This is a genomic window from Vibrio sp. PSi01 (genome assembly GCF_054960695.1).
In genome coordinates, this window is sequence record NZ_JBHNYN010000021.1 from 1 (window position 1) to 57,671 (window position 57,671).

Annotated in this window: 41 protein-coding genes, 1 tRNA gene, 1 pseudogene and 1 riboswitch (1 of these 44 running past the window's edge); of the genes and pseudogenes, 33 read left to right on the forward strand and 10 right to left on the reverse strand. The window is 43.7% G+C overall.

Going from position 1 to position 57,671, the window contains the following annotated elements; all coding sequences use genetic code 11:
• Window positions 1–13 precede the first annotated feature (13 nt).
• A tRNA-Trp gene (locus ACFI6G_RS19705) sits at window positions 14–90 on the forward strand.
• A gap of 536 nt (window positions 91–626) precedes the next feature.
• Here ACFI6G_RS19705 and ACFI6G_RS19710 read toward each other — a convergent pair.
• Window positions 627–1,907 (reverse strand): cation:proton antiporter, encoded by a 1,281-nt coding sequence (locus tag ACFI6G_RS19710; RefSeq protein WP_010434305.1) that lies wholly within the window; start codon window positions 1,905–1,907, stop codon window positions 627–629.
• Window positions 1,908–2,076: 169 nt separating this feature from the next.
• Between ACFI6G_RS19710 and metH the strand changes: the two genes are divergently transcribed.
• A complete protein-coding gene (metH, locus tag ACFI6G_RS19715) occupies window positions 2,077–5,754 on the forward strand; it encodes a methionine synthase (RefSeq protein WP_462710435.1) in 3,678 nt (1,225 codons plus the stop codon).
• Between the two features lie 115 nt (window positions 5,755–5,869).
• Here metH and lysC read toward each other — a convergent pair whose 3' ends face one another.
• Window positions 5,870–7,237, reverse strand: coding sequence for a lysine-sensitive aspartokinase 3 (lysC, locus tag ACFI6G_RS19720; RefSeq protein ID WP_462710436.1), 1,368 nt, complete (start codon window positions 7,235–7,237; stop codon window positions 5,870–5,872).
• Window positions 7,238–7,346: 109 nt separating this feature from the next.
• Window positions 7,347–7,524, reverse strand: a riboswitch (Lysine riboswitch).
• A 176-nt stretch (window positions 7,525–7,700) separates the two neighbouring features.
• On the opposite strand from lysC, the gene ACFI6G_RS19725 reads away from it, so the two are divergent.
• Window positions 7,701–8,840, forward strand: a complete 1,140-nt coding sequence (locus ACFI6G_RS19725; RefSeq protein ID WP_010434313.1) for a pyridoxal-phosphate-dependent aminotransferase family protein — start codon at window positions 7,701–7,703, stop codon at window positions 8,838–8,840.
• A gap of 97 nt (window positions 8,841–8,937) precedes the next feature.
• On the opposite strand, the gene ACFI6G_RS19730 is transcribed toward ACFI6G_RS19725, so the two are convergent.
• From ACFI6G_RS19730 to ACFI6G_RS19745, 4 genes are all read right to left on the reverse strand, one after another.
• Complete coding sequence (locus tag ACFI6G_RS19730) at window positions 8,938–10,701, reverse strand: PglL family O-oligosaccharyltransferase (protein WP_016792985.1); 1,764 nt, start codon at window positions 10,699–10,701, stop codon at window positions 8,938–8,940.
• A 96-nt stretch (window positions 10,702–10,797) separates the two neighbouring features.
• A complete protein-coding gene (gene uvrA, locus ACFI6G_RS19735) occupies window positions 10,798–13,629 on the reverse strand; it encodes an excinuclease ABC subunit UvrA (protein ID WP_016792986.1) in 2,832 nt (943 codons plus the stop codon).
• 184 nt (window positions 13,630–13,813) lie between these two features.
• Entirely contained in the window at window positions 13,814–14,686 is an 873-nt protein-coding gene (galU, locus tag ACFI6G_RS19740) for a UTP--glucose-1-phosphate uridylyltransferase GalU (RefSeq protein WP_004735975.1), read from the reverse strand.
• A gap of 157 nt (window positions 14,687–14,843) precedes the next feature.
• On the reverse strand, window positions 14,844–15,491 hold the full coding sequence (locus ACFI6G_RS19745) for a LuxR C-terminal-related transcriptional regulator (RefSeq protein WP_016767798.1): 648 nt from the start codon (window positions 15,489–15,491) through the stop codon (window positions 14,844–14,846).
• A 278-nt stretch (window positions 15,492–15,769) separates the two neighbouring features.
• Between ACFI6G_RS19745 and ACFI6G_RS19750 the strand changes: the two genes are divergently transcribed.
• The 27 genes and pseudogenes from ACFI6G_RS19750 to tldD all read left to right on the forward strand — a co-directional run bounded on the left by ACFI6G_RS19750 (window position 15,770) and on the right by tldD (window position 46,562).
• Window positions 15,770–16,324, forward strand: a complete 555-nt coding sequence (locus ACFI6G_RS19750; RefSeq protein ID WP_010434324.1) for a single-stranded DNA-binding protein — start codon at window positions 15,770–15,772, stop codon at window positions 16,322–16,324.
• Between the two features lie 161 nt (window positions 16,325–16,485).
• Window positions 16,486–18,501, forward strand: coding sequence for an RNase E specificity factor CsrD (csrD, locus tag ACFI6G_RS19755; protein ID WP_016767796.1), 2,016 nt, complete (start codon window positions 16,486–16,488; stop codon window positions 18,499–18,501).
• A 2-nt stretch (window positions 18,502–18,503) separates the two neighbouring features.
• A complete protein-coding gene (locus ACFI6G_RS19760; protein ID WP_010434328.1) occupies window positions 18,504–19,946 on the forward strand; it encodes an MSHA biogenesis protein MshI in 1,443 nt (480 codons plus the stop codon).
• Window positions 19,946–20,593 (forward strand): type 4a pilus biogenesis protein PilO, encoded by a 648-nt coding sequence (gene pilO / locus ACFI6G_RS19765; RefSeq protein WP_010434330.1) that lies wholly within the window; start codon window positions 19,946–19,948, stop codon window positions 20,591–20,593. Before ACFI6G_RS19760 ends, pilO begins: the two co-directional genes overlap by 1 nt.
• Window positions 20,586–20,918 (forward strand): MSHA biogenesis protein MshK, encoded by a 333-nt coding sequence (locus ACFI6G_RS19770; RefSeq protein ID WP_016788320.1) that lies wholly within the window; start codon window positions 20,586–20,588, stop codon window positions 20,916–20,918. Before pilO ends, ACFI6G_RS19770 begins: the two co-directional genes overlap by 8 nt.
• Window positions 20,919–20,933: 15 nt before the next feature.
• Window positions 20,934–22,571 (forward strand): pilus (MSHA type) biogenesis protein MshL, encoded by a 1,638-nt coding sequence (mshL, locus tag ACFI6G_RS19775; RefSeq protein ID WP_016789728.1) that lies wholly within the window; start codon window positions 20,934–20,936, stop codon window positions 22,569–22,571.
• Between the two features lie 53 nt (window positions 22,572–22,624).
• On the forward strand, window positions 22,625–23,464 hold the full coding sequence (locus tag ACFI6G_RS19780) for an ExeA family protein (RefSeq protein ID WP_010434338.1): 840 nt from the start codon (window positions 22,625–22,627) through the stop codon (window positions 23,462–23,464).
• Window positions 23,465–23,466: 2 nt separating this feature from the next.
• Complete coding sequence (locus tag ACFI6G_RS19785) at window positions 23,467–24,615, forward strand: tetratricopeptide repeat protein (RefSeq protein WP_010434341.1); 1,149 nt, start codon at window positions 23,467–23,469, stop codon at window positions 24,613–24,615.
• A complete protein-coding gene (locus ACFI6G_RS19790) occupies window positions 24,605–26,329 on the forward strand; it encodes a GspE/PulE family protein (RefSeq protein ID WP_010434345.1) in 1,725 nt (574 codons plus the stop codon). The genes ACFI6G_RS19785 and ACFI6G_RS19790 overlap by 11 nt, the downstream gene beginning before the upstream one ends.
• Window positions 26,330–26,341: 12 nt before the next feature.
• Window positions 26,342–27,565 carry a type II secretion system F family protein gene (locus ACFI6G_RS19795; protein WP_010434347.1) on the forward strand — a complete coding sequence of 408 codons (1,224 nt, stop codon included), beginning with the start codon at window positions 26,342–26,344 and terminating at the stop codon, window positions 27,563–27,565.
• A 3-nt stretch (window positions 27,566–27,568) separates the two neighbouring features.
• A complete protein-coding gene (locus ACFI6G_RS19800) occupies window positions 27,569–28,024 on the forward strand; it encodes a hypothetical protein (RefSeq protein ID WP_016788317.1) in 456 nt (151 codons plus the stop codon).
• A 79-nt stretch (window positions 28,025–28,103) separates the two neighbouring features.
• The gene (locus ACFI6G_RS19805) at window positions 28,104–28,679 is read left to right on the forward strand and encodes a prepilin-type N-terminal cleavage/methylation domain-containing protein (RefSeq protein ID WP_010434354.1); all 576 of its coding nucleotides are present in this window, start codon (window positions 28,104–28,106) and stop codon (window positions 28,677–28,679) included.
• Window positions 28,680–28,714: 35 nt separating this feature from the next.
• Window positions 28,715–29,191, forward strand: coding sequence for a type II secretion system protein (locus ACFI6G_RS19810; RefSeq protein WP_372031588.1), 477 nt, complete (start codon window positions 28,715–28,717; stop codon window positions 29,189–29,191).
• A gap of 144 nt (window positions 29,192–29,335) precedes the next feature.
• On the forward strand, window positions 29,336–29,836 hold the full coding sequence (locus ACFI6G_RS19815; RefSeq protein ID WP_372031586.1) for a prepilin-type N-terminal cleavage/methylation domain-containing protein: 501 nt from the start codon (window positions 29,336–29,338) through the stop codon (window positions 29,834–29,836).
• Window positions 29,826–30,431 (forward strand): type IV pilus modification PilV family protein, encoded by a 606-nt coding sequence (locus tag ACFI6G_RS19820; RefSeq protein WP_016794286.1) that lies wholly within the window; start codon window positions 29,826–29,828, stop codon window positions 30,429–30,431. Before ACFI6G_RS19815 ends, ACFI6G_RS19820 begins: the two co-directional genes overlap by 11 nt.
• Window positions 30,431–31,198 carry a PilW family protein gene (locus ACFI6G_RS19825; RefSeq protein WP_102350452.1) on the forward strand — a complete coding sequence of 256 codons (768 nt, stop codon included), beginning with the start codon at window positions 30,431–30,433 and terminating at the stop codon, window positions 31,196–31,198. Before ACFI6G_RS19820 ends, ACFI6G_RS19825 begins: the two co-directional genes overlap by 1 nt.
• A complete protein-coding gene (locus ACFI6G_RS19830) occupies window positions 31,170–31,595 on the forward strand; it encodes a hypothetical protein (RefSeq protein ID WP_016788312.1) in 426 nt (141 codons plus the stop codon). Before ACFI6G_RS19825 ends, ACFI6G_RS19830 begins: the two co-directional genes overlap by 29 nt.
• Window positions 31,585–35,337, forward strand: coding sequence for a DUF6701 domain-containing protein (locus ACFI6G_RS19835; RefSeq protein ID WP_372031582.1), 3,753 nt, complete (start codon window positions 31,585–31,587; stop codon window positions 35,335–35,337). The genes ACFI6G_RS19830 and ACFI6G_RS19835 overlap by 11 nt, the downstream gene beginning before the upstream one ends.
• Window positions 35,338–35,357: 20 nt before the next feature.
• A pseudogene (locus ACFI6G_RS19840) lies at window positions 35,358–35,426 on the forward strand (DUF6701 domain-containing protein); the annotation flags it as partial.
• Window positions 35,427–35,576: 150 nt separating this feature from the next.
• Window positions 35,577–36,620: a rod shape-determining protein gene (locus ACFI6G_RS19845; RefSeq protein WP_010434366.1), complete on the forward strand. Its 1,044-nt coding sequence runs from the start codon at window positions 35,577–35,579 to the stop codon at window positions 36,618–36,620.
• A gap of 94 nt (window positions 36,621–36,714) precedes the next feature.
• Window positions 36,715–37,602 carry a rod shape-determining protein MreC gene (mreC, locus tag ACFI6G_RS19850; RefSeq protein WP_010434369.1) on the forward strand — a complete coding sequence of 296 codons (888 nt, stop codon included), beginning with the start codon at window positions 36,715–36,717 and terminating at the stop codon, window positions 37,600–37,602.
• Window positions 37,592–38,080: a rod shape-determining protein MreD gene (mreD, locus tag ACFI6G_RS19855; protein WP_010434372.1), complete on the forward strand. Its 489-nt coding sequence runs from the start codon at window positions 37,592–37,594 to the stop codon at window positions 38,078–38,080. The genes mreC and mreD overlap by 11 nt, the downstream gene beginning before the upstream one ends.
• A 7-nt stretch (window positions 38,081–38,087) precedes the next feature.
• Window positions 38,088–38,774, forward strand: a complete 687-nt coding sequence (locus ACFI6G_RS19860; RefSeq protein ID WP_016789720.1) for a Maf family protein — start codon at window positions 38,088–38,090, stop codon at window positions 38,772–38,774.
• Between the two features lie 20 nt (window positions 38,775–38,794).
• Entirely contained in the window at window positions 38,795–40,264 is a 1,470-nt protein-coding gene (gene rng / locus ACFI6G_RS19865; RefSeq protein WP_010434379.1) for a ribonuclease G, read from the forward strand.
• Window positions 40,265–40,274: 10 nt separating this feature from the next.
• Window positions 40,275–44,147 (forward strand): YhdP family protein, encoded by a 3,873-nt coding sequence (locus ACFI6G_RS19870; protein ID WP_462710437.1) that lies wholly within the window; start codon window positions 40,275–40,277, stop codon window positions 44,145–44,147.
• A gap of 137 nt (window positions 44,148–44,284) precedes the next feature.
• Window positions 44,285–45,097, forward strand: coding sequence for a carbon-nitrogen hydrolase family protein (locus ACFI6G_RS19875; RefSeq protein WP_010434386.1), 813 nt, complete (start codon window positions 44,285–44,287; stop codon window positions 45,095–45,097).
• A gap of 19 nt (window positions 45,098–45,116) precedes the next feature.
• Window positions 45,117–46,562: a metalloprotease TldD gene (gene tldD / locus ACFI6G_RS19880; protein ID WP_016788308.1), complete on the forward strand. Its 1,446-nt coding sequence runs from the start codon at window positions 45,117–45,119 to the stop codon at window positions 46,560–46,562.
• Window positions 46,563–46,672: 110 nt separating this feature from the next.
• Here tldD and ACFI6G_RS19885 read toward each other — a convergent pair whose 3' ends face one another.
• Complete coding sequence (locus ACFI6G_RS19885) at window positions 46,673–48,052, reverse strand: PhoH family protein (RefSeq protein WP_010434391.1); 1,380 nt, start codon at window positions 48,050–48,052, stop codon at window positions 46,673–46,675.
• A 465-nt stretch (window positions 48,053–48,517) separates the two neighbouring features.
• Here ACFI6G_RS19885 and rapA point away from each other — a divergent pair, with 465 nt between their 5' ends.
• The gene (rapA, locus tag ACFI6G_RS19890; RefSeq protein ID WP_010434393.1) at window positions 48,518–51,427 is read left to right on the forward strand and encodes an RNA polymerase-associated protein RapA; all 2,910 of its coding nucleotides are present in this window, start codon (window positions 48,518–48,520) and stop codon (window positions 51,425–51,427) included.
• Between the two features lie 110 nt (window positions 51,428–51,537).
• Here the strand turns inward: rapA and ACFI6G_RS19895 are convergent, their stop codons facing one another.
• Window positions 51,538–52,815 carry an NRAMP family divalent metal transporter gene (locus tag ACFI6G_RS19895; RefSeq protein WP_102277584.1) on the reverse strand — a complete coding sequence of 426 codons (1,278 nt, stop codon included), beginning with the start codon at window positions 52,813–52,815 and terminating at the stop codon, window positions 51,538–51,540.
• Between the two features lie 156 nt (window positions 52,816–52,971).
• Here ACFI6G_RS19895 and rluA point away from each other — a divergent pair, with 156 nt between their 5' ends.
• Together rluA and ACFI6G_RS19905 are read left to right on the forward strand one after the other, a co-directional pair.
• Complete coding sequence (gene rluA / locus ACFI6G_RS19900) at window positions 52,972–53,706, forward strand: bifunctional tRNA pseudouridine(32) synthase/23S rRNA pseudouridine(746) synthase RluA (RefSeq protein WP_016788306.1); 735 nt, start codon at window positions 52,972–52,974, stop codon at window positions 53,704–53,706.
• 34 nt (window positions 53,707–53,740) lie between these two features.
• Window positions 53,741–54,742 (forward strand): D-2-hydroxyacid dehydrogenase, encoded by a 1,002-nt coding sequence (locus tag ACFI6G_RS19905; protein ID WP_462710438.1) that lies wholly within the window; start codon window positions 53,741–53,743, stop codon window positions 54,740–54,742.
• A gap of 73 nt (window positions 54,743–54,815) precedes the next feature.
• On the opposite strand, the gene ACFI6G_RS19910 is transcribed toward ACFI6G_RS19905, so the two are convergent.
• Complete coding sequence (locus ACFI6G_RS19910) at window positions 54,816–55,253, reverse strand: universal stress protein (protein WP_010434405.1); 438 nt, start codon at window positions 55,251–55,253, stop codon at window positions 54,816–54,818.
• 107 nt (window positions 55,254–55,360) lie between these two features.
• A protein-coding gene (locus tag ACFI6G_RS19915; RefSeq protein ID WP_010434408.1) for a TRAP transporter permease crosses the window boundary here: on the reverse strand, window positions 55,361–57,671 show its 3' portion. The gene runs 269 nt beyond the window's last position; the window shows 2,311 of its 2,580 coding nt (coding positions 270–2,580); its start codon lies beyond the right edge, outside the window; its stop codon occupies window positions 55,361–55,363.

Below are 57,671 nucleotides of genomic sequence, written 5' to 3' on the forward strand. Positions count from 1 at the left end.
TAATGAAAGTTTTAGGGGTGTAGCTCCAATTGGCAGAGCAGCGGATTCCAAATCCGCGTGTTGGGAGTTCGAATCTCTCCACCCCTGCCATACTTAAGGCTCTAGCAGAAATGCTAGAGCCTTTTTGTTTTTGTTACTTTAGCTATTCCTATCTACTCGCACCTCTGGAAACCTATTTGTTGTAACCTTCCGTTTTTAGACTTAGTTGAAAAATAGAGTCTTTCTGCTCAATACTCATTTAATACCGCAGCTTCCGATAATGGCTAAAGTTATTGCTGCTAGGCTCTTAGTCTCATTACTTTTGTTTCAAGATTAAATGGTAAACCCTATCCAATTTATACTTATACAACTGAAGACCGATTTGGTGGGGATGCCCAATAGTGCTAAAGATGAACGAGTTCTTTGCATGACTTGTCCCTAGTATGAACTAGAATAGAGCTAAGATCGTTGTTTCACGAGTCTTCTACATAGTTATTAAATTTCTTTTGCCTTCTTTTGGTCTCAGCTCGATCTAGAATTTAGTCCACATAGATGCTTTTGAGTGTGGAATATTTGACGTGTCCAATTTCTAGAGGATACAAAAAAGGCCACCTAAATTAGGCAGCCTAGTTTAATATTATGAGATGTTAATCTAGCTCTTTCTCTGCTTGCTTTGCTTTTTCGATCATAGGAGTAATTGTCGAGCCTTGTACTAAAATCGAGAATACAACTACCGCATAGGTCATAACGAGGATAACTTCTTTTACATCGATGAGCTTCTCTTCAATTACCCAAATGCCAGAAGGTATAGAAAGTGCCATAGCGAGAGCTAAGCCGCCACGTAAACCACCCCAAGTTAGAATTTTTATAGACCATGGGTTATAAGTTCTAAAGCGCTTAAACCCGATATAAGACAAGAAGACACTTAGGTAGCGAGCGCTTAGTACTAGAGGAACGGCGAACGCCATTAAGATCCAGTCTTCTTGGTGGAATTTGAATAGCAACATTGACATACCGATTAGTAAAAACAATACACCATTTAAAAACTCGTCTATTAGCTCCCAGAAATGGTCTAAGTGGTCTTCACTCTCTTTTGAGAATCCGATAAAGCGTGTCCAGTTACCAATCATGATACCTGATACCACCATTGCCAATGGTCCCGATACATGTAGAACTTCAGCAAAGGCATAACCAGCAGTTGGGATACCGATAGTTAATAGTAACTCCATCGAGTGGTCATCTGTATTGCTAATTAAGTAGTGGAATACGAGGCCTAAAGCAAAACCGTAGACAATTCCGCCAATCGCTTCTTGGACAAAAAGCATAGTTACACTGCTGACTGTTGGCGCTTCTGTACCAAATGCGATAGTAAATAGGGTTACGAAGATAACTAAACCAAAACCATCGTTAAATAGAGACTCTCCCTCGATTTGAGTAGAGATTCGTCTTGGCGCATCGAGTTTCTTTACGATGGCTAACACGGCAATTGGATCGGTCGGGGAGATTAGAGAGCCAAAGAGTAAGCAGTAAATTAGATCAAATTGAATACCGATGAACTGACAGAACCCATAGAGCACAAAACCAATAAAGAATGTTGAAAATAGCGTTGCCCCTAATGCGAGTACTGTTATTTCCCACTTTTGGTCTTTTAGGTTTGGTAATTTAATTCCCAACCCGCCTGCAAATAGTAAGAACCCTAATATCCCTTTTAGAAGGAAATCTTCAAAATTGATACTGGCAACGGTCTCTGAGGCAATGTCTGCCAATTGGAACCAATTATTTTGTCCCGCAATGATAATCAATAGAGATAGCATCATTGAACCAGCTGTGATGGCGATGGTTGTCTGCATCTTACCAATTTTGGTATTCACGAAAGCAATAAGCATGGCAGCAGCGGACAAGAAGCATAAGGTGTAATAGACCGACATTGGTATTCCAACATGTAACAAAGTATGAATATGAATTTTCGTTGTCTCATGCTCAAATAGCAAACATTTTTTTGTCATGACTCGGTAATCAATTTCCTTTTTTAGACGTCTAGACTCCTTTTTAATGTGTGATAGGATGGAGGGATAATTAAAGGAATGAGGTTGTACTGTGGGAAGTAATGTAAGGCAAAAGATTGAAGCTCTGTTGAAGCAACGAATTTTACTGATCGATGGTGGCATGGGCACTATGATTCAGGACTATAAATTGGAAGAGCAAGACTACCGCGGTGAACGTTTTGCTAATTGGCATAGTGACTTAAAGGGCAACAATGACCTTTTAGTTCTTACACAGCCCAAGCTTATCAAAGATATCCATACTGAATATTTGGAAGCTGGGGCTGATATCCTCGAAACCAATACCTTTAATGCAACAACCATTGCTATGGCCGACTATGATATGGAAAGCCTTAGCGAAGAAATTAACTTTGCTGCTGCCAAGCTAGCTCGTGAAGCTGCTGATGAGTGGACAGCAAAGACTCCGGATAAACCTCGCTTTGTGGCAGGGGTGTTAGGTCCAACAAACCGAACGTGTTCTATATCCCCAGATGTTAATGATCCAGGCTACCGTAATGTTAGCTTTGATGAGCTTGTTGAAGCTTACTCCGAATCGACACGAGCACTTATTAAAGGCGGCTCAGATCTTATTCTTATCGAGACTATCTTCGACACGTTAAATGCAAAAGCATGTTCTTTTGCTGTTGAATCGGTTTTTGAAGAAGTTGGTATTAAATTGCCAGTCATGATCTCAGGCACCATAACTGATGCATCAGGCCGTACGCTTTCAGGACAGACTACTGAGGCATTCTATAACGCCCTTCGTCATGTTAAACCTATTTCGTTTGGATTGAACTGTGCACTCGGGCCAGATGAACTGCGAGAGTACGTTGGTGAGATGTCCCGTATCTCAGAAAGCTATGTTTCTGCTCACCCTAACGCCGGTTTACCTAATGCGTTTGGCGAGTATGACCTTTCTCCCGAAGATATGGCTGAACATGTTAAGGAATGGGCTGAAAGTGGCTTCTTAAACTTAATTGGTGGCTGTTGTGGTACGACACCAGAACATATTCGCCAGATGGCCGAGGCTGTTGACGGTGTAATGCCGCGCCAATTACCCGATTTGCCAGTCTCTTGCCGTCTTTCGGGGTTAGAGCCGTTGACGATCGCCAAAGAATCTCTGTTTGTGAACGTAGGTGAGCGTACTAACGTTACCGGCTCAGCTCGATTTAAGCGCCTGATTAAAGAAGAGCTTTACGATGAAGCGTTGAGTGTTGCTCGAGAGCAAGTAGAAAACGGTGCACAAATCATTGATATCAACATGGATGAAGGGATGCTAGACGCTGAGGCGTGCATGGTTAAATTCCTTAATCTATGTGCATCTGAGCCAGAGATTTCGAAAGTGCCAGTCATGGTCGACTCTTCAAAATGGGAAGTTATTGAAGCGGGTCTGAAATGTATTCAGGGTAAAGGCATCGTTAACTCTATCTCATTGAAGGAAGGGAAAGAGAAGTTTGTCGAGCAAGCTAAATTAGTTCGTCGTTATGGTGCTGCAGTCATTGTGATGGCCTTCGATGAAGTCGGCCAAGCCGATACTCGAGAGCGTAAAGTTGAGATCTGTACCAATGCCTACAACATTCTTGTTGATGAAGTCGGTTTCCCACCTGAAGATATTATTTTCGATCCGAACATTTTTGCAGTTGCGACGGGCATTGACGAGCATAACAATTATGCGGTTGATTTTATTGAAGCAGTAGGAGATATCAAACGCGATCTCCCTCATGCAATGATCTCTGGTGGTGTATCGAATGTTTCGTTCTCGTTCCGCGGTAATAACTACGTTCGTGAGGCAATCCACGCAGTATTCCTATACCACTGTTTCAAAAATGGTATGGATATGGGTATCGTAAATGCCGGGCAGTTAGAGATTTACGATAACGTGCCTGAAGATTTACGTGAAGCGGTTGAAGATGTAGTACTTAACCGTCGTGATGATTCGACAGAACGTTTGCTTGATATTGCAACCGAGTACCTAGAGCGAGCCGTTGGTAAAGTTGAAGATAAGTCAGCTCTAGAATGGCGAACTTGGCCAGTAGAAAAGCGCTTAGAACACTCTTTAGTGAAAGGTATTACCGATTTTATTGTTGAAGATACCGAAGAAGCTCGCGTTAATGCCTCTCGCCCTATTGAGGTGATTGAAGGCCCATTAATGGATGGTATGAACGTGGTTGGTGATCTGTTTGGTGAAGGTAAAATGTTCCTTCCTCAAGTAGTGAAATCTGCCCGTGTTATGAAGCAGGCGGTAGCACATCTAGAACCATTTATTAATGCAACTAAAGATGTTGGTGCGACTAACGGAAAAATCTTACTGGCGACCGTAAAAGGCGATGTTCACGATATTGGCAAAAACATTGTGGGCGTTGTCTTGCAGTGTAATAACTACGAAATTATCGATTTAGGCGTGATGGTTTCATGTGAAAAAATCCTTAAGGTAGCTAAAGAAGAGAATGTCGACATTATTGGTTTGTCGGGTCTGATTACCCCTTCTCTTGATGAAATGGTACATGTTGCCAAAGAGATGGAGAGACAAGGCTTTAAGCTGCCTCTTCTTATTGGCGGAGCAACGACATCTAAAGCACACACTGCGGTTAAGATTGAGCAGAACTACTCTGAGCCAGTTGTTTATGTCAATAACGCATCTCGCGCTGTAGGCGTTTGTACTTCATTACTCTCTGATGAATTGAAACCTGCTTTCGTTGAGAAGTTGAACATCGATTATGATCGAGTTAGAGATCAACACAATCGTAAAAAACCTCGTACCAAGCCCGTCACACTTGAGAAAGCTCGTGCCAATAAAGTTGCTATCGATTGGGATGCCTACACTCCCCCTGCACCCGCTAAGCCGGGAGTTCATATTTTCAGTGATTTTGATGTAGCGACTTTGCGTCAGTACATCGACTGGACTCCGTTCTTTATGACATGGTCATTAGTTGGTAAGTACCCAGCAATCCTTGATCACGAAGAGGTGGGGGATGAAGCTAAACGACTATTCAAAGATGCCAACGATTTGTTGGATCGCGTAGAGAAAGAGAAGTTACTTGAAGCTCGTGGTATGTGTGCCATGTTCCCTGCGAACAGTGTGGGTGATGATATCGAGGTGTATACCGATGAATCCCGTACAGAAGTGCTGAAGGTTCTGCATAATCTTCGCCAGCAAACCGAGAAGCCAAAAGGTTTTAACTACTGCTTGTCAGATTACATTGCTCCAAAAGACAGCGGTAAAGCTGACTGGATTGGTGGCTTTGCGGTTACTGGCGGTATTGGTGAGCGAGAGCTTGCTGATGAATATAAAGCTAATGGTGATGATTACAATGCGATTATGATTCAGGCGGTTGCGGACCGTTTGGCTGAAGCGTTTGCAGAATATTTACACAAAGAAGTGAGAAAGGACATTTGGGGTTACTCGCCTGATGAGGATTTGTCTAACGACGATTTGATTCGAGAGAAGTACCAAGGTATTCGTCCAGCTCCGGGTTACCCTGCTTGCCCAGAACATACAGAGAAAGGCACATTGTGGGAGTTGATGGACGTTGAAAAAGCCATCGACATGTCACTAACCACGAGTTACGCAATGTGGCCAGGTGCCTCAGTGTCGGGTATGTACTTCTCTCATCCTGATTCGCGATATTTTGCGATTGCACAGATTCAACAGGATCAAGTAGAAAGCTATGCTGATCGTAAGGGCTGGGATATGTTGGAAGCTGAGAAGTGGTTAGGTCCAAACATTAACTAGTTTGAATCTATGACGAGCTTTGGTTCGTAAAGTAAAAAAGAGAAAGGGTTGCTCAAGAGCAACCCTTTTTGTATCTGGGGTTTGGTTAATTAAAACCAATTAATTAACCATCGCCTTATTCAAATAACTCTTGGTGAAGTTTTTGGATCGCCAACTTAGAAACAGATGCATCTAGCAAGAAGCATAAGTTGTGTGGGCTTGCTCCGTAACAAATCATACGTAGATTGAAATCTTCCAGAGTGCCAAACACCTGCTTTGCATAGCCTTTACTTTCACTCATGTTGTTGCCAATAAGCGCAACAAGGCATAGGTCGTGTTCAATATCTACAGAACACAACTCTTCAAGCTCCAGTCGAGCAGCTTCTGGTAACTCAGGAGCGCCACCTGATGTGTCTGTTTGATCGAGAGTCAGTGAGACACTGATCTCTGAAGTCGTGATGAGATCGACTGAGATCTTATGTTTAGCAAGGATCTCGAATACCTTCGCCAAAAAGCCGTAAGCATGGAACATGTTTGCACTGCGAAGTGTAACCATCGTTTGGTTGCAACGAAGAGCAAGTGCTCTGAATAATGGTGAGCTTTCAACTTCTTGGCGAATCCAAGTTCCACCTAACTCTGGTGCTTTAGAAGAGCCGACAAATACCGGGATTTGGTGGCGCAATGCAGGTACTAGAGTTGAAGGGTGCAGTATCTTCGCACCAAAGTTTGCCATTTCCGATGCTTCGCTAAAACTGATCTCTGGAATAGGAGATGCTTTCGGTGCGATGCGTGGATCTGTCGTGTAAATACCCGGAACATCTGTCCAGATTTCCAACCCCATTGCCTGTACTGATTCGGCGATCAGCGCGGCGGAATAATCGCTGCCACCACGGCCTAAAGTCGTGGTGTTACCTTCGCTATCTGCACCGATAAAACCTTGAGTAACCACAACTTGCTGTTGGCAAAGTGGTATAAGCTTCTCTTTTGCTAGGGCTGAAATATCTTCAAGTTGTGGTTCTGCTTTACCAAAATCACCATTAGTGCGCATCACTTCTCTGATATCAAAACGAACGGCTGGTGTACCTCGTTCACGAATAATCTGAGCCAAAATGTGTGTCGACATCAGCTCACCACATGCGACAAGGTGATCTGTCAATTTAGTGCTGGCTTGAAATGATGCAGCTTCTGCGGCGCTCGCAATATCATCGAGAATACAATGTACGTCTTTTTCGATACTGATTGGATCAGCTAGCTGATCGAGAATTGCGTTATGAATGTCAGTCAGTTGCGTCATCAAATCCTGACGACGAGCTTTGTCTTGAACCCCATTCGCGAGTTCAACGAGTAGGTTGGTAACGCCAGAGCATGCACTGCTCACGACCAGTTTCGTATTCGAGTTATTTTCAATAATAGCAGCACAACGGCTCATTGCTTCAAAGTTGGCAACACTTGTTCCACCAAACTTAGCGACATTAAAAGAACCAGCTACATTAGATGCACTCACGATATATCTCCCACGACTTCCTAAAATAAAATTACGGTTGGGTAATCCAACGTCCGATGTTTTTCGAAGAGAGTATTTAGAGCAAAAAGAGAGGAATTATTAGAATAGTAACCTCAGAAGCTCCTCACCATATAGAAATGGCGACAGTTGCCGGGATTCAGCCCGCTCAACCGATAATAAAGGTCCTGCATCCTTTTATTATCTCGGCACTGCTCCCCCTTAATGTTTTGTATTGGAAATGCGGTTCCACAAAACATCTGCCTGGGCAGTGCTCCTCTTCTGCTAGATAGCCATTTCATTGAACGTGTTTGCGGTAACAATGTCAATCCGTAACTGGAGATATTTAAAAAATAATTTTAACAATTATGTGACAGTGGTGTGACCTCAATACTTATGGCTAATTGCTGAGGTAATCAATTTGCTTTAGGGTGGATTGTTCACAACATTAACGTAAGGGATGTACATGTCTAATTTAACACTCACTACTGCTATTGATAGCTTTTATCCACCGCACCGAACGTTAATGGGACCGGGTCCTTCAGACATTTCGCCTCAAGTCTTACAGGCCTTAAGCCGCCCAACCATTGGTCACCTCGACCCGTTATTTATCGCGATGATGGATGAACTGAAACAGCTTCTTAAATACGCTTTCCAGACTGAAAACGAATTTACGATTGCCGTTTCTGCTCCGGGTAGTGCGGGTATGGAGACCTGTTTTGTTAACTTGATTGAGCCAGGTGAAAAGGTGATCGTTTGTCGTAACGGTGTCTTCGGTGAGCGTATGCGAGAGAATGTGGTTCGCTGTGGTGGCGAAGCCATCCTTGTTGACGACGAGTGGGGTAAGCCCGTTTCAGTTGAAAAGGTAGAACAAGCATTGGCAGAAAACCCTGATGCTGTTGCTGTCGCATTTGTACATGCAGAGACATCAACCGGAGCGTTATCTGATGCTCAAGCTATTTCAGCTATCGCTCGTCAGTTTGGTGCGTTAACGATTGTTGATGCAGTAACGTCTCTAGGTGGTGTGCCATTACTAGTTGATGAGTGGCAGCTTGATGCAGTTTATTCGGGTAGCCAAAAGTGTCTATCTTGCGTACCTGGACTATCTCCGGTTACTTTTTCTCAGCGTGCTGTTGATAAAATGAAAGCCCGCCAAGCGCCAGTGCAAAGCTGGTTCCTAGATCAAAGTTTAGTATTAGGTTATTGGAGTGGCGAAGGTAAGCGTAGTTACCACCACACGGCGCCGGTGAATAGCCTGTATGCTCTGCATGAGTCGTTGGTTTTATTGAAAAATGAAGGCCTAGACAACGCTTGGTCACGTCACTATGCGATGCACCAAGAACTGAAAGCTGGCGTAGAAGCTTTGGGGTTAAAATTTGTGGTTGACGAAGAGAGTCGCCTACCTCAATTGAATGCGCTTTACTTCCCTGAAGGGATTGATGAAGCCAAAATAAGAACGCAGTTGTTAGAAGAGTATAATCTTGAAATCGGTGCAGGCCTTGGTTCTTTGGCAGGGAAGGCTTGGCGTATTGGTTTAATGGGTTATGGCGCTCGTAAAGAGAACGTCGCATTGTGCTTAAAAGCACTAAAAGATGTATTAGAATAATTAACCGTAAAATTCGAAAAAAAAGCGACGAGAGATCGTGCGCTTTTTTTGTGCCTAACTTAAGCCTCCAAAGTCTACCGCTTTAGCTGCATCAATATCACTTGGCAGAAGATACGTTGTTCTCAGCGGCTGAAATTTTCTTATACTGAACTTTTGAAAAATCTCTATTTGGAAATAAGAAGCTTGCTTCGCTCCGAATTTGTTCTGCTTTGCTGTGATCGCCTAAACCCTGATACGCGAGGATTAGGTTACTGTAAAACGCGGGTCTTGGTTTACTCTTTATTATTTCCAAAGACCAATCAACATAAGGCTGAATAAGACTCGGATCAGCTTTGTAGAGCCCAATGTTGAGATACGTGCTGTACACATCCCAATCATAGCGATCTTTCCATACTACGGGATTCGTAACTTGCTTAAGAATATCTGGGTTCTTCGGCTTAGATTGTTCAAATTGAGTCAGCACATAATTGGTATGCAGCGCGCTCAACATATAGAAGCTCACCAAGATCGGAATCACTAAGCTCGACACTCTAAAGAGGGTTTTACTGACGATACTAAACGACTGTTGATAGTGCCGAGAAGAGCGTTGATCAACCCAGTAAATCAAAATGATAAAGGTTATCCAGTGAATCGCAGAGTGGTAAAATGGATACTCGAGCTGAGAATGCAAGAGTATGGGTATAAATAGCGCGAGCAGTACTAGACGAGTTCCTTTAGCCGAACTGGCTATACGTGACATCACCAGCACCGCAGCAATCAAGATACCGATGATTGGTACTATCCCGCCCTCAACGCCCCAAAAAAGAAACTCATTGTGAGGGTGATCCATGGATGGAAGGCCGGGGTGATAATTCGAGTTAAGTTGATGCTGGCGAGCCGTATATAAGGTGTATTCAGGTTCAAACTTCCCGTAACCATAACCTGTAAATGGCTTTTCTATCATCATGTCTAACGCTTGTGGAAAGGTATAGGCTCTTGGGCTTTCTAAATTGGTTCTTTTGCTCGCGAGACTATCCGTTGTGCTCAGGTTAATAACCGTAAACGCAACAGCGATACCGACTACTACTGATGTGCACCATCCGTAAAATCGCTTCTTAGTCGAGAATTTGTATAGGTAAGGCAGAATGCATATCAACCCTATTACCGCTGCCAACCAACCCGTTCGTGATGCAATAATAATTAATAGAGGTACGGTTAAGGTTGGAGTTAAATAAAGTAAAATCGACTCGCTAATCTTGTGGTTATATTTCGCGGGTTGTCTCGCAAGAAGATAAGCAGAAAGCACAAAGCCAGTGGCTAGGAAGCTGGCCATAACATTGGGTTGTTGGAAGATCCCGTAAGGTCGATTCGCAGCAGTGTTGTAGCCAAATGGGTTTCCTGGCTCTAAGGCAAAATATTGTACATAACCAAACAACGCTTGAATGACGACAGCGAGTACAATGAACCACAATATACGTTGCTTGTGTTTATTGCTGAATTTAAATTGCTGGAGGACGACGAATAACGCAAAGCCTGCCCACAATCCAAGCAAGCGCCCTGATGCCCCTTGAGGTGATGCGTTGCTGTAAAAGATGGGTAGCGTAAGTATGATGCAGCTAACCAGTAAACCAACGGTTAGTTTGGAATATTTGAGCACCCGGTTAGTCGCTAGCTGATAAAAGCCAATCGCTAACGTAAAGCTTAGTGCTAACCAAGTCATAGGGTTAAAGGATAAAGCTAGGCCAGAGCCCCCAGGGTTCGGCATGAAAAAATGCATAGCTAATAAGAATACGACAGCTAAAGAAGCAAGAAAGGCTTTATTGAGTGGTAGCTGAGTTATCTGATTTTCTAGCTGGGTACCGCTAGTATGTATTGTTGCCATAAATCCCTAACCTTATAAAAACAGAGCTTGTTCCTTTTGAAACAAGCTCTGTTACTTTAACATTTTTCTGTCTGCCCGCAGGGCGCTATTTTACACCTACTTCAAATTTAACATAGGCTTAAGGAAGCGAGCAGTGTGTGAACCTTCGACTAACGCCACATCTTCAGGTGTACCCTCTGCAACAATCTCACCACCACCTTGACCACCTTCAGGGCCTAAATCTAATATCCAATCTGCGGTTTTGACGACATCTAGGTTGTGTTCAATCACAACAACCGTATTTCCGTGATCACGCAGCCTGTGTAGAACCGTGAGTAGCTGTTGAATATCATGGAAATGAAGGCCAGTAGTTGGTTCATCTAGAATGTATAAGGTTTTTCCTGTATCTCGTTTAGATAGCTCACGTGCGAGTTTGATACGTTGTGCTTCACCGCCGGATAAGGTTGTTGCTGCTTGCCCAAGACGGATGTAAGAAAGACCAACATCCATTAAGGTTTGTAGCTTACGAGCAATCACAGGAACAGGGTTGAAGTATTCGCGCGCATCTTCTACGGTCATCTCTAGAACTTCGTCAATGGTTTTGCCTTTGTAGCGAACTTCTAAAGTTTCACGGTTATAACGCTTACCTTTACACACATCACACGGCACATACACATCTGGCAAGAAGTGCATCTCTACTTTGATCACACCGTCTCCCTGACACGCTTCACAGCGACCACCACGAACGTTAAAACTGAATCGTCCTGGTTTATAGCCACGAGATCGCGACTCTTGTGTACCCGCAAATAACTCACGGATCGGAGTAAAGATCCCAGTATAAGTAGCAGGGTTTGATCTTGGTGTACGACCGATAGGGCTCTGATCAATATCAATCACCTTATCAAAATGTTCTAGCCCTTTGAGCTTCTTATGCGGCGCAGCTACGGCTGTCGTCGCACCATTGAGTTGGGTATGAGCGATCTTAAAAAAGGTATCGTTGATTAGCGTAGATTTACCGGAACCTGATACGCCTGTGATACAGCTAAACAAACCGACTGGAATGGTTGCCGTGATATTTTTGAGGTTATTACCTGTCGCCCCGACTATCTCAACGACCTTCTTTCTGTCGATAGGTGTTCTTTCTGTTGGTATAGCAATTTCTTTTACACCGCTCAGATATTGCCCAGTTAATGATTCTGGGTTATCGAGAATATCTTGCATTGTCCCTTCAGCAACCACATGACCGCCGTGAACCCCGGCACCTGGACCGATATCAATAACATGGTCAGCGCAGCGAATCGCATCTTCATCATGCTCAACGACAAGTACGGTATTGCCTAAGTCTCTTAGGTGAACCAAAGTTTGAAGTAGGCGTTCATTATCGCGCTGGTGGAGACCAATCGATGGTTCATCGAGTACGTACATAACACCAACCAAGCCTGCGCCTATTTGGCTTGCTAAGCGGATCCGTTGTGCTTCTCCGCCAGATAACGTTTCTGCACTGCGTGATAGGTTGAGATAATTCAAACCGACATTAACTAAGAAATGCAGTCGGTCATTGATCTCTTTCATCACTTTATCTGCGATTTGTCCACGTTGACCGTCTAGCTTCAATTCTTGGAAAAATTGCAGTGCATCGGCAATGCTGAGCTCAACGATTTCAGGCAGTGTGGTGTCACCAATAAAGACGTTTCTTGCTTCTAATCTCAAACGAGTGCCGTTACAGCTAGAACAAGATTTTGTCGAAATATATTTAGCTAAGTCTTCACGCACAGCGCTTGACTCGGTGTCGTGATAACGACGTTCTAAAGTGTTGAGAATGCCTTCAAATGGATGACGCTTAACTCGAATGTCACCACGATCATTGATGTATTTGAATTCTACTTCTGTGCGGCCAGAGCCTTTCAGGATGATCTCTTGAGTTTTCTTTGGCAGAGAATTAAATGGAGAATAAAGATCAAAACCATAATGCTCTGATAGTGACGTCAACATTTGGAAATAGTAATAGTTCTTTTGATCCCAACCTTTAATTGCGCCTTCAGCAATGCTCAGATTGTCATCCAAAATCACCCGACTTGGATCGAAATATTGTTGAACCCCAAGTCCATCACACGTACCACAAGCACCTGCTGGGTTATTGAATGAGAACAGGCGAGGCTCAAGCTCCTGCATGCTATAGCCACACTTAGGGCAAGCGAAATTTGCAGAGAACACAATCTCTTCTTGTTCTGTTTCATCCATCCAACCGACAACTGCAATGCCACCAGAAAGCTCTAATGTCGTTTCGAAGGATTCAGCAAGTCGTTGCTGAAGATCAGGACGAACCTTGAACCTATCAACGACGACTTCTATGGTGTGCTTTTTATGCAACTCGAGGGTTGGCGGATCGGATAAGTCACAGGTTTCCCCATCAATTCGAGCGCGGATAAAACCTTGAGCGGCTAAATTCTCAAGTGTTTTAACGTGCTCACCTTTGCGCTCTTTGACGATGGGTGCCATTAGCATCATCTTCGAGCCTTCAGGCAGTTCTAACACCTTATCGACCATTTGACTGATGGTTTGTGCAGCCAAAGGAGTATTGTGATCTGGGCAGCGTGGTTCACCTACTCGTGCGTAGAGCAGTCTTAAGTAATCATAAACCTCGGTGATTGTACCCACGGTTGAGCGGGGGTTGTGAGAGGTTGACTTTTGTTCTATTGAGATAGCAGGAGACAAACCTTCAATGTGGTCAACATCAGGCTTTTCCATAAGGGATAGAAATTGACGAGCATAGGCTGACAAAGACTCAACATAGCGACGCTGCCCCTCGGCATAAAGGGTATCAAACGCAAGTGACGACTTTCCTGAACCAGATAATCCTGTGATAACAATGAGCTTATCTCGGGGAATGGTTAGGTTGACGTCTTTGAGGTTATGCGTGCGAGCGCCTCTGATTTCTATTTTATCCATCTCAATAGACCATGTAATTTTAAGTGGCTAAAGTATTACATAGAGTGAGATTTGTGCAAAGTTTTACTGGATAAAAAAACAGTAAACAAAAAAAAGGGTGACGCTTTCGAGTCACCCTTTAAATCATTTATTACGCGACTAACTCATCGCTACGTATCATTAGTTAGTATGCCAAAACTAGCGATTAAGCTTCTTTTGTTGTTGAGTGCTTACCTAGTTCGATTTGTTGCTGGTCTTTTTTGTATAGATTTTCAAAGCAGTAATTTGTTGCTTCGATATAGCCTTCTACACTACCGCAGTCAAAGCGTTGGCCTTTAAATTTGTATGCTAATACACAGCCTGCTTTGGCTTGTTTTAACAATGCATCGGTAATCTGGATTTCGCCACCTTTACCTGGTTCAGTCTGCTCGATAAGTTCAAAGATGTCTGGAGTCAGAATGTAACGGCCAATGATCGCTAGATTACTTGGTGCAGTACCTGGTTCTGGCTTCTCAACCATGTCGTCAACACGGAAAAGATCATCTTTAATCATTTCACCAGAGATAACACCGTATTTGTGCGTTTCGTTTTCTGGCACTTCTTGAACAGCAACGATTGAACAACGGAACTGTTTGTACAGTGCAACCATTTGAGCCAACACACCTTGTTGTTCGTTCACACAAAGGTCATCAGCAAGCACGACTGCAAACGGTTCATCACCCACAAGCTCGCGACCAGTCAAGATAGCATGACCTAGACCTTTCATTTCACGTTGGCGAATGTAAGTGAAGTTTGCCGCTTCAATTGTTTCACGGATATTGATCAACAAGTCTTCTTTATTCGTGCCGCTGATCTGATGTTCGAGTTCGTAGTTTTTATCGAAGTGATCCATCAGAGAATGCTTACCACGACCGGTAACAATACACATACCGTCCATACCAGCTTCGATAGCTTCTTCAACGCCGTATTCAATTAGAGGCTTGTTTACAACAGGCATCATCTCTTTAGGCATTGACTTAGTTGCAGGTAAGAAGCGTGTACCGTAGCCAGCTGCCGGGAAAAGGCACTTTTTGATCATGATAAGACCCTTTATCTATAATAATTATTGATTCAACCTGAGTGGCTGATATTTCTGAGGGCAACTCTAGCATAAGTTATGTCGAAAATTCAGCAACAATACGTATGGTTTACTAGAGTTTTCCTCAAAATTATCCTCAGTTTAAGAGGCGGATCAATTATGCAAGTAAGTTCTGATTAGCCCATGCGATAGCTTGGACTCTATTCTTAACCGCTAACTTACGGAAAATCTGATAAAGGTGTGACTTTACGGTGAACTCGCTAATAAATAAATCATCGGCTATTTGAGTGTTGGATGACCCTGATTGAAGGCAACGGATCACTTGGATTTCTCTGATCGTCAAATCTACATTGGTGGGTGTCGTGTTGGTGTTCACCATATTACGGTAATAAAAAAGCAGTTGATTGGTTACTTTTCGTGGTAACCAATTATCACCATTAATGACCTGTTGAATCCCCTTTGCTATTTTCACTTTTTGTTCGGAGTCATAAAATAGCCCTTTTAATACGCCGAAAGTGAGCAACTCCGAGGTAGGGAGCTGTTGAGGTACATTGAACAAGATGATCTCATTGTTTTTCCACATGACGGGTAAGTTAGGGAAAACAACGATTAACTGTGGCACCTCTTTGTAGTCGATGAGTAAGATACGATTACTTTGCTTTCTATCGAAAAGCATCAAGTCGCCCGCTGTCATCTTGTAGAGTGGGATAATTAGGTGCTTTTCTATCTCTTTTACGTGTAGGTGAGTCTCGCTTGGATCTATGCACAGAAAGTGTAAAGTGCGAGCATATCGAGATTTTCTCATTGATAATCCTTGTAAGGGTAGAATTAGATTTCACGTTGTCATGCACGCCATTGCTTCTCTAGCGCCTTGGTTGTGTCTTGCGTTGAATATCAATGATCAAAGTAAATGAGTGGTTTGTCAGTGGAGAAAAAAGCAACATCGCTCTGAATATCATGATTTGTTACGTTTTTATTCTTTGTATAAGAGCGAGAATAGGAATGCGATTTATCACTGTAGAAAAGCATGCTATTCTTGTGCGCTAAAATTTTCTGAGACTATGAATTTAGACGGAGCAAATCATGGCTAGCCGTGGAGTTAACAAAGTTATATTAGTGGGTAACCTAGGTAATGACCCTGAAATTCGTTACATGCCGAATGGCGGCGCAGTAGCGAACATTACCATTGCAACGTCAGAGTCATGGCGTGACAAAGCAACTGGCGAACAGCGTGAAAAAACAGAATGGCACCGTGTTGCTCTGTTTGGCAAGCTGGCGGAAGTTGCTGGTGAGTACCTACGTAAAGGTTCTCAAGTTTACATTGAAGGTCAACTTCAGACTCGTAAATGGCAAGATCAAAGCGGTCAAGATCGCTACACAACTGAAGTGGTTGTTCAAGGCTTCAACGGTGTAATGCAAATGCTTGGTGGCCGTGCTCAAGGCGGTGCTCCTGCTCAAGGTGGTATGGGTAACCAACAGCAAGGTGGTTGGGGTCAACCACAGCAACCACAACAGCAGCAACAACAATACAGTGCTCCTGCTCAACAGCAGCCGAAAGCACCTCAACAAGCTCCTCAGCAGGCTCAACCTCAATATAATGAGCCACCGATGGATTTTGATGATGACATCCCATTTTAGACCCTGTTTTTAATATATTATAAAGACAGTATTAAATTGGAAAAAGCCGCGTTTATCGCGGCTTTTTGTTACCTACAATTCTTAACGCTTTATTTACAACGTCAATTTATAGTATAAGTAGCAATACGGTATAATGTGAGTTGAAAAGGATTTCGTTATTCATGAGATATACCCCCACACTAAAATTGAGCACTCGCTTAGTGGCATTTGTCACCGTGATAGTTATCAGTGCGATGTTCATTCTTTTTATCGGTGGCACACTTTCTTTTAAGCGTATTGGGCAAGAATATTTAGACCATTATTTGGTTGGTATTGTCGATGTTGTAGATAAAGAGATGGAAGACCCGGACGCCGCGTATTCGATGCAGCGTTGGATGCCTAAGATGTTACAAGCGAGCAATATTGTTGAGATGAAACTCTCGAACAGGACTGGCATCGTTTATCGCTTTAAAGATACCTCCCCGCAAATCGATCCTAGTCGTCTCTATGAAAGAAGTTTTGTTTTAGAGCGAAATGAAGGCTATCGAATCGAATTTAAAGCACTTCCGCCTTACATTGGTTATAGCTATTCAATGGAGGCTATGTGGTCGATTACTTTAGCCGTTGCTTTGATTATTTTCTGTCTGATTCGTGGTGTCCGATGGCTAAAAGAGCAATTGATGGGATCCGAAATGCTCGAAGAGCGAGGCCGAATGATCCTTGCGGGGCAAGTTGAAGCTCATGCAAAAGGCGATGAGCGAGAATGGCCGTATACTGCAAGCGAAGCCTTAGATGTATTGATAGAAGAGCTGAAAGATGCTCGTCAAGAAAGAAGCCGCTTTGATACCTTTATCCGTACTCATACTTTTCTAGATAAACTCACAGGCACAGCCAATCGAGTACTCTTTGATAACAAACTTGAATCAGCCTTACATGAAAGCGGTGCTCGAGGTGGCGTATTACTAATACGTATCGACGAGTGGGAGCAAGTTTGTGACGCTAATGACAAGCAAACCACTGACAGCTTTATTATTGAAGTCGGTGAAGTATTATCGAATATTGTTCAGCGTTATCCTGATGTCATTTTTTCTCGTTATTACGAAGCTGACTTTGCGGTGTTTATTCCTCATCAGGGAGCAAAGGATATTGCGACCTTGGCGGCTCAATGTTTAAGGCAGTTAGATAAGTTAACGCCACCTGAGCCTTTGGAACCTGACAATTGGTGTCATATCGGTGTGACCATGTATACCGAAGGTGAGCGCCATAGCAAGATCATGGATGAAACGGAAACCGCATTAAAGAGTGCTCAGTTGGAACGTATCAATAACTGGAGCCGCTACCCTAAACAGAACAAAAATGAGCTTGATAGAGGCAGCGTTCGGTGGAGAACACTACTTGATAAAGCTCTACTCCCTGAAAATTTAGTAATCTTTGCTCAGCGATGTTATCTTATACCGGAATCAGGTCAAGCTGATGAATTACATAGAGAAATATTTGTTCGGATTCAAGATCCAGACAAAGGTTTACTGAAATCGTCTCGGTTTATGCCCGCGGTAGAGCAAGTGGGCTATCAAGCTCAAATGGATCAATCGGTTCTGAAAGTACTGTTAACATCACTGAAAGAATCAACAAAACCTACCAACTATTCGGTGAATTTGAATGTCACCCCGTTTGCCAGTAAACAGCATTTTAAGTGGTTTAGAAGTGAGTTGTTGCAGCTCTCGGCTCAGCACCGTTCTCAATTGGCCTTTGAGTTCCCTGAAGGGCACTTGATTGCTCATCTTGATTATATGAGACCAGTCGCAAAGATGTTGAAAGGGCTAGGGTGTAAAATTATCGTTGGCCAAGCTGGGCGAACCATTGTTAGCACTCACTACATCAAAGATTTAAAGGTCAATTTTATTAAGCTTCATCGAAGCCTGATAAAGAAAATCGATCAAAGGCATGAGAATCAGCTGTTTGTCCGTAGTTTAATAGGGGCATGTGGCGACTCCCCAACTCAAGTTATTGCCGTAGGGGTCGAGACAAAACAAGAAAAGAATACCTTGATAGAGTTAGGTATTAACGGCTATCAAGGGAGATATTTTGACGAAGAGCAACAAATTATCCCTTTGCCTAATCAAGGTGAAAAGACAGTGAAAGCTGAATCCGTGGTAAAAGTTGGTCGAAGAAATCGATGGCGTAAGAGTAGTAGTTAAGCATGAATTTTAAAGCGATTTTAGACAAGATAAAGCCAACGAATAACAAAGGCAGCTCTCAGGTTGTTATGTTAGGCAACAATGCCATTTATATTTCATCGGCAGATCAAGAATCTCAAGTAACCAACACCCCTGTGGTTAACGGGGATTGGGAGAGTGCACTAAAGAAATCGCTTAGCAGTGAGGCATTTACCAGTAATAGCCTGCAGTTGATAGTTTGTGCTAACTACTACCAAACCTACCAAATTGATAAACCGGACATTCCAGAGAACGAGTGGTCGGTTGCACTGCCATTTTTACTGAAAGATCTTGTATCTGAAAGGGTGACTGAGATTACGGCGAGTGCGGTAGCCTTACCTACTTCGAATAAGCTACAAGTGTATGTTTTGCCTAAAAAGCTGTTAAATAAGCTTGTAAACATTACTCAATCAGCGCAAGTGGAACTTAAAGGCGTTGCCCCTGAAGATGAAATCTGGGGTTATAGCGCAGGTGAGCTTTCTAATTTTATCCTTTTACAACGTAGCTCCAATTCACATTTTAAGCTTGGTGCGTTTGTTGAAAATACGGTTTGTTTCCAAAGAACGATCCGTAGCGTTGTCCCTCCTTTAACCGGTGTTGCATCAAGTGTTCTTCAGTTAGATGGCCTTGCTTTAGAGTTGCAACGCTCAATTGATTATCTTTCTTCTCAAATCAAAGGTACTCAACTTCATCAGTTAAAAATCTGCTGTGATGAGGAAGACGAGACTGAATTACAAAGTGCGTTAAATAACACACTGAGCTCGACAGTTTCGTTGTTGGTGGAAGGTGAACGTGATAATTCAGAGAGTTTGTTGGTTAAACTCGCAGCTGAAAAAGATACTTTTAATGTTAATCTTTACCCTGAACACCTCAAGCCTAAAAAAGAATATTTTACGCTGACAAATGTTGTTGCGATTTGGGGGCTAGTTTGTGTTTTGCTGCTGGGTGGTTACTTTGTAATGCAGTATCAAGTTTCTAATCTAGATAAAGAACTAACAGCTCTGCAACATGACTCGAACCGACTTAACAAGCAAGTTAACCAATTGAATAGTAAGTTAACTCAACACAAACCGTCTCCAGAGAAAGTGGCCGCTGTTGCGCGTCTCAAACGTGAGACTCAGGCCAAAAAAGAGGCATTGAAGGCGGTCGGGCAATACGACGAATCACAACAAGTCGGGTATTCTGGCGTCATGAACTCCTTAGCTAAATTAGGCCGAAATGACATATCGCTTTCGCATATTTATATGACGCACGATACTTTAGACCTCAGTGGCTTAGCTCGTAACGCCAATGTTGTTCCGAATTGGATTGGTCAATTTAAAACAGAGCTTAATTTAGTCGGGCGTGCCTTTGAAAAACTTAAAATAGGTCGCAATGAGCAAGATGTGGTGACGTTTGAATTAAGTACTCGCAGGGAGAGTAAATAATGCAACAGTGGAACCAGCTTAACGATAAGTTTCTTGCATTAAGCCAAAGAGAAAAATGGCTACTTTTCGTGTGTGGTTTTGTTGGGCTATCCATGCTGTTGTTCACCTTGTTGGTTGAACCTGCGTATCTCGACTTACAAGCCAAAAATGCTAAGACGATGAGCCTGACTCAATCAAATCAAAGACAGCAGGGTGAGCTACTCGTTCTGCAAGCTAAGCTCAATAAAAACCCAGATAAAGAAATCAACATCGAGTACAAAAAGCTACTTGTTGAAAGCCAAGACCTTTCACTTCAGCTTTCGCAGATTGTCGATGGGTTGATCACGCCTTCTCAAATGTCGCAGTTACTGGAGAGCGTTCTTAACGCTGGTAGTGGGCTAAAGCTTGAGTCGCTAGAGTCATTAAAACCAGAAGCGATTTCGAACAATAAAGAGACTAGTGAATATTCAGGTTACTTTCTTCATCCTGTGAGAATGGAATTGACGGGCAGCTATTTTGATATTTCTGCTTACCTTCAAGCCCTTGAATCTCTTCCTGTTAGCTATTACTGGCGAACATTTAAATACTCAGTTGAAGAGTACCCTAAAGCTCGACTCGTATTTGAGGTTTACACACTTGGTACTAGACAGGAGTTTATCGGTGGTTAGAACTCTATTGTTGTCCCTACTTTTAAGTAGCTCAGTGGTTTGGGCAGAGCAAGATCCAACGGCACCATTAGGTTGGCTTACTCCTGAACAAAAAGCCGCGCCTGCTAAAAAGGCGCCAACTCGCTATCGCCTACCGTCCCTAGAAAGCATCGTTTGTAAAGGTGATACGCCTTGCTATGCGATTATGAATGGTCAGATTTTAGGTCAAGGAGAAACGATCAGAGGGTACCGAGTGAAAAACATAGATCCAGAATACGTCACTCTGCAGAGAAGCTCTAAGCAGTGGAAATTAGAGATGTTCTCTTTAGATGTTAAGAATAATTAAGGTTTGAGTGAAGACATGCGTAAACTTGTAGTAGCAATTCTAGTGTCATCTTTAGTCGGCTGTTCGATGGGACACAGAGATCCTGTTGAGATTAAAGAGTCTTTGAACGAATCCATTAATGAAGCCAATAGTCGAGCACTTCATGAACTGCCTTCGTCGGTTCAAGATGACCTTATGCCTCAGCTTAATTCTGACTCCATGTCTCCGGGGACGGAAACCGTTAAGCGCTTTCGTATTCAAGCAAAAGGCGTTGAAGCGAGAACCTTCTTTGCCAGCTTAGTGAAAGGTACTGAGTATAGTGCGGCCATTCACCCTGGCGTGTCAGGAAACCTTACGCTTAATCTAACGGACGTGACACTAGACGAAGTACTGGCTGTTGCTCAGGATATGTATGGCTACGATATCGAAAAGCGTGGCAAAGTGATTCAAGTTTATCCTGCTGGTCTTCGCACCGTAACGATTCCTGTCGATTACTTGCAAGTTAAGCGTGCAGGTCGATCATTGACGACTATCACCACTGGAACGATCTCGAATTCAGATAACAGCTCGTCAAGCTCATCAAGTTCAGACTCTAATTCATCCAACTCCTCCAATTCTTCTAATTCTTCGAACTCGACATCGAACGGTGGTACAGAGATTGAAACGACCTCTGAAAGCGATTTTTGGCCACAACTTGAAGCAGCAGTTGCTCACCTTATTGGTTCAGGTGACGGGCAAAGCGTTGTGGTAACCCCGCAAGCGAGTGTGATTACGGTTCGAGCTTACCCTGACGAAATTCGTGAAGTTCGTGAGTTCTTAGGCATTTCTCAGAAGCGTTTGCAGCGCCAAGTTATCTTGGAAGCCAAAATCATGGAAGTGACCTTGAGTGATGGTTACCAACAAGGTATTAGCTGGTCGAATCTATCTAAATCTATTGGTAGCGGTGGTGTTGTTATTGACCGCCCTACAAGTACTCTACCGCCGTTAGATGCGATCAGTTCTCTACTCGGTGGGCAAACTAATGTCACGATCTCTGATGGTAGCTTCGAAGCGGTTTTGAGCTTTATGGATACTCAAGGTGACCTTAACGTTCTATCGAGCCCGCGAGTAACGGCTGCGAACAACCAAAAAGCAGTTATCAAAGTGGGAACCGATGAGTATTACGTAACAGATTTATCAAGCTCAGTCGGTAGTGGTGATAACGCGAATGTGGCTCCTGAAGTTGAGCTCACTCCCTTTTTCTCTGGTATCTCTTTGGATGTAACTCCTCAGATAGATGACAAAGGGGGCGTATTTTTACATGTTCACCCTGCCGTTATTGAGGTCGAGGAAGAAGTGAAAGAGCTCAATTTAGGTTCAACGACAGGTTTGGTGCAACTTCCTTTAGCGAAAAGCTCTATTCGAGAGTCTGACTCAGTGATTCGCGCAAAAGATGGCGATGTGGTTGTGATTGGCGGGTTAATGAAATCAAATACCAGTGATGTGACGTCTAAAGTTCCATTCCTGGGTGATATTCCAGCCTTAGGGCATTTGTTCCGCAATACCAATCAGTTAACGCAAAAAACTGAGCTCGTGATCTTGCTAAAACCCACGATCGTGGGTGTGAATACTTGGCAAACTGAGTTGGAGCGTTCTCGTGATCTTCTTCAAGAGTGGTTCCCTGATGAAGAGTAAATACTTACTTTCTCAATGTAGATTGGCTGTTTTTTACTAAGCTAGGTCGTCATATGTATCAAGCTCACTTTGGTTTTGAACAACTGCCATTTACGTTAACGCCGAATACCGATTTCTTTTATGGTTTGGCGCCTCATTTTGAGGCGATTCAAACGGTCATCTCGGCGTTAGATATGGGAGAGGGCGTAATCAAAGTCACTGGCGAAGTCGGTACGGGAAAAACCATGGTTTGTCGGATGCTGGTTAATCATTTAAAGGATTGTACGGCGTTAATCTACCTGCCAAACCCTGTTTTGTCTGGTGCAGACCTGCGTCAAGCCGTCGCCAAAGAGCTAGGTTTGACTATCGATAATCCAGCAACCTTAGTTGATAACATCCAGCACAAGTTAATTGAATTACACAACTCAGGCTTAAGAGTCGTCGCCATTCTTGATGAGGCTCAAGCGCTATCGGATGAAGCGCTCGAAACATTAAGGTTGTTTGGTAATCTTGAAACTGAAGATAAAAAATTACTTCAGATAGTGTTACTCGGACAGCCTGAACTGGATGTCAGGTTAGAGGCTTACCACCTCCGGCAGTTTCGACAGAGAATCACATTCAGTTCAACACTGAGGCCGCTCAATCTCGATGAAACGGTAGCGTATATTGATAACCGGATTGCTAAATCTGGTGGCAACTCAGAGTTGTTCAGCTTGAATCAAAAAAAGGCGATTTGTCGCTCATCGTTAGGTATTCCAAGGTTGATAAATCAACTATGTCATAAGGCACTTTTGCTCTCTTTCAGTGAAGATAAAAAAAGTATCGACAACCAGCACCTGTTTTCAGCCATGCATGAAACTTACGATGTATGTAAGCCTAAATTTAAAACGCCAATACTGTGGGGTTGGAATTAATTATGAGCGTCATTAATAGCGCGTTGTCTGAATTGGCAAAGAAAAAATCAGCGACTTCGATTGAAGCTGCAGTAGTACCAAAAGTCAAAACACGCTCTCCATTAGTATGGGTTGCTGCGGGCTTTACACTCAGCTTAGCCATGGGCGGTTGGGCGATATCGCAAGGTCCTGCTGTCGGCAATTCAATCTCTACAAGAGACGCGCAGATTGAGGTTTCTGTCATTGATAGTTCGGGCGAAATACAGAATGTAATTGCGCAGCCTATCTCGTCGCCAACCAAGAAATTAGTCACGTTAGACGTACCTGAGCGTTCTGTAGAGCATGTCGCTACGTCAAACAATGTAAAAGCTAAGTCAGTCTCGTCTGATTCAACGATTGTAACTCCTCGTAAAGCGGTACTTAACACGACCAGTGCACCTAAAGGGAATAAAATTAAAATTCCCGAGCCCATATACGTGGCTAGTGTGACAAAAAAAGAGCCTGTTTCTATCTCTGGCGAAGTCGCCATTTCTGAAGGTTCAGAAAATAATGGAATGTTGATTGAGCAGGTGGAGCTAACGTCTGATCAACTATCAGCCAATGCACAAGGTCGTGCTCAGAAAGCGCTTGATGCGAACGATCTTACTGGTGCCTTGAAAGGTTATACCGAAGCTCTTCGATATGCCCCTAGAAATGAGGACGTTCGCCAGAAACTCGCGATTCTCTATTTTGGGAAAGGTGATACTCGTAAGGCTTACGAACTTTTTCAGTCGGGTATCAAACTTAATATCAATAGTGAAAAGCTGCGTTTAGGCTTATCAACATTGCTTGTCAAAGCGAACCAAGCGGAAGCGGCATTGAGTCCATTAGTCCATTTACCGCCAAACCCAACCAAAGATTATCTAGCCATGCGTGCGGCGTTGAGCCAAAAATCGCAGCAAGAAGAGATTGCATTAGAGAGTTACAAAAAGTTGGTCGATGTTGATTCTGATAATGCTCGCTGGTGGCTCGGTCTGGCCATTCAACAGGAACGTCAGCTTGATTTTACGGCTGCAAAAGAGTCATACCAAGGCGCTTTAACTCGAGTAGGAATCTCATCTCAATCGCAAAGTTTTGTGCGAGATCGATTAAAAATACTCGATGCCTTAGAGGAGCACGACGATGCAAATTAGACTAAGAAAGCGATTGGGTGATTTGCTTGTTGAAGAAGGCATTATTACCGAGTCTCAAGTAGAACAAGCTCTAGCGGCTCAGAAAAGTACCGGACGTAAGCTAGGTGATGCACTGATTGAGCTTGGCTTCTTATCAGAGCAACAGATGTTGAGCTTCCTATCACAACAGCTAGCGATTCCTCTTATTGATTTAAGCCGAGCCAACGTCGATGTAGAAGCGGTACAGCTTTTACCCGAAGTACATGCTCGTCGCCTTCGCGCATTGGTGATTGGACGCCAAGGTGACACTTTGCGTGTTGCAATGAGTGACCCTGCCGATCTGTTTGCACAAGAATCGTTGCTCGGTCAACTCGGCGATTATGCTCTAGAATTTGTGGTCGCTAAAGAAAGACAACTCGTTGATGGCTTTGACCGCTATTATCGTCGAACCAAAGAAATCGCCTCTTTCGCTGAGCAACTGCATGCCGAGCACCAAGTTAATGATGCCTTTGATTTTGATATAGCAGGTGAAGACAGTGACGAAGTTACGGTCGTTAAGCTTATCAATTCGTTATTTGAAGATGCAATCCAAGTTGGTGCTTCTGATATCCATATTGAGCCCGATTCAAACGTATTGCGTCTTCGTCAGCGTATTGATGGTGTGCTGCATGAAACATTGTTGAATGAAGTTAATATTGCGTCTGCCCTGGTTCTGCGTTTGAAGCTGATGGCAAACCTTGATATCTCAGAGAAACGTCTTCCTCAAGACGGCCGTTTCAATATTCGCGCGAAAGGCCAATCTGTCGATATTCGTATGTCGACTATGCCAGTGCAGCACGGTGAGTCTGTGGTGATGCGTCTGCTTAACCAATCAGCCGGTTTACGTAAATTAGAAGCGTCGGGTATACCGAGCGATCTGCTGGTTCGTCTTCGTCAACAATTACGCCGTCCACATGGGATGATCTTGGTTACTGGGCCGACAGGTTCAGGTAAAACCACGACCTTGTACGGTGCGTTAAGCGAATTAAACGAACCGGGTAAAAAGATCATTACTGCGGAAGACCCGGTGGAATACCGACTTCCGCGTGTGAACCAAGTTCAGGTTAACCCTAAGATTAATCTCGACTTCTCTACTATATTGAGAACTTTCCTGCGTCAGGATCCCGATATCATTCTTATTGGTGAGATGCGTGACCACGAAACGGTTGAGATTGGATTGAGAGCCGCACTGACGGGTCACTTAGTATTAAGTACGCTGCACACCAATGATGCGGTAGACAGCGCACTGCGTATGATGGATATGGGCGCTCCAGGTTACTTGGTAGCGAGCGCTGTGCGAGCGGTAGTGGCGCAGCGATTGGTTCGTAAAGTATGTACTGACTGTATAGTTGAAGATGAATTGGATGAACCTCGCAAGCAATGGTTGAGCGTCCGTTTCCCCAACCAAGTGGGTGTGCCATTTGTGAAAGGTCGTGGTTGCCAGAACTGTAACTTAACCGGCTATCGTGGGCGTATTGGGGTGTTTGAAATGTTAGAGCTAGAACAAAACATGATGGATGCGCTTAGAGCGAATGATGCGGTCGGTTTTGCTCAAACAGCTAGGCAGTCTGAAAACTACAAACCGTTATTGGCTTCTGCGATGGAACTGGCTCTGCAAGGTGTCGTGAGTCTCGATGAGATAATGTACCTTGGTGAAGGGGATGCTTCCGGTGCCACTGACCCAATTTATCTGTAGGGGTAGAGTGATATGCCAACGTATCGTTATGTAGGTCGCAGTTCGGATGGTAGCCAGGTTACCGGTCAATTAGATGCGAATAACGAAGATCTTGCCGCTGAAAGCTTGATGAGCAAGGGGATCATTCCAACCTCAATTAAGTTGGGGAGAAGTGGTGATTCAGTATTAGATATGGATATATCTAGCCTGTTTTCACCCAATGTTCCTCTTGAGGTCTTGGTTCTGTTCTGTCGACAATTATACAGTCTAACCAAAGCGGGCGTGCCGCTTCTGAGGTCGATGAAAGGTCTGACTCAAAATTGTGAAAACAAACAGTTGAAAGCAGCTTTAGAAGAAGTGGTTGCTGAGCTAACCAATGGTCGTGGGTTAGCGGCATCGATGCAAATGCATCCTAAGGTATTTAGCTCGCTGTTTGTATCGATGATCAGTGTTGGTGAAAATACGGGTCGTTTAGACCAAGCGCTGCTGCAGTTAGCTGGATACTATGAACAAGAAGTGGAGACTCGCAAGCGAATCAAGACAGCGATGCGTTACCCAACATTCGTGATCTGCTTCATTTTGATTGCGATGTTCATTCTTAACATTAAGGTTATCCCACAGTTTTCTAGCATGTTCGCACGGTTTGGTGTCGATCTTCCACTCCCCACTCGTATCTTGATTGGTATGTCAGAGTTTTTCGTGAATTATTGGGGCTTGATGCTAGGCGTGATCTTTGGCCTTATTTTTGCGTTTAAAGCTTGGGTTAAAACAGATAACGGCTTAGAAACGTGGGATCGGTGGCGCCTAAAAATACCTGTCATTGGTGGCGTTGTTAACCGAGCTTTACTGTCTCGTTTCTCACGTACTTTCGCATTGATGCTCAAAGCGGGTGTGCCATTGAATCAATCGTTAGCGCTATCGGCTGAAGCTCTGGATAACCGCTTTTTAGAGTTACGGGTTCAAGCTATGAAATCGGCAATTGAAGCGGGTAGTACGGTTTCTTCAACCGCGATTAACAGCGAAATCTTCACACCGCTCGTGATACAAATGATTTCAGTCGGTGAAGAAACGGGTCGTATTGATGAGCTATTACTCGAAGTGTCAGATTATTATGATCGAGAAGTTGATTACGATTTGAAAACCTTAACCGCTAGAATAGAGCCTATTTTGTTGGTCGTTGTCGCTGGTATGGTCTTAGTCTTGGCTTTAGGTATTTTCCTGCCGATGTGGGGAATGCTGGATGCAATCAAAGGCTAATGAATGCTAAATAACCTACAACGCTCACGTTTTGTTATTTGGAGTGTGGTTATCCTTTTTCTAATTGTAGGGCTGCTATCTGCATTGGATACGGTGGAAGAAGAAGCGAGTAACACGGCATTGATCGTCGCGAGTAAGCGGATTATTGAGCAGGCTAATTTGCTTAAACAAGAGTATTTGTTAACGGGCCCGGAACAAACTAATGACTCAGAACAGTTAATGCGCTACAGCAGAACGGGATGGATAAAGCCGATTAAAGGTTCGGAACGGGATTGTCGCTATTGGTTAGAGCAATTGTATCCCCCACAGAGCATTTTAGGGCTGACTTTTCCCAGTATTGAAGATAAAAGTGATAACATACAGTTTCATTGTAGTTATCATTATAGCGATAAGTATCAAATAGATATATTGCTCGAAAAAGAAAGATTTAGTGTAAAAGCCAATATTTTGGCTTTGTGAGAATATTGACACTGTTTTTATGGTTTTATACGTGTGCAAATGTATAATGCGCGTTAGTAATTAGATGAGTAGGTAGAAAATGCTTAAAAATCAAAAGGGTTTCTCCCTTGTCGAATTAGTCATCGTAATTGTTGTCGTTGGTTTATTGGCAGTGGCGGCTTTACCCCGCTTCTTAGATGTGACCGATGAGGCTAAAAAATCCAGTATTGAAGGTGTCGCTGGTGGTTTTGCAACCGCAGTATTATCAGCAAGAGCACAGTGGGAAGCCGAAGCAAGACCATCTGAGAAGATTGGTGTTGAAACATACAATACTGTAAATTATGATGGTGTTGATTTTTGGTTAACAAGATCAAAGAACAGCAAGAGTGAAGATACCGACTTTCGAGATGGTTACCCATGGACTGTGAATAGTGACTCTTCAGTCGCACCAGGAGATATTTCTTCAGAAACCTGTGCTGAATTGATGCAGAATTTACTGCAAAACCCACCGAATGTGGCAGCAGTCGATGATGTTGATGACGACTCAAATTATAAATATTCAGCGGAAGCGAATTCAGGTGAGGCAACGTGTACTTACATTCAGTTAGAAGGTAATACCGAGCACCAATTCGTTTACGAAATTAAAACTGGTCGTGTGACCGTAACTTTGCAGTAAGTCTGCGTAAAATTAAACATAGAGAGAGCTTAACTATGAAAAGACAAGGCGGTTTCACCCTAATCGAACTAGTGGTTGTAATTGTTATTCTAGGTATTCTTGCTGTAACTGCGGCACCACGTTTCTTAAACCTGCAAGATGATGCGAAAAATGCAACGCTTGAAGGCTTAAAAGGTTCAATTCAAGGTGCATCTGGTATTATTTACGGTAAATCAGCCATTGCAGGTATCGAGTCAAATACATCTGGAGCGGTTAGTGCCGGTACTACAACAATTAATGTAGCATTTGGTTACCCTGAAGCATCGTCTACAGCTATTGCTGCAATCGTTCAAGGCATTGGTACTAATGAAGACTTTACGTTTATTAAAGATGTTACAGCGGGCACTGTTGTAACGTTTGGTATTAAAGATTACACAACCAGTTGTGTAAAATATACTGAGGCTAAAGATAAAAATACAGCGCCTGTAATTGTTGTAACAAACACTGCTACGGAATGTACTGTAGCCCCATAACTTGACTAGATTTTTCTAGGCCAGCACGAGTGCTGGCCTTTTTTCTATCCAAAGCACATAAATATCAAAACTATTCATATACATAAGAGCGTAAGCTTCGTTATCTTGTATAATCAGTGTTCGCTAGTCAGTTAGAGGCTCATTATGGATAACAGCCCCACATCCAACGGCTTTACTCTGGTAGAGCTGATCATCGTCATTATATTGATTGGTATTGTTTCCCTATACGCATCTACCCGTTATGTTGGCTCCTCTTCCTTTTCAACCTACCTTGTACAAAGCGAAGTATTAGCTTCATTACGATTAGTACAAAACCGTGCGATGAATCGTTCCGATTATTGTAACCGTTGGCTGTTAAATTCAAACCAAACTCAAGCTATTCAAGCCTCTCCGTCTAACGCGGAAGGTATTTGTACTGAACAATTTCCTGCTGATGTTACTGATTCCAGTTTTGTTGATGGCAAACAGAATAAAGTGACGTTTAAGCTACAAACTGATATCAATGTTTCGTTCCTTGATTTTGATAGTTCGGGTCGAGCTCAGCAATGCTTAGTATCGAATTGTCAGATTGAGATATCTTCGACTGTCAACGATGATTCAATTTCAGTGTGCATTAATACTGAAGGGTATATCTATGGATGTTAAACAAAAAATCCGCACCCAAGGTTTTTCCCTAATAGAAATGATCATTGTGATTACTCTTATTGGTTTTGCTCTTGCTGGACTTACCGCGTCTTTGTACCCGCGTTCAATTCAGACCGCAGAACAAATAACATCAGTTAAAGCTGCAGATCTTGCTCGCTCAGTACTTGATGAGGTAATGGGGCGCGGGTATGACCAATTTTCCGGCGTGAACGGAGGAGTGCCTGAATGTGCAGTCTCAACTATTTCAACGCCAGGTCAACAACTGTGCACGTTACCCAATGATTTGGGGCCTGACAGCGGAGAAACTGACGCGAATGGTATCTTGGTAAAGAGCTTAGCTAATGATGTTGATGATTTTCATGGTTTAAGAGGACGTGTTGAAGATGTTCTTGATAGCGATCTCAGTGATGCGGGTTATCGCAATTTCAATGTCGAAATCGATGTGTTTTATGATACTGCTGTTGTTAATGACGATACGGTGATGATGTCTGGAAATCCATCTATTATCCGAACGCATTACAAGAGGGTTGAAGTTGTGATTATTGATTCTCAGGGTTACCGCTATCCTTTTTCTGCGATTAAAGGGAATTTCTAATGCGTGGTTTTACACTGATAGAGATGATTATTACTATTCTTCTGCTTTCTATTGTTGGTCTATTTTTGGGGAATGTTATTCAACAGGGTATGGGGATTTATGTTGATAGCACAGCTCGTGAAGCTTTGATACAACAAGGTAAATTTGTCACGGAGCGAATGACTCGAGAATTAAGAGAAGCCGTCCCTAACAGTATTTTAATTGAAAATGATTGTATTGAATTTTTGCCGATCATCAATAGTGCTATTTATCAAGAACTTCCGGCGCCAGAGGCGAAATCAGCAGTGATACGGATATTGCCAATAGACAAAAGCATTTATCAAGGAGAGCGAGTTATAGTTTATCCTAACGACCCGAATTCGATGCGTCTTGATCCAGCGATAGAAGGTCAAATTGCAGAGGTGAAAGAGGATGTGGACTTCACTACCTCTGCAGCGGTGATGGTCAATGTTGAATTGACTCAAGCAACGGGATTTGAAACCAGCTCTCCAAGTAAACGTCTCTACTTTTACCTTGCTCCTGTTGCTTATTGCCACGTCAATGCTCGTATCTTTCGTTATGCTGATTATCCATTGTCTCGAATGTCCTTATCACCAGAATCGCTGGGTAATGGTGTTTTGATAGCTGAAAATGTAAAAGATGCCGCTTTTCAAAATTTGGCACCAGAATTAGAAAGAAATGGTTTGGTGAGGTTTGAGTTATTGTTTGCTGATAAAGGAGAGGAGATTCAGTTTGTCCATGATGCCCTTATCTATAACGCTCCGTAAACAAACGGGGGGAAGTTTGATCCTAGTTGTCTTCATACTAGTGGTTATGGCTTCGGTTGCGATGGTTGCTAATCAGAACCAACAACGTAACAGTGAGCAATTGATTTCAACCCTGATCGGTACTCGGGCTGAAATGGCTGCGCGATCTGGTGCACAAATAGAAATCAGTCGTTTTTATCAAACCCCGACAGAAGACAGTTGCCATACTTCTAATACGAAAACTATAAGCTTTGAAGGTGAAGGGTTGGCGCAATGCAAGGCGGAAATTCATTGTAACTCTATTGGCGTTTTAGATAATGGTATTAACGTATATCAACTAATATCTAAAGGAAGCTGTTCGGTTGGGGATTGGGTCTTACAAAGAGTCGTAGAGGTTGGTATTCGTGATGATAAGTAGATTTTTTTTGAGCTTAGTGCTACTTGGCGTATCTTCATCATCATTCGCTACGGATTATGTCCTTCAAATGAACCTCCCAACTTGTACTAGTAATAATTGGTCCGTTACTGGCAATCAATATACATGTAATTATGGCATCGTTAAGCTTGCTAAAGGGGATACTCTTTCATCTGCGATAGATATTCAATTAACCGCCGATGGCGGTTTTCAATTTGAAGGTAATAACAAAGTAGGTGATTCTTCCGCGACTATCGACCTAAAAGCGAGTTATGGTAATTTTGAATGGAAAAATGATTCCAACAACCTTTCAGAGCTATTGGGTAGCTTTGTTGGTAATAGTACACCTGTTAATTTTGATTCAGTATTTGTTGAGGGCTCCATTGAGACTGGAGGTAATATTGAAATCCACAATAGCAATGTTATCGGATCGATTGATTCTAAAAACAACGAGGTAGAGATCACTGACTCTAAACTCTTCGGTAGCATTACCGCAAGCAATGAGGTGGTGATAAGTAATTCTGAGGTAGATGGCGACATCACCAGTAAAAACTCCCGTATAACGATGGAACGCTCTGAAGTTGAAGGGAAGGTTTCAACTAAAAACAAAATTGTTGTGGAGGATTCGGCGGTGTCTGGTGAACTGACCAGTACCGATGAAACCATAACGATTGAAAATTCTGAAGTTGAAGGGGATGTTTCAACTAAAAACAAAATTGTTATTGAAGGTTCTCAGGTCTCTGGTGACATTACGAGTTCTTCTGAAACTGTGGAGCTCGATGACTCTTATGTTATTGGTGACGTTCAAGCAGGGCAACCTAACTGGGGGACGGTTTATGTCAGTAATGGAACGGTCGTTGATGGTACTTGCTTGTATCAAACCGTGCCAGAAAATGCGTGTGGAATAGAAGAACTACCTAATCCGATTGCTCGATATCATTTAGATGAAGCATCCTGGAATGGCGCAAATAATGAAGTAGTCGACAGTTCTGAAAATCAATTACATGGACAAACTGTTAATGGTTTAACAGCGCAACCATCTTCTGAATTCTCTGCCATACCGACTATTAACTCTCTGGGCACCTGTGGCTTCGGTGAGTTTATCAATAGTTCGAATCAATATATTAATGTACCTCACGATAACATATTAAATTTAGATAAAGATTTTACGATTTCCGTTTGGGTAAAACCCACTAGTTATCCAAGTTCTGGATTGCATTCTATTGTCTCAAAAGATAACAACTATGAGTTTCATTTAAACTCGTCAGGCCAAATATTTTGGTGGTGGCAAGATAAAAACAAAAATGGAAACGGAAGTGCTCAAACGAGAACATTAACAAGTGAAGTCAGTATTCCAATAAATGAGTGGTCATTTATTACGCTTAGATACGACTCTGAAAGTTATAGCAATAATAAATCTATGGCTAGCCTATTTATTAATGGAGAAGAAAGAGGAGAGCTTTTAGTAAATGCAAATCGAAAATTAGTAAATAATACTAAGCCTTTACAAATAGGCCAAGATCAGAATTTTTCAGGACGGGCTTTTGATGGTTATATCGATGAGGTTGAAATATTTGATAAGCCATTAAACAACAATGAAATATTTCAATTATATAGCCAAACACACTTATGTTCAGATGAGCCAGAGAATTCGATTGATCACTTTGAATTTGATCATTCAGGCAGTGAGTTAACCTGTAATGCAGAAGAAGTGACTATTCGTGCCTGTGCTAATGAGTCCTGTTCAGAATTGGTGACTGAAGATGTTGATGTGACTTTATCGCCTGAAATTGTAACCGGTGGTGGAGGTTGGGTTGGCGGCAATCAAATTCAGTTATCTGGTGGTACAGGCATATATTCAGTTCGCAAGAATACGGCGGGTAACTTGAGAATTGGAGTCATCCAATCTGATCCTGCTGTGATTCCTAGTGGGGAAACATTGTGTTCGAGTGCAGGAGGAGCTTTAGGAAGCAGCAACTGTAACATTGAGTTTTATAGCAGTGGTTTTATCTTAAACGTCCCCGACAAAATAGCCGACAGACCAGTAACTGGTCGTATAAAAGCAGTAAAAAGCTCCGATGATGCTCAAAAGTGTTTACCAAGCTTTCAGAACACTTCAAAGAATATCGAATTTTTTGGGCAGTACGTTACCCCCGATTCTTCTGTCATTATTGGTAGTCCTACTATTGGTTTAAAAGTTGGCAGTATTGAAAAAGATCTGGCAATGAGCAGTGTTTCCCCAAAAATATTTACCGTTGATTTTGATAATGATGGGGAAGCAGAGTTTGATGTCAGTTATATTGACGCAGGAAAGTTACAACTTAATGCTCAGTATGAAGGTTCTGATGATGAACTTGGATTGGATATGCGAGGGAGTGCCCAGTTTGTCAGTTTCCCTAAGCAGCTCAATATACAAGCTAGAAATACAGCTGGAAATAGCGGCTCCTGTGTAACCGAAGATTTAAGTTGCTCCGTTTTTGCGAAAGCCGGTGAAGCTTTTACATTAAATATTTGGGCTTCGGGCGATACAGGAGTAGTTACTCCTAACTTTAGCTCACAAGATATTGCTTTGAGTCATGAACTTAAGGCTCCAGTCGTTACCGGTGCAGAGCCTGGTTTACTTGGTAATATCTCTTACAGTCATACCATAATTAGTTCTGGCATTAACTCTGTCGCACAAAGTATTTCTGAAGTGGGGGTTTTTAACTTTTTAGTTGAAGAGTTACCTTCCTATTTAGGCAGTAACTCTTTTACGATTCAAGGTGCGCAGACTGGTTCTATTGGGCGATTTATACCTTATTATCTTCATCTAGATAGCAACACTCCGAGTTTTACTGAAGCTTGTTCAACTTTCACTTATTTAGGACAAGCTATGGAGTTCAGTAGCTTACCTGAATTAACTGTTACGGGGCGGTCGTTTGATAACGTGGGCAGTAATGGAGAGAAAGAAACGCTTAATTATAAATTTGGCGGTTGGTGGCGATATGCTAATCCTTGGAACTTTAGAACTTTTTGGGCAGAAAGCTCAACATTGTCTATTACTGATACCGATTCTAGTAAAGTTGTAAAAACCCAAGGCTTTGCTTGGCCGGGACAAGTCACTTTTGATTCTAATCTTCAATTGGCAAGCTTAGAAGAGGCTCAAATAGCTTATGTGAAACCATTGACTCCCTTAGGACTAATCAATGAAGGGATTGTCGTTCGTTTAGCTGTTAATGACACAAAAGATCTTGATGGTGTTTGTTATCAAACTAATGGAAGTTCTTCTTGCTCCGGTTTTGATTTTTCAGTTTCAGATGCACAACGTCAACGCTGGGGGTATTTAGCGATCGCAGATACGTTTGGCCCAGAAATGTCAAGAGTGCAATCTGTTGTAACAAGCTACTACTTTGATGGCTCAAGCTTTAAAACGAATACCAGTGACTCTTGCAGTGACTTTTCGGTCGTGGATTTGAGCTTTGATGTTGGTAATGATTCAAGTGCTCTACCCATTGGAGGTGGTGTTACCGCTGCTACCATAGAATCGAGGCCTGTTATTCAAAATGGCGAAGGATATATATCTTACAGTGCGCCTGGTGAAGGGAATCGAGGGGCTCTAGAAAGTTCGCTTGGCTTTGAGTCGTTTCCGTGGTTGAGAAATGATTATAACCAAGATGGTATTTTTGACGATACTATATCTTCCGAAGTTCGTTTTGGTTTGTACAGAGGTAGTGATCGAGTTATTTGGTGGAGTGAACAAAACTAATCTCACTTGTTGTATTGTGCACATTTGGCATCTACCGCGGTAACGATCGTGTGATCTACCGAGGGGAAAGTGGCTTAACAGGTCAGTAATAATATAATTTTTGCCCCTTAAGTTAGGAATCTGTAAGAAATTGCGGGTTTCAGTCCATGTTTATACTTCAATGCCTTGCCGTGACAGCAAGGCATTGGTACATTTAGTGCAATTTTTGTCTTCTAATTCTTGCAGGATGAGCGAAGAATATGTTTAAAAAACTTCGTGGCATGTTTTCAAACGACCTATCGATTGATTTAGGTACTGCCAATACCCTTATATATGTAAAAGGCCAAGGCATTGTTCTTGATGAGCCTTCAGTTGTCGCTATTCGCCAAGATCGTACAGGGTCTGCAAAGAGTGTCGCTGCTGTTGGTCATGCTGCTAAGCAAATGCTTGGTCGTACGCCAGGTAACATTTCAGCGATCCGTCCAATGAAAGACGGCGTAATTGCCGACTTTTACGTAACGGAAAAAATGCTTCAGCACTTTATTAAGCAAGTGCATGACAACAGTGTTCTTAAACCAAGCCCTCGTGTCTTGGTTTGCGTTCCTTGTGGTTCAACACAGGTTGAGCGTCGTGCCATCCGTGAATCAGCGCTAGGCGCTGGTGCTCGTGAGGTTTACCTAATCGATGAGCCAATGGCTGCGGCGATTGGTGCTGGCCTGCGCGTTTCTGAGCCAACAGGTTCAATGGTGGTTGATATCGGTGGTGGTACTACTGAAGTTGCGGTTATCTCATTAAATGGTGTGGTTTACTCTTCTTCTGTTCGTATTGGTGGTGACCGTTTTGATGAAGCTATCATCAACTACGTTCGTCGTAACTACGGTAGCTTGATTGGTGAAGCAACGGCAGAAAAGATCAAACACGAAATCGGCTCAGCTTACCCTGGCGATGAAGTACAAGAGATCGAAGTACGTGGCCGTAACTTAGCGGAAGGCGTGCCTCGTAGCTTTAGCCTGAACTCAAACGAAATTCTTGAAGCGCTTCAAGAGCCGCTATCAGGTATCGTATCTGCTGTCATGGTTGCACTAGAACAATGTCCGCCAGAGCTTGCTTCTGATATATCAGAGAACGGTATGGTGCTGACTGGTGGTGGTGCACTGCTTAAAGACCTTGATCGTCTGCTAACGGAAGAAACAGGTATCCCTGTTGTTGTTGCAGAAGAGCCACTAACGTGTGTTGCTCTAGGTGGCGGTAAAGCCCTAGAGATGATCGACATGCACGGCGGCGACCTGTTCAGCGAAGAATAATATCTAGTGTTAGGCTCTTTTATTATCTAGTTTTATGTAAAGAGCCTAGGACCTTGTCTATAGGATCAAATGTAGCTCTAGGACCAAATATAGAATGAAGCCAATTTTTGGTAGAGGTCCCTCTCTACAATTGCGCCTGTTTTTTGCTGTAATTTTATCAGCCAGCCTTATGCTGGCTGATAGTCGTTTAGATGCTTTCTCAAATGTCCGCTATCTATTGAACAGCATGGTTGCCCCAATTCAATACGCAGCCAACTTACCTCGCACTATGTTCGATGGTGTCTACGACCGTTTTAGTACTCGTAAAGGACTAATCGAATCCAACCATAATATTAAACGAGAAGTCTTGCGTCTAAAAAGCGAGCTGATTCTGCTTGAGCAATACCAAGAAGAAAACAAGCGCCTTCGTAAGCTATTAGGATCTCCGTTTATCCGTGATGAAAAGAAAGTCGTCACAGAAGTTATGGCGGTAGATACTTCACCCTATCGTCATCAAGTTGTGATCGATAAAGGTCAGATTGATGGGGTGTATGAAGGTCAACCGGTGATCAACGAAAAAGGCATTGTCGGCCAAGTGACTTTTGTCGCTGCTCACAATAGCCGTGTCCTGTTACTGACTGACGCAAACAATGCGATTCCTGTTCAAGTCATTCGTAATGATATTCGAGTGATCGCTTCCGGTAATGGCATGATTGATGAGATTCAACTAGAACACATTCCAACCAGTACTGATATTCAAGAAGAAGACTTGTTGGTGACATCGGGTTTAGGCGGGGTTTATCCTGAAGGCTACCCTGTGGCTTATGTTTCTTCAGTCGATTATGACCCGAAACGTGAATTTGCGGTTATTAAAGCAGAGCCTGTGGTTGAGTTTGATAAGCTCAGGTACTTATTGCTTGTTTGGCCTGATGAAAACAAACAGATGCAAGCGGATCAAATCAGCATTAAACAAGTATTGTTAGAGGGTGAAGATGGCCAATAGCGTTTTAAGAAGCAAAGTAGTAATTGGTTGCTCATTTTTGATCGCGCTTATTCTGCAAACCATTCCTTGGCCTGGTAGCTTAGATCTATTTCGACCGTCATGGTTGTTACTGGTGACGTGTTATTGGGTTCTTGCTCTGCCACACCGTGTTAACGTGGGTAGTGCTTTGATTTTGGGCCTATTGTGGGACCTATTGATTGGTTCAACATTGGGTATTCGTGGAATGATGATGGCAATAGTGATGTACATTATTGCGCTTAACTTCCTCGTGATACGTAACATGGCGCTATGGCAACAAGCCATGATTATTGCGGCGTTGACGGTATTGTTTGAAGTGTTGATCTTCTTTGGTGAATATTTGATCCAAGATGTCGTTTTCAATCCATTATCGTTATGGAGCGCATTGATAAACTGTATACTTTGGCCTTGGATGTTTTTATTAATGAGACGTGTGCGTCGCCATTGGCATGTGAGGTAGTATGACGATGGAAAAGAAACATTTAGTTTTGGCATCCGGTTCTCCACGCCGCAAAGAGTTGCTCTCTCAACTTGGTTATGAGTTTTCTGTCCTCGTAACCGATGTTGAAGAGTGTAAACATGCCCAAGAAACCGCCGAAGAATATGTTAAGCGACTATCTTTAGATAAAGCCTTAGCAGCGTTGTCTTTATTGAAAGATAACCCTTCTGAAAAGCAGAATGTCATTTCTAGTTCTGATACTGTAGATCCTAGTTTTGATAATGCAGCTGTTGGCTCTGAGATCGTCGATCTTAGCTCTGAAGCTGTTTCTCTTGATTCTGAAACAGTGGTTCTTGGTTCTGACACAGTTGTCGTTAGCCAAGGGCAAGTGCTCGAGAAGCCCACTAATTTTGCCGACTCTAAGCGCATGCTTACTCAGTTAGCGAATGATCGTCACCAAGTGATGACGGCCGTTTCTGTGGTGTCGGAAGAAAAACAAAGAACAGAAATCATTATTACCGACGTATGGTTTAAACCCCTCAGTGAAAAAGAAATAGAACAATACTGGCAAACAGGGGAGCCATGCGATAAAGCCGGTAGCTATGGAATCCAAGGTTTGGGCGGACGCTTTGTTACCCGAATCGAAGGTAGTTATTACGCCGTTGTCGGCTTACCTTTATTTGAAACGGACCAGCTACTGCAAGAATTCTTATAATTACTAATCTGAGGTGCACCATGAGTGCTGAATTGTTGCTGAACGTGACCCCGAGTGAAACTCGTGTGGCCATGATTGAAGGGGGGGCTCTTCAAGAGATCCATGTCGAACGAGATGCTCGACGCGGTATCGTAGGAAATATCTATAAAGGACGTGTAAGCCGTGTACTTCCGGGAATGCAGGCGGCTTTTGTGGATATAGGCCTTGAAAAAGCAGCTTTTTTGCACGCCTCTGATATTGTTCCACACACTGAATGTGTTGCTGAAAACGAAAAGAAGCAATTTCAGGTTCGTGATATTTCAGAGCTTGTTCGTCAAGGACAAGACATTGTGGTTCAAGTCGTCAAAGATCCTCTTGGTACCAAAGGTGCCCGCTTAACCACTGATATTACTTTGCCATCTCGCTATCTGGTCTTTATGCCTGGTGCAAGTCATGTTGGCGTATCTCAGCGAATTGAAAGTGAGTCTGAACGTAATCGTCTTAAAAAAGTCGTGTCTCGTTACTGTGACGAACATGGTGGCTTTATCATCCGTACCGCAGCAGAAGGTGCAGATTCGAATGAGTTGGCTCAAGATGCGGCATTCTTAAAGCGACTATGGTTAAAAGTATTAGAGCGTCGTGGTAAGCACAAAGCTCGTACACGCTTGTACGGTGAGCTGTGCCTAAGCCAACGTATTTTGCGTGACTTCGTTGGTACTGAGTTGAGTAAGATTCAGGTCGATTCTCGTCTAGAGTATGAAAATCTTAAAGAGTTTACTTCTGAGTACGTGCCAGAGCTGACTGACAAGCTTGAGCTGTATGAAGGCGATAAGCCTATCTTTGATATGTACGATACCGAAAACGAAATTCAACGTTCATTGGATCGTAAAGTCGAATTAAAGTCTGGTGGATATCTGATTATCGACCAAACGGAAGCGATGACCACTGTCGACATTAACACTGGCGCATTTGTTGGTCGTCGTAACCTAGAAGAAACCATTTTTAATACCAACGTAGAGGCGACTCAAGCGATAGCTCGACAACTGCGTCTGCGTAACTTAGGTGGCATCATCATTATCGACTTTATTGATATGTTGTCTGAGGAACATCGTAAGCGAGTACTAACTTCATTAGAAGCTGCGCTAGACAAAGATCGCGTGAAAACCAATATTAATGGCTTCACACAGCTTGGTTTGGTGGAGATGACTCGTAAACGTACTCGTGAAAGTATTGAGCATATTCTGTGTTCAAGCTGCCCCGCTTGTGAAGGCCGCGGCAGCGTGAAAACAGTCGAAACGGTTTGTTATGAAATACTTCGAGAGATCACGCGCGTGAATCGTGCCTACGACGCCGATAAGTTCGTTGTCTATGCCGCAGCCGCAGTCGCTGAGGCGTTAGAGGGCGATGAATCTCATGCGCTTGCTGAGCTTGAAGTCTTTATTGGTAAACAAGTCAAAATCCAGGCTGAGCCTCTGTACATACAAGAGCAGTTTGATGTTGTTATGATGTAATGGATATTTTGTGAGCTCAAGCGCTACTCTGATTCTTCGTGCATGTTTATGGTTAGTGGTTACTCTCTTAGTAACGCTAGCCATTGCCGTGACTACACTTCGTGTAGCCTTACCTAATTTAAACAAATATCAATCTGAAATTGAGGTTTGGGTAAATCAACATTCCGGTTTTGAATTCTCCATTCAAGATGTGGGCGGTTTTTGGCGCAACACTCACCCTTCTATAGCTTTACAAGGTGTTAAAGCCAGCCTTCCTAATGCAGAAGATGTCACTTTCTCTGTTGAGCGTGTTGAAGTTGAGTTTGACTTGATTCAATCGTTCGTTCAGATGCGTCCGGTTGTGGCCGATCTGGTCATGAACCAAATGTATCTTGATATCCGATCTATTGATCTGTTTGCTGGTCAAAACGGCCAACAGAAACCGAAAAAGTCGAATTCTTCAAAGCGGGTTATACAGGAACTGGATAATCTACTCCTGAAAACTTTAGTGGATGTGACGGCTAAAGACTCAACCCTTTTATACCGTGCAATCTCTGATGAAGAACGTCAACTCGACATAGAAACTTTAAAATGGCAAAACTCAGGTAAACACCACCTTGCAGAAGGTGTGGTGAGTATTAAAGATGCCAACTTAAACTCCCTGTCAGTGAGTGCTAACTTTGTTGATGGTGGCTCGCTGACCGATATGTCGGGTGAGTTCTATGTGAGCGCGGATAGCATCTCGATAAAACCTTGGTTAACGCGTTACATGCAGGCAGAGTCCGGTGTGGAAACGGGTACGGTGAGCCTTAATAGTTGGTTAACTCTGAAAAACAGTAAGCCAGTGAGCGCTTACGTTGAGGTATTACCTTCTGAACTGACTTGGAATGAAGACGGGCGCCACGATTTGATGATTGAATCTGGCGTGTTTAAACTTTCTCCGTTGGAAAATGGCTGGCAAGTAAATGGTCACTCACTTAACTTAAGAACCGATGACACGCCTTGGCCAGAACTCGATGTTGCATTCAAATGGAACAAAGGTCCGTGGCAACTCAACGTTTCTGAGTTGGATATTGCCACCATTACTCCGCTAATTAAGTTGTTGCCTGATTCCGAGCAATCCACTCAAATGATTAATTCGTTGGCTCCAGGCGGTTTGGTTTCTGATATTCGCGTCTCCATGGATTCAGGCATCGAAAGCTTGCGTTATTCTGCAAGTTTTTCTGATATGGCTATCGAGCAATGGGAGTTAGTTCCAGGCTTTAGCCAAGTGTCAGGCAGTGTTCTTGGTTCAGCATCTGAAGCGAAAGCCAGCTTGCATGTTATTGATGATGTGTTTCCTTATGGCGATGTTTTCCAAGCCCCTCTAAATATCAAACAAGGTCAGGTTGACATTGTTTGGCAGCAGGATGAAAACGGCTGGAAGCTTTGGTCGGATAAAATCACGGCAGCAACGCCAGATTTACAAGTTCTCGGCGCATTTCGTTTAGATTTTCCAAATGACGCAAGCCCTTATCTTTCTTTTTATGGTGAAGCGAACGCTTACAATGTTGGTGAAACCTGGCGTTATTTACCGACATTGGCACTTGGCCAAGACTTAACTGATTACCTTTCCACGGCGATTCAAGCCGGTAAAGCCGACACCGTTAAATTACTTTGGCATGGTGAATTAGCTCAATATCCGTATACCAATCATGATGGTATTTTCCAAGTTTGGGTTGGGTTAGAAAACGCGAAATTTAGTTTTGATACCGGCTGGCCTTTGATTACCGATCTTCAGCTTGATCTGTTATTTGAAAATGATGCGATGCACTTGGATTCTCGCTCAGCTCAATTAATGGATGTCACTGCAGATCGTATTACGGGGCGTATTCCTTATTTAGGGCAAGGCGGCCATATTGAAATTGAAGCGAAAGCAACCGCGTCTGGCAATGCGGTACGTGATTACATGACAGCTTCTCCACTCGTCGATTCAGTCGGGGCTGCCTTAACTGCGCTTCAAGTGAGTGGCGATGTGTCATCCGAGTTTCAGCTTAATATTCCGTTTGATTCTGAAAAGGAAGCAAGAGCGTGGGGCTATGCTGATCTCAATGGTAACCATGTCGAGATTGAAGCTCCGCCGATGGTACTTGAAAACACCACTGGACGTATTGAGTTTGATAATGATGTAGTGACGGCGAATGGCCTTGCTGCAGATTTACTTAAACAGGGTATCTCTCTTGATTTCAAAGGTTTGAATGATGGCCCGGGCTACGCGGTTGATATCGATGTTCTAGGCGATTGGGATGTTAAACCTCTAGAGCCTTACATTGGTGAACAGTGGCTAAGCCGTTTGTCTGGGCATGCTCAGTGGCAAAGCCAAATTGATATTCAGCTTAACGATATCGGTTTTAGTTACCAATTGGATTTGCAGTCAGATCTTAAGTATTTGGCCAGTGATTATCCATATCCATTGGCGAAAAAGTCATTAGAAAGTGGCTCTGCAAGGTTACAAGCCTCGGGCAACCAAGAAGCGATTACTGCACGTTTACAGCTCCCTAGTACCAAATATCAGGCTGAAATTGATATCACAGGTGGTGTTCCTCAGTTAACGGCGACCAATTTAGTGCTTGGTCGAGGAGGTTACAAAATTAGCCCTGTCGTTGGCCATCATGCATTAATTCGTACTGATAAGTTCAATGCTGATGATTGGTTATCGGTCGTGATGGAGCCTGTGAAGCCTTCAAACGCCGTGCTCAGTCAAATGAATACTCCAACAATTCCTGCGCCAAGCCGTGTTACGTTCGAGAGTAAGGAGCTAATTTTAGGTGGCATTCCTTGGAATGATGTCGACTTTAGTGCTCGTAAAAACAAACAAGCATGGCAAATGGAAGTCTCTAGCCAAGAGATCGAAGGAGATATTAATTATCTGCCTCCTTACGATTTAACGGTTTCATTAGATCGTTTACATTTGTTTGTTCCAGAGTGGAGCGATCAGAAAAACCAAGAGCAGCTGCTACAACGTAAAGCGCAAGAAGCACCGTTGATCTCTGATTTGGATCGAGAGATCCACGATGCGATGCCGAACCTGAAGTTAACTTTGAACGACTTTTGGCTGCAAGGTTACAAGGTTGGCAAGGTTGATGTTGAAGTGGTTAGGAACGAAGATCGGATAGAGTGGAATAAGATCCAGGTTCGAAGTGGTGGCAATAAAGCCGATATCAGCGGTTGGTGGGAACTGAATGGTGACAAGAGTCATTCATCGTTGGCTGTTGATGTAGAAGGTGAAAACAACAGTGAATTGATGGAACGATTCGGTATTACTTCAGGAATTCAAAAAGCACCATTCGCGTTGGAAGGTCAATTAAATTGGGATGGTTCGCCTTGGGGGATTAAAATGGATACCCTTGATGGCAACGTTAAAACCAAGTTTGGTAAAGGTATTATCTCGGATGTGAGCGGTGCGGCTCGTTTACTTGGCCTGTTTAGCCTAGATTCGATCATCCGCAAGATGCAGCTCGATTTCTCAGACGTGTTTGATAAAGGCATGGCGTTCAACAGCATCACAGGAACGGGTAAGATTCAAAATGGTATCTTTCTGACTAATGACTTAAACATGGATGCCGTTGCTGGTGAGATGAAGATCAAAGGTATCGCTAATCTTAATACCCGCCAGGTGGATGCGGAAGTTAATTTTACCCCAGATATTACCTCTGGCATTCCTGTATTAACGGCCTTTGCGGTAACCCCTCAAACGGCGCTGTACGTATTAGCGGTGACTACGGTTATTTCTCCAGTTGTTGAAGTTTTTACCCAAGTTAATTATTCGGTAAAAGGACCATTGGATTCACCAACGGTGAGTGAGCTTTCTCGTAGCTCTGGTGAGTTTCAGTTACCCGAAAAGCTTAGGAAATTAGCTCAATAGTCGTGAATGCTTGAATAGCTCATACTCGAACAGGTCAATAGACAAATGAGCTAATACTTTAGTTGGTCAATACACTTGCTGATTAACATACGATGAACGCTGTTTTCTGAATCATAATGAATGGAGGAACTATACACATGGATTGTGTTGGGTTGATTCAAATGACATCAGGTCCTAGTCCTGAGTTAAACTTTGATTATCTTGTTCAAGAAGTAGAAAAGTGCAAAGCACTAGGGGCTAAGTGGGTAGTTTGCCCTGAAAATGCATTAGTTTTTGGCAGTAAAGCCGACTATCACCAGTATGCAGAGCCCTTAAATGATGGCCCGTTGCAGAAGAAAGTGTCTGAATTAGCTTCGTTTCATCAAATCTGGATTATTGTCGGTAGCATGCCGATAAGCACGATTGAAGGCGTGACTACAACAACATTGGTGATTGACGACTTTGGCTGCTTAGTTGCACATTACGATAAGTTACATATGTTTGATGTTGACGTGGCCGATGCGCACAAATGCTATCGAGAGTCCGATATTTTCACTCCGGGTGATCGCGTTGTGACGACGGAAACGCCTTTTGGTCGCTTAGGTTTGAGTATTTGTTATGATGTGCGCTTTCCGCACTTGTATTCAGAGCTACGCAAGCAAGGTGCGCAGATCATTATCGTACCGGCGGCGTTTACAGCTGTGACTGGTCAAGCGCATTGGGAAGCCTTATTAAGGTGTCGTGCGATCGAAACACAATCTTGGATTGTCGCGGTAGGACAAGGAGGTAAGCATCCTTGTCAAAGAGAAACATGGGGACACTCAATGGTGGTTGATCCATGGGGACGAGTGGTCGCACAATTAGACCAAGAGCCTAAAAGTATGGTGGTCGAGATAGACATATCCAGTTGTGAGTCAATTAGGCAAAATATGCCGATAACGCAACATTCTCGATTCACCAATCAATTTTAATTACAAATAAGAGCCATTTATGAGCATTAATCAAATTGAAGAAGCGCTACTGAACCCGACAGGGCTTACGGAGCAAAATATCGCAGATACATTGGCGAGCATTGCTACCCGCCAAATTGATTATGCTGATATCTATTTTCAGTCAAGCTGGCATGAATCCTTGGTGCTAGAAGACAGCATCATTAAAGACGGTTCTTTCAATATTGACTGCGGTGTTGGTGTGCGAGCGGTATCGGGTGAAAAAACCGGTTTTGCTTACTCTGATCAAATCCAACTAGACGGTCTTAAGCAGAGTGCGATTGCTGCGCGTGGTATCGCTAAGCAAGGTCAAAACGGCAAGGTACAGGCCTTCAAACGCAATTCTAACCAAGCTTATTACGATGCGGTTAACCCACTCGCTAGCTGGGAAAAACAACAAAAAACAGAATTACTCAAAGCGCTTGATGCTTATATTCGAACTAAAGAACCGATGGTTACTGAGGTTTCGGTGAGTTTAAGCGGTGTGCATGAGCAGATGCTGGTTGCTGCAACTGACGGCACTTATGCTGGTGATATTCGCCCGCTGGTTCGTTTGTCTATTAGTGTACTGGCACAAAAAGGCGATCGTCGTGAGCGCGGTAGTGCTGGCGGTGGTGGTCGTTTTGGTTATGACTTCTTCCTAAGCGATGCTAATGGCTCTCAGGTTGCTTATCAATTTGCAGATGAAGCGATTCGCCAAGCTTTAGTTAACCTCGAAGCGGTTGCGGCACCTGCAGGTGCGATGCCTGTAGTATTAGGTTCTGGCTGGCCAGGCGTTTTACTGCATGAAGCGGTAGGCCACGGTTTAGAAGGCGACTTCAACCGTAAAGAGTCGTCAGTATTTTCTGGTAAAGTTGGCGAACAAGTTACATCAAGCCTATGTACGATCGTTGATGATGGTACATTGACTGACCTGCGCGGTTCATTGAACGTTGATGATGAAGGCGTTAATGGTCAGTACAACACGCTGATCGAAAATGGCATCCTAAAAGGTTACATGCAAGATAAGCTTAATGCTCGTTTAATGGATGTAGCACCTACGGGTAACGGTCGTCGTGAGTCTTACGCACATCTTCCGATGCCGCGTATGACAAACACTTACATGCTGCCGGGTGAGCACACACCGGAAGAGATCATTGCTACTGTTGAGAAAGGCATCTACGCGCCGAACTTCGGCGGTGGTCAGGTAGATATTACTTCTGGCAAGTTCGTGTTCTCAGCTTCTGAAGCGTACATGATTGAAAACGGCAAAATTACTCACCCAGTGAAAGGTGCAACGCTGATCGGTTCTGGTATTGAAGCGATGCAGCAAGTGTCTATGGTGGGTAACGACCTTAGCCTAGACCGTGGTGTGGGTGTGTGTGGTAAAGCAGGCCAAAGTGTCCCTGTTGGTGTTGGTCAACCAACATTGAAGCTAGACTCGCTAACGGTGGGTGGTACTGAGTAATTCAGAAGAATCTCTGCCAACTTACTTCAAAAGATTAAATTGAAAAGCGCCTCCAATGTGAGGCGCTTTTTGTTTTTAGATTACGGATTCAGTGTGAGTGTATCGAGTTGCTACATGTTCTCTTCGGCAAACTCTGCCAGTCGGCTACGTACCACGCCATTGAGGTGGATATTGGCACTGCCTTCGAAGTTTTTAAAACGCTCAACCATGTAGGTTAAACCTGAAGTCACAGGGGTTAAGTAGGAAGAATCTATTTGGGCTAGGTTTCCTGAACAGACAATCTTGGTGCCTTCACCACAGCGGGTGATGATGGTTTTGATTTGTGAAGCGGTTAGGTTTTGGCACTCGTCGAGAAGAACGAACGCATTTTGGATCGAGCGGCCACGCATAAAGTTGATCGATTTGAATTGGATATTGGCTTTATCACAGATGTATTTCATTGAGCCTTCTGTGCAATGATCATTTTTGTGTAGCGCCTCTAAGGTATCCGTTACTGCTGCTAACCATGGCAACATCTTTTCTTCCTCGGTTCCGGGAAGAAAGCCAATCGACTCGCCAATATCGGGCGTGTTTCGAGTTACGATGATCTTATCGAAATGTTTACGCTCAATGGTTTGCTCTAGCGCTGCAGCCATAGCTAACAGTGTCTTACCACTCCCTGCAGCCCCCGTTAGGATCACAAGGTCAATATCGGGATCGAGTAGGGCGTCGATCGCCATACCTTGATAGATGTTCTTAGGTGTAATATCCCATGCTCTTCGGTTCATCAACCGTTCACGACTAAGATCTCTCAGAGTGATGGTTTCGGTTTCAATCTCTTCGACCCGAGCGGCAAAGTCACTCTCCTCGTCAATCACATATTGGTTGAGAAAGGTTGGCTCGAAAGGTGCTCTTGCTAGAGTGTGTAACGTCTTTCCCCCTAGAGCCTTACTCTCGACATTATCAATGCCATCCCAAAATGCCCCTTCGAGTTGCTGAAAGCCTTTAGTCAGGTATTGGATATCATCGATCAATTGGTCTGTTTGATAATCTTCAACGAAGCGAACACCTGCGCCTTTGGCTCGCAAGCGCATGTTGATGTCTTTGGTGATGAGAACCACTTCACGTGGCGCGCGTTTGTTTTGAAGGTAGAGGACGGCGTTGAGGATTCGATTATCGCCTGCCTTATCATCAGCGAAGGCCTTAATGCTTTCTTGAAGTTCGTAGTCCGCGAGTATGGAAATACTGCCGGATGCGTTTATTTCTTTAGAGAAAGGAATGCCTTCCGAGATTTGATCGGGTGTGGCTTCCCTGAATAAATCTTCGAGCGTGCGAATCGCAATTCTCGCATCTCGAGCAACGTCTCTTTTACTGTCTTTGATTCTGTCGAGTTCTTCTAGCACGGTCATCGGGATAACGACATCGTGCTCTTGGAAAGAAAATATAGCGAAGGGTTCGTGAAGTAGGATATTGGTGTCTAAAACAAATAGCTTCCGGTTGGTCTCGCCCATAGCATCTCCTTGCCGTCGTACGGCTTGCTTTGCATTCATTGAACGTAGATAAAGCTCATATAAAGATTAGTAGCTCATTCTGGTGATAGTCAACTACTTACCTAAACTTCATCTAGAGGAATATCGACATATCGTTGTGAGTGAATATGGCGTGTTCATTTAAGAGCAGTAATCTGCTACCTATAGATTAACCATGATTTTTTGACAGTTTGATTGCATTGGCGAAAACAGAAAAAAAGTGTGAAATCATCGCCTTTAGGCGTGACCTAAATCACAGCATCGAGTAATATTAGCGACCTTTTTCTGCACCATTTTCTTGAGATATTTATTATCGAGAGCGCACTTAAAAAGTGGCTGCAAACTAGGCATTTTTGGCTATATTTTTAATGCAGGAGCGATAACGCTCTTGTTTAAATTGCAGTTCAAATGACCAAATTCCAACTATAAGATTGAGGTAGTCGATTCATGACATTTGCTTTGGGGCAACGCTGGATAAGCGATACGGAGAGCGATTTAGGTTTAGGTACCGTTGTAGCAATGGATGCTCGTACAGTGACACTAATGTTTGCAGCGTCAGAAGAAAACCGTGTCTATGCACGTACTGATGCTCCCGTAACCCGAGTAACGTTTAATGTAGGCGATGTCATTGAATGCCAAGAAGGTTGGTCTTTATCTGTCGAAGAAATTATCGAAGATAAAGGGCTGCTGACGTATTTAGGTACGCGTGAAGATACTCAAGAAACAGAGGTGACTCTGCGTGAAATCTTCTTAAGCAATCAAATCCGCTTTAATAAGCCGCAAGACAAACTGTATGCGGGCCAAATCGACCGTATGGATAACTTTGTGTTGCGTTACCGCGCGCTAAGCAATCAATATCAACAACACAAGAGCCCAATGCGTGGCTTGTGTGGTATGCGAGCAGGCTTAATTCCTCATCAGCTGTATATTGCTCATGAGGTGGGTCGTCGTCACGCTCCACGTGTTTTGCTGGCCGATGAAGTGGGTCTAGGTAAAACCATCGAAGCGGGCATGATCATCCACCAACAAGTTTTGTCTGGCCGTGCTGAACGTATTCTTATTGTGGTACCTGAAACTCTGCAACACCAATGGTTAGTAGAGATGATGCGCCGTTTCAATCTGCACTTCTCTATCTTTGACGAAGAGCGTTGTATTGAAGCCTTTGCAGAATCAGATAACCCATTCGATACACAACAATATGTTCTGTGTTCTTTGGATTTCCTACGTAAGAGCCGCAAGCGCTACGAACAAGCACTTGAGGGTGAGTGGGATCTGTTGGTTGTCGATGAAGCGCACCACCTTGAGTGGAGCCAAGACAAACCAAGTCGCGAATACCAAGTGGTTGAAGGTTTGGCTGAAAATACCTCTGGCGTACTGCTACTGACAGCAACGCCTGAGCAGCTTGGTCGTGAGAGCCACTTTGCACGTTTGCGTCTTCTGGATCCTGATCGCTTCTACGATTACGAAGCATTCGTTGAAGAAGAAGACCAATACGCACCGGTTGCCGATGCAGTTACTGCACTGTTCTCTGGCGTGAAGCTTGAAAACAGCGCGAAGAACCAGATTACTGAACTGCTTTCTGAGCAAGATGTTGAGCCTTTGTTCCGCATCATTGAAGGTGATAGCAGCGAAGAAGAGCAAGCATTAGCTCGTCAAGAATTGATTGATAACCTTATGGATCGCCATGGTACAGGTCGTGTTCTATTCAGAAACACACGTGCTGCAATCAAAGGTTTCCCTAAGCGTAATGTAAACTTACTGCCGATGGAAATTCCAACGCAGTACACAACTTCAATGCGCGTATCTGGCATGATCGGCGGCAAGATGGCTCCTGAAGCTCGTGCGATGAAGATGCTGTATCCAGAAGAGATCTTCCAAGAGTTTGAAGGTGAAGACTCAAGCTGGTGGCAGTTCGATTCACGCGTTAACTGGTTGATTGAAAAGATCCAAGACAAGCGCAGCGAAAAGATCCTAGTAATCGCTTCGCGTGCGAGTACGGCTCTTCAATTAGAGCAAGCACTGCGTGAACGTGAAGGCGTGCGTGCAACCGTATTCCACGAAGGCATGTCGATTCTAGAGCGAGATAAAGCGGCGGCTTACTTTGCTCAAGAAGAGGGCGGTGCTCAGGTGCTTATCTGTAGTGAAATCGGGTCTGAAGGTCGCAACTTCCAGTTCGCTAACCAACTTGTGATGTTCGATCTACCGTTCAACCCAGACTTGCTTGAGCAACGTATTGGTCGTTTGGACCGTATCGGTCAGCTTCGAGATATCGACATTCATGTTCCTTACCTAAAAGGCACATCACAAGCGATTCTAGCGCGTTGGTTCGATGAAGGTTTGAATGCGTTTGCAGAGACTTGCCCAACCGGTCGCACGGTTTACGACAAGTACTCAGATGTTCTTATCGAGATGCTAGCTTCTGGTAACACAGAGCAATTGGATGAAGTGATTGAAGAGTCAGCGAAGCTAAACCAAAGCCTGAAATCAGATCTAGAAAAGGGTCGAGATCGCCTACTAGAGATGCATTCAAATGGTGGCGATAAAGCTCATGAGATTGCAGAAAAGATCGCGTCTACTGATGGCGACACTAACCTAGTTTCTTTTGCACTGAGCCTGTTTGACACCATTGGCCTGAACCAAGATGACAAGGGTGAAAATGCGCTAGTTGTAACGCCGTCTGAGCACATGATGGTGCCAAGCTATCCAGGTTTACCTTATGAAGGGGCAACGATTACGTTTGATCGTGATACTGCGCTGTCTCGTGAAGACATGAACTTCATTAGCTGGGAACACCCAATGATTCAGGGCGGTATTGATCTGCTACTGAGTGAAGGTGTCGGTGCATCAGCGGTATCGCTACTGAAAAACAAAGCGCTGCCAGTGGGTACTATCTTGCTCGAGTTGGTTTACCTTGTGGATGCGCAAGCGCCAAAGCGCAGCGGTATCAGCCAGTTCTTACCTAAGACGCCAATTCGTTTGATGATGGATGGCCGTGGTAACGATTTATCTGCTCAGGTTGAGTTCGACAGCTTTAACCGTCAACTAAGCCCAGTAAACCGTCACTTAGCGAGCAAGCTAGTGAACTCGGTACAAGGTGAGATTCACAAGCTAATTGAAGCGGGTGAGACGCACGTACTTCCTAAAGTGGAAGAAGTGCGTGAACAGGCTCAACGAGATATGCAGACTAACCTGAACGGTGAATTAGAGCGTCTACAAGCGCTTAAAGCCGTGAACCCTAATATTCGTGATGAAGAGCTAGAGGTTATCGAAGCTCAAATCAATGAACTGACAGGTTACATCAGCAAAGCTCAGGTTCAATTAGATTCACTACGTTTGATAGTGGTTTCTCACAACTAGTTTTGAATTAGTAAATGCTTTAACAAAAGAAGGCCTTCATGATGAAGGCCTTCTTTTTATCTAGCGTTTGAAAGGTGTTTTGATTGTTGAAGCGTGCAATGGCAAAGAAATTACATTAACCATTTCCACCAAACAAATACGGCTAGGAAACCAAATAGGTAAATAAGACCTGCGACAGACAACCATTTTAGCTTAGTGCCAATCGCGAGCGCTTTTGGAAGCTTTGTTTTACTGACTAAGATGAAGTTAAGCAATGCGAAGAATGGCGTAGTTGCAAAAGCAAGTACCATCGCGAAATCAAGCATAGGCATTAAAGCAGCACTGAAGAACATCACGATGGAGAGTGCTGCGAGAGAGACGATGACGATCCAACCCTGTAGCATTTTTGGGCTGCTTTCTTTTTTAAATAATAGACGTTGTGATTCAGCAAGCACGCGTGAATAACCATCGATAACGGTAATGGTGCTGCCAAAGATACAGAAGAATGCGATCAGAGCGATTAATGGACGAGACCATTCACCAATCGTCGAAGCGTAGATACCCACCAATTGATGAGTGAAGCCAACACCAGAGCGAGACAGTTCAACACCTGAACCGTGAAGGACTAGCGCACCTAAAGCAACGAATACTAAAGCAAGCAGTGCTGTACCAATGTAGCCGACATTGAAATCGAACAGGGCTGATTGAGCGGTCACTTCTTGTTTCTCTTTTTGGCTTTTTAGCCACATAGAAGTGATGCTTGAGATCTCGATAGGAGCTGGCATCCAACCCATGGTTACCACGATAAAGCCGATAGCAGCCAATGACCAAGGCGACGGTGGAACAAAAGCCGCATCAGGTTCAACGGGAGAGCCAATCGCAATGGCGACTGCCGCTAAGGTTGTGATGGTCAGTATCGCCATGATCGATTTAGATAGCGTGTCGAGAGCGCGATAATGGCCGGCGAATAGAATGATTAAGCATGTCGCTAAAACGATCATGCACAATGTGCTGGTGGCCAAATCAAAAGGAACAAAGTAGCTAAGTAAGCTTGCACTGAATAACAGTAAGGCTGCGGTATTCACAACGGCTGAAATAGCACTCAAAATAGAAAAGATCACAAGGTAAGGGCGACCTAAGTTAGAGTAACCTTCCACCAAGCTTTGACCCGTTCCCAATGTATATTGGATGCCGGCTTTAAAGAACGGGTACTTAAATAGGTTCACGAGGATAATAAGAGCGGCAAGTTGCCAGCCATATATCGCACCAGCTTTAGTGGATGCAACTAAATGTGAACCTCCCACAGCAGCTGCTGCCATCATAATACCTGGGCCAAGAGACCGAATTAACGTTGATAGGGGAGCAGAGGTTTGTGCTTTTGTTGTTGTAGTTTTAACCGTACTTTCCATCATTTTTCCTTTGATGCTGACTTCTTATTTTCCGTTCCCCTATCAATACCATGTTTTGTAAGGTCGTCAACTTTTATGTACAAAAAAGACTTAAATTGTATTTTTTAATAAACAACTTGACCATAAGTTATTATTTAACAGTAACTAGAGGCTAGAATGGCGTTAGAACATTACGCACCACCGCGTGACCCCTGGATTGATATTGTTTATCAAGATGACGATATTCTTGTGGTAAATAAACCTGCTGGCTTACTTTCAGTTCCTGGGAGGTTACCAGAGCATTACGACAGTATGTGGAGTCGCCTAGTCGTGGATTTTTCAGATATTCAGGTGGTGCATCGCTTGGATATGTCGACATCGGGCTTGATGCTGCTCGCTAAACACAAACAAGCTGAGCGTCATTTGAAGAAGCAGTTTCAATATCGACTGACACACAAACTCTATTACGCGCGAGTATGGGGCCGATTGGAAAAAGCAGAAGGTTTGATTGATCTGCCACTCATTTGTGATTGGCCAAATCGACCGAGACAAAAAGTGTGCTTCGAGGATGGAAAACCCTCTCAGACTCGTTATATCGTCGAACAACAAGAGCCTCAAACCACACTGTTGAAGTTACTTCCTATTACGGGTCGTTCCCATCAGTTACGCGTGCACTGCATGGCGCTAGGGAATCCAATTGTAGGCGACGAGTTTTACGCAACGTCAGATGCGTTTAATTATAGCGATAGGTTAGCTTTGCACGCTTGTGAATTGAGTTTTTATCATCCGAGCACCAATCAATTATTCAAAGCCTTTGTCCCTTGTGACTTTTATCCTCAAGCACGAGCGCAAATTGAACAGCACTTTGAAATTGCGCCAGAGCTTCCAGACTACAGTAAGCTAAAAGCTTAGAATGACTCAATTGACATAAACTCAAGGACGTACAATGCCGAAGTTGAAAGTGGTCTTTCTCGACAGAGCCACCATCCCATCTCAAATCCATTTAAAACCGCTCAGCTTTGAACATGAGTGGTTGGAGTATGATTTTACAGCTCCCGATCTAGTTGCAGAGCGAGTCCTGGACGCGGACGTGATTATCACCAATAAGGTTGTGCTCAACGCAGGCAATTTATCTCAAGCACAACAACTTAAGTTAATAGCGGTTTCTGCGACGGGTGTGAATAACGTTGATGTTGATTACTGCAATGAGAAAAACATAGCAGTGGCTAATATCCAAGGTTATGCGACTCAATCGGTTCCCGAACATGTAATCGCGATGCTATTTGCGTTAAAGCGTAATCTCGTTGGTTACCATCAAGATATTGAAGCTGGTGAGTGGCAAAAGGATAAACAGTTCTGTTTCTTTACCCATCCGATTCAAGATATCGCAGGCAGTACATTGGGCTTAATGGGCAGTGGGAGCTTAGGACAAGCAACTGCCGCACTGGCTAAAGCGATTGGAATGAAAGTGATCTTCGCAGAACGTAAAGGGGCTGATTCTTGTCGAGAAGGGTATCTGCCTTTCGATGCTGTCTTACAGCAAGCCGATGCGATCAGCTTACATTGTCCGTTAACCGAAGCAACTCGCAATTTGATTTCAGAGCCAGAGCTAGCAATGATGAAACCAAGTGCGGTATTAATTAATGCGGGGCGTGGAGGGCTTGTCGATGAACAAGCTTTGGTTGAGGCTTTGGTCAATCATCAGATTGCAGGTGCGGGTATGGATGTGTTTACACAAGAGCCTGCGGACAAGTCGAATCCACTATTGGCTAACAGTCACTTATCCAATTTACTATTAACGCCTCACGTGGCATGGGGCAGTGACAGCTCAATTCAAAAACTGTCGGATATCTTAATGGATAACATCGAGGCATTTGTTGAGGGTAAGCCACAGAACTTAGTGAGTGAGTTCATTCATGATATGAGTGTCTTCATGGACGCTAATTAAGCGTTGCAGAAACAAAAAGGTTGGCTTTTAGGCCAACCTTTTTAGGTGTTTATCTTAACGTTTATCGAACGGGTTAGCCTTGAGGCTTAACCACTAACACATTGATTGGTGAGTTCTGTACGACTTTACTCGCGACTGAACCCAGTACAACTTTGTCGATTTTTGAACGCTTGTGGCTAGGCATGACGATAAGGTCGGCACCAAGTTTTTCAGCGTAATCTAGGATCGTTGTGTAGGTTTTGCCTTCGGCAACATGAACCTTATACACCACTTCATCATCGATGTGCTTATCGGCAAACTCTTTCAGCTGATTTTTAACATCGAGCTTCATTTGGTTCGCCGCATCTTTTGGGAAGTAAGACGCAACCATCGACATGTGAATGCCAGGTAGTACGTTCAGAATATGGATCTCAGCATTGCTGTGTTTTGCGTGCCATACCGCTAGCTCGACAGCTTTGTCTGAAAAGCCTTTGTCGTTAAGATCTACGGGAACAAGGATCTGTCTATACATGTATTCGTCTCTTTTTGAGCAGCGCTAAGTAAACACCAAACGCTGTAATTATCTTTTCCATGTAGTAAAAAAGCCAAATAGAGTAGAGCGCTACTTGGCTCTATCCATTACGCGCTAATCTCATCCTTACGAGCACGCCTTCTTTGGTTCATTGCTAAACCAATCAAAATCAGTAGGGCAGGCAAGAACACCCACTCTTTCATTGGTCGATCTGCATCTTGGATAACGGATTTAATTTCCCAATCAAAGTCAATACCAGCGGCTTCTGCAGGGCTACCGAACTCAACCATATCAACAATCATTTTGTCGTCAGCTTGTGTCAGCATTAAGCCCATTGAAGCAATACGGTCTTCACTTGTTGTTGCAGAATCTTCAAACGGAAGGCGAACTGTCTTCTCAGAATAGTTACCTTCTAAGTTTTCACCACCTACTCTCAATTCAAGTGATTGTCCCACAGATAGATTCTCTGTGATTTGAGCGATCTCAACTCCTGGTGAAAGAACTTTCTCTGGATAGATCATGTCCCACCAGAAACCAGGGCGGAAGAAAGAGAAGGTTAGAATCAACAGCAGTAATGTTTCCCACCACTTGTTCTTAGTAAACCACCATCCTTGTGTTGCTGCTGCAAAGATAAGTACTGCAGTAACAGAGGAGAAGATAGTCAGCGCTAAGTGCCACCAAGAATCAATCCCCATTAACAGTAGTTGGGTGTTGAAAATAAACATGAATGGCAATATCGCGGTCCGGATATCGTAGGTAAAACCTTGAATACCAGTGCGAATTGGGTCTGATTTCGCAATCGCGGCGGCAGCAAAGGCTGCCAAACCTACTGGAGGTGTATCATCCGCAAGAATACCGAAGTAGAACACAAACAAGTGAACCGCAATCAATGGAATGATTAGGCCGTGTGCTGCGCCCAGGGTAACAATGACCGGAGCCATCAAGGTTGAAACAACAATGTAGTTCGCTGTGGTTGGTAAGCCCATACCTAAGATTAAGCTGATTACCGCGGTAAACAACAGCATAAGAATGATGCTACCGCCTGAGATAAATTCAACGAAATCGGTCATAACAAGGCCGATACCGGTCAGAGTTACTACACCTACAACGGTACCAGCAGCCGCTGTCGCTACGCCGATACCGATCATGTTACGTGCGCCTGAAACCAAGCTCTCTGCGAGGTCAACGAAGCCCGCTTTGGTTTGTTCTGCAAGATCGTTCGATTTGTTCATCAGAGTCATCAAAGGACGCTGAGTGATCAAAATGAAGATCATGAAAACTGTTGCCCAAAATGCAGATAGACCCGGAGAGAAGCGCTCAACGGTTAGACACCATACTAGTACGACAATCGGTAGTAAGAAGTGAAGACCTGATTTAATCGTTGGGCCTGGGTCTGGAACCTCAGTAAGCTCAGCATCGATTTCCATGCCGCCTTCAGCGGCGTACTTTGCTGATACGCGAACGAGGGCAACATAAGCGATCAATAGCGCTACTGTCACGATTGGTGTTGCAGCATCGCCAAAGACATCTTTTGTCCAACCTACACCGTAATAAACCGCAGCGCTAATCACACATAGCCCAAGAATGGTACCCGTGAAGGAAAGTAGGCTTTGTACAAGTGTCGGTGTGTGACGGCGAGGTAAGCCAGTCATGCCCGCTTTACATGCTTCTAAGTGAACGATGTAAATCAGAGCGATGTAAGAGATTAGAGCGGGCAATAGTGCTGCTTTGATTACTTCTACGTAAGAAATACCCACATACTCAACCATCAAGAAGGCTGCTGCACCCATGATAGGTGGTGTTAATTGACCATTCGTTGAAGCCGCGACTTCTACCGCACCTGCTTTAGTACCTGGGAAACCGACACGCTTCATTAGCGGGATAGTAAAGGTACCTGTGGTTACCACGTTGGCGATAGATGAGCCTGAAACCAGGCCGGATAGGCCAGAAGCGACAACGGCTGCTTTCGCTGGGCCGCCTTTCATGTGGCCAAGTAAGGAAAACGCGACTTTGATAAAGTACGCGCCGGCGCCTGCTCGTTCTAGCATTGCACCAAACAGTACAAACAAGAATACAAATGATGTTGATACGCCAAGTGCAACACCGAATACACCTTCAGTTGTTAGCCACAGGTGCGACATTGCCTTGTTTAGGCTCGCACCTTTGTGGGCAATAACGTCTGGCATGTGAGGGCCGCCAAAGGTGTAAAGTAGGAATACTGCTGCCACAACCATAAGAGGTGGACCTAAAGCGCGTCGTGTTGCTTCAAGCAGTAGAATCATTCCGAAAACGGCCGCAACAATATCAAATGTTGTTGGTGCGCCCGAACGTTCAGCGAGTTCAGTGTAGAAAATATAGATATAAGAAGCTGAAAAGCTACCAACAAGCGCTAATATCCAGTCGACAGCAGGGATGCGA

Excerpts from the sequence above, each read along its gene's own strand:
- ACFI6G_RS19710 (WP_010434305.1), bottom strand. The coding sequence starts at position 1,907 with ATGTCGGTCTATTACACCTTATGCTTCTTGTCCGCTGCTGCCATGCTT.
- ACFI6G_RS19725 (WP_010434313.1), top strand. The coding sequence starts at position 7,701 with ATGTCTAATTTAACACTCACTACTGCTATTGATAGCTTTTATCCACCG.
- ACFI6G_RS19730 (WP_016792985.1), bottom strand. The coding sequence starts at position 10,701 with ATGGCAACAATACATACTAGCGGTACCCAGCTAGAAAATCAGATAACT.
- uvrA (WP_016792986.1), bottom strand. The coding sequence starts at position 13,629 with ATGGATAAAATAGAAATCAGAGGCGCTCGCACGCATAACCTCAAAGAC.
- galU (WP_004735975.1), bottom strand. The coding sequence starts at position 14,686 with ATGATCAAAAAGTGCCTTTTCCCGGCAGCTGGCTACGGTACACGCTTC.
- ACFI6G_RS19745 (WP_016767798.1), bottom strand. The coding sequence starts at position 15,491 with ATGAGAAAATCTCGATATGCTCGCACTTTACACTTTCTGTGCATAGAT.
- ACFI6G_RS19750 (WP_010434324.1), top strand. The coding sequence starts at position 15,770 with ATGGCTAGCCGTGGAGTTAACAAAGTTATATTAGTGGGTAACCTAGGT.
- csrD (WP_016767796.1), top strand. The coding sequence starts at position 16,486 with ATGAGATATACCCCCACACTAAAATTGAGCACTCGCTTAGTGGCATTT.
- ACFI6G_RS19760 (WP_010434328.1), top strand. The coding sequence starts at position 18,504 with ATGAATTTTAAAGCGATTTTAGACAAGATAAAGCCAACGAATAACAAA.
- pilO (WP_010434330.1), top strand. The coding sequence starts at position 19,946 with ATGCAACAGTGGAACCAGCTTAACGATAAGTTTCTTGCATTAAGCCAA.
- mshL (WP_016789728.1), top strand. The coding sequence starts at position 20,934 with ATGCGTAAACTTGTAGTAGCAATTCTAGTGTCATCTTTAGTCGGCTGT.
- ACFI6G_RS19780 (WP_010434338.1), top strand. The coding sequence starts at position 22,625 with ATGTATCAAGCTCACTTTGGTTTTGAACAACTGCCATTTACGTTAACG.
- ACFI6G_RS19785 (WP_010434341.1), top strand. The coding sequence starts at position 23,467 with ATGAGCGTCATTAATAGCGCGTTGTCTGAATTGGCAAAGAAAAAATCA.
- ACFI6G_RS19790 (WP_010434345.1), top strand. The coding sequence starts at position 24,605 with ATGCAAATTAGACTAAGAAAGCGATTGGGTGATTTGCTTGTTGAAGAA.
- ACFI6G_RS19795 (WP_010434347.1), top strand. The coding sequence starts at position 26,342 with ATGCCAACGTATCGTTATGTAGGTCGCAGTTCGGATGGTAGCCAGGTT.
- ACFI6G_RS19800 (WP_016788317.1), top strand. The coding sequence starts at position 27,569 with ATGCTAAATAACCTACAACGCTCACGTTTTGTTATTTGGAGTGTGGTT.
- ACFI6G_RS19805 (WP_010434354.1), top strand. The coding sequence starts at position 28,104 with ATGCTTAAAAATCAAAAGGGTTTCTCCCTTGTCGAATTAGTCATCGTA.
- ACFI6G_RS19810 (WP_372031588.1), top strand. The coding sequence starts at position 28,715 with ATGAAAAGACAAGGCGGTTTCACCCTAATCGAACTAGTGGTTGTAATT.
- ACFI6G_RS19815 (WP_372031586.1), top strand. The coding sequence starts at position 29,336 with ATGGATAACAGCCCCACATCCAACGGCTTTACTCTGGTAGAGCTGATC.
- ACFI6G_RS19820 (WP_016794286.1), top strand. The coding sequence starts at position 29,826 with ATGGATGTTAAACAAAAAATCCGCACCCAAGGTTTTTCCCTAATAGAA.
- ACFI6G_RS19825 (WP_102350452.1), top strand. The coding sequence starts at position 30,431 with ATGCGTGGTTTTACACTGATAGAGATGATTATTACTATTCTTCTGCTT.
- ACFI6G_RS19830 (WP_016788312.1), top strand. The coding sequence starts at position 31,170 with ATGATGCCCTTATCTATAACGCTCCGTAAACAAACGGGGGGAAGTTTG.
- ACFI6G_RS19835 (WP_372031582.1), top strand. The coding sequence starts at position 31,585 with ATGATAAGTAGATTTTTTTTGAGCTTAGTGCTACTTGGCGTATCTTCA.
- ACFI6G_RS19845 (WP_010434366.1), top strand. The coding sequence starts at position 35,577 with ATGTTTAAAAAACTTCGTGGCATGTTTTCAAACGACCTATCGATTGAT.
- mreC (WP_010434369.1), top strand. The coding sequence starts at position 36,715 with ATGAAGCCAATTTTTGGTAGAGGTCCCTCTCTACAATTGCGCCTGTTT.
- mreD (WP_010434372.1), top strand. The coding sequence starts at position 37,592 with ATGGCCAATAGCGTTTTAAGAAGCAAAGTAGTAATTGGTTGCTCATTT.
- ACFI6G_RS19860 (WP_016789720.1), top strand. The coding sequence starts at position 38,088 with ATGGAAAAGAAACATTTAGTTTTGGCATCCGGTTCTCCACGCCGCAAA.
- rng (WP_010434379.1), top strand. The coding sequence starts at position 38,795 with ATGAGTGCTGAATTGTTGCTGAACGTGACCCCGAGTGAAACTCGTGTG.
- ACFI6G_RS19875 (WP_010434386.1), top strand. The coding sequence starts at position 44,285 with ATGGATTGTGTTGGGTTGATTCAAATGACATCAGGTCCTAGTCCTGAG.
- tldD (WP_016788308.1), top strand. The coding sequence starts at position 45,117 with ATGAGCATTAATCAAATTGAAGAAGCGCTACTGAACCCGACAGGGCTT.
- ACFI6G_RS19885 (WP_010434391.1), bottom strand. The coding sequence starts at position 48,052 with ATGGGCGAGACCAACCGGAAGCTATTTGTTTTAGACACCAATATCCTA.
- rapA (WP_010434393.1), top strand. The coding sequence starts at position 48,518 with ATGACATTTGCTTTGGGGCAACGCTGGATAAGCGATACGGAGAGCGAT.
- ACFI6G_RS19895 (WP_102277584.1), bottom strand. The coding sequence starts at position 52,815 with ATGGAAAGTACGGTTAAAACTACAACAACAAAAGCACAAACCTCTGCT.
- rluA (WP_016788306.1), top strand. The coding sequence starts at position 52,972 with ATGGCGTTAGAACATTACGCACCACCGCGTGACCCCTGGATTGATATT.
- ACFI6G_RS19905 (WP_462710438.1), top strand. The coding sequence starts at position 53,741 with ATGCCGAAGTTGAAAGTGGTCTTTCTCGACAGAGCCACCATCCCATCT.
- ACFI6G_RS19910 (WP_010434405.1), bottom strand. The coding sequence starts at position 55,253 with ATGTATAGACAGATCCTTGTTCCCGTAGATCTTAACGACAAAGGCTTT.